At 60.0% G+C, this 56,391-nt stretch carries 53 protein-coding genes, 4 pseudogenes and 2 riboswitches (2 of these 59 cut by a window edge); of the genes and pseudogenes, 34 read left to right on the forward strand and 23 right to left on the reverse strand.

Annotation, left to right across the window (positions count from 1 at the left end):
• Window positions 1-60, reverse strand: partial view of a hypothetical protein gene (locus ACPPVP_RS03925; RefSeq protein WP_426531490.1) — the start only. Its footprint begins 258 nt before the window's first position; 60 of the gene's 318 nt are visible here — the first part of the coding sequence; its start codon is at window positions 58-60; the stop codon falls past the left edge of the window.
• 848 nt (window positions 61-908) lie between these two features.
• On the opposite strand from ACPPVP_RS03925, the gene ACPPVP_RS03930 reads away from it, so the two are divergent.
• The 4 genes from ACPPVP_RS03930 (at window position 909) to ACPPVP_RS03945 (ending at window position 5,308) form a co-directional block, all read left to right on the forward strand.
• Window positions 909-2,153, forward strand: coding sequence for a site-specific integrase (locus ACPPVP_RS03930; protein ID WP_426531492.1), 1,245 nt, complete (start codon window positions 909-911; stop codon window positions 2,151-2,153).
• A gap of 76 nt (window positions 2,154-2,229) precedes the next feature.
• Window positions 2,230-2,802 carry a hypothetical protein gene (locus ACPPVP_RS03935; protein ID WP_426531494.1) on the forward strand — a complete coding sequence of 191 codons (573 nt, stop codon included), beginning with the start codon at window positions 2,230-2,232 and terminating at the stop codon, window positions 2,800-2,802.
• Between the two features lie 91 nt (window positions 2,803-2,893).
• Window positions 2,894-3,127: a hypothetical protein gene (locus ACPPVP_RS03940; RefSeq protein ID WP_426531496.1), complete on the forward strand. Its 234-nt coding sequence runs from the start codon at window positions 2,894-2,896 to the stop codon at window positions 3,125-3,127.
• Between the two features lie 69 nt (window positions 3,128-3,196).
• Complete coding sequence (locus ACPPVP_RS03945; RefSeq protein ID WP_426531498.1) at window positions 3,197-5,308, forward strand: AAA family ATPase; 2,112 nt, start codon at window positions 3,197-3,199, stop codon at window positions 5,306-5,308.
• A gap of 614 nt (window positions 5,309-5,922) precedes the next feature.
• On the opposite strand, the gene ACPPVP_RS03950 is transcribed toward ACPPVP_RS03945, so the two are convergent.
• From ACPPVP_RS03950 to ACPPVP_RS03960, 3 genes are all read right to left on the reverse strand, one after another.
• Window positions 5,923-6,681, reverse strand: coding sequence for a recombinase family protein (locus ACPPVP_RS03950; protein ID WP_426531500.1), 759 nt, complete (start codon window positions 6,679-6,681; stop codon window positions 5,923-5,925).
• Between the two features lie 241 nt (window positions 6,682-6,922).
• The gene (locus tag ACPPVP_RS03955) at window positions 6,923-7,153 is read right to left on the reverse strand and encodes a hypothetical protein (RefSeq protein WP_426531502.1); all 231 of its coding nucleotides are present in this window, start codon (window positions 7,151-7,153) and stop codon (window positions 6,923-6,925) included.
• Between the two features lie 41 nt (window positions 7,154-7,194).
• Window positions 7,195-7,662 (reverse strand): glutaminase, encoded by a 468-nt coding sequence (locus ACPPVP_RS03960; RefSeq protein ID WP_426531504.1) that lies wholly within the window; start codon window positions 7,660-7,662, stop codon window positions 7,195-7,197.
• 413 nt (window positions 7,663-8,075) lie between these two features.
• Here ACPPVP_RS03960 and ACPPVP_RS03965 point away from each other — a divergent pair, with 413 nt between their 5' ends.
• From ACPPVP_RS03965 to ACPPVP_RS03985, 5 genes are all read left to right on the forward strand, one after another.
• Entirely contained in the window at window positions 8,076-9,263 is a 1,188-nt protein-coding gene (locus ACPPVP_RS03965; RefSeq protein ID WP_426531505.1) for a zinc-binding metallopeptidase family protein, read from the forward strand.
• Between the two features lie 115 nt (window positions 9,264-9,378).
• Window positions 9,379-12,030, forward strand: coding sequence for an aminopeptidase N (pepN, locus tag ACPPVP_RS03970; RefSeq protein ID WP_426531506.1), 2,652 nt, complete (start codon window positions 9,379-9,381; stop codon window positions 12,028-12,030).
• An 808-nt stretch (window positions 12,031-12,838) separates the two neighbouring features.
• Window positions 12,839-13,516, forward strand: coding sequence for a hypothetical protein (locus tag ACPPVP_RS03975; RefSeq protein ID WP_426531508.1), 678 nt, complete (start codon window positions 12,839-12,841; stop codon window positions 13,514-13,516).
• Between the two features lie 157 nt (window positions 13,517-13,673).
• Window positions 13,674-14,945 (forward strand): DUF2254 domain-containing protein, encoded by a 1,272-nt coding sequence (locus tag ACPPVP_RS03980; RefSeq protein ID WP_426531510.1) that lies wholly within the window; start codon window positions 13,674-13,676, stop codon window positions 14,943-14,945.
• A gap of 218 nt (window positions 14,946-15,163) precedes the next feature.
• Window positions 15,164-15,263: riboswitch (SAM-I-IV-variant riboswitch) on the forward strand.
• Window positions 15,264-15,716: 453 nt separating this feature from the next.
• Entirely contained in the window at window positions 15,717-16,100 is a 384-nt protein-coding gene (locus ACPPVP_RS03985) for a hypothetical protein (protein ID WP_426531512.1), read from the forward strand.
• A gap of 101 nt (window positions 16,101-16,201) precedes the next feature.
• Here ACPPVP_RS03985 and ACPPVP_RS03990 read toward each other — a convergent pair.
• The 4 genes and pseudogenes from ACPPVP_RS03990 to ACPPVP_RS04005 all read right to left on the reverse strand — a co-directional run bounded on the left by ACPPVP_RS03990 (window position 16,202) and on the right by ACPPVP_RS04005 (window position 19,341).
• Window positions 16,202-16,863 (reverse strand): annotated as a pseudogene (locus tag ACPPVP_RS03990) (SOS response-associated peptidase).
• A gap of 36 nt (window positions 16,864-16,899) precedes the next feature.
• Window positions 16,900-17,538 (reverse strand): HNH endonuclease, encoded by a 639-nt coding sequence (locus ACPPVP_RS03995; RefSeq protein WP_426531514.1) that lies wholly within the window; start codon window positions 17,536-17,538, stop codon window positions 16,900-16,902.
• Window positions 17,539-17,547: 9 nt separating this feature from the next.
• Window positions 17,548-17,963, reverse strand: a pseudogene (locus ACPPVP_RS04000) (hypothetical protein).
• A 1,168-nt stretch (window positions 17,964-19,131) separates the two neighbouring features.
• On the reverse strand, window positions 19,132-19,341 hold the full coding sequence (locus ACPPVP_RS04005; RefSeq protein ID WP_426531516.1) for a hypothetical protein: 210 nt from the start codon (window positions 19,339-19,341) through the stop codon (window positions 19,132-19,134).
• Window positions 19,342-19,871: 530 nt separating this feature from the next.
• Between ACPPVP_RS04005 and ACPPVP_RS04010 the strand changes: the two genes are divergently transcribed.
• The gene (locus tag ACPPVP_RS04010; protein ID WP_426531517.1) at window positions 19,872-20,393 is read left to right on the forward strand and encodes a DUF5681 domain-containing protein; all 522 of its coding nucleotides are present in this window, start codon (window positions 19,872-19,874) and stop codon (window positions 20,391-20,393) included.
• A gap of 93 nt (window positions 20,394-20,486) precedes the next feature.
• Window positions 20,487-21,179 (forward strand): recombinase family protein, encoded by a 693-nt coding sequence (locus ACPPVP_RS04015; RefSeq protein WP_426531519.1) that lies wholly within the window; start codon window positions 20,487-20,489, stop codon window positions 21,177-21,179.
• 297 nt (window positions 21,180-21,476) lie between these two features.
• On the opposite strand, the gene ACPPVP_RS04020 is transcribed toward ACPPVP_RS04015, so the two are convergent.
• From ACPPVP_RS04020 to ACPPVP_RS04030, 3 genes are all read right to left on the reverse strand, one after another.
• On the reverse strand, window positions 21,477-22,823 hold the full coding sequence (locus ACPPVP_RS04020; protein WP_426527868.1) for an IS5 family transposase: 1,347 nt from the start codon (window positions 22,821-22,823) through the stop codon (window positions 21,477-21,479).
• A gap of 136 nt (window positions 22,824-22,959) precedes the next feature.
• Window positions 22,960-23,094 (reverse strand): hypothetical protein, encoded by a 135-nt coding sequence (locus tag ACPPVP_RS04025; RefSeq protein ID WP_426531521.1) that lies wholly within the window; start codon window positions 23,092-23,094, stop codon window positions 22,960-22,962.
• Window positions 23,095-25,014: 1,920 nt separating this feature from the next.
• Window positions 25,015-25,872 carry an SDR family oxidoreductase gene (locus tag ACPPVP_RS04030; protein WP_426531523.1) on the reverse strand — a complete coding sequence of 286 codons (858 nt, stop codon included), beginning with the start codon at window positions 25,870-25,872 and terminating at the stop codon, window positions 25,015-25,017.
• A 3-nt stretch (window positions 25,873-25,875) separates the two neighbouring features.
• On the opposite strand from ACPPVP_RS04030, the gene ACPPVP_RS04035 reads away from it, so the two are divergent.
• Window positions 25,876-26,454: a tyrosine-type recombinase/integrase gene (locus ACPPVP_RS04035; protein ID WP_426531525.1), complete on the forward strand. Its 579-nt coding sequence runs from the start codon at window positions 25,876-25,878 to the stop codon at window positions 26,452-26,454.
• A gap of 414 nt (window positions 26,455-26,868) precedes the next feature.
• Here the strand turns inward: ACPPVP_RS04035 and ACPPVP_RS04040 are convergent, their stop codons facing one another.
• The gene (locus tag ACPPVP_RS04040; protein WP_426531527.1) at window positions 26,869-27,084 is read right to left on the reverse strand and encodes a hypothetical protein; all 216 of its coding nucleotides are present in this window, start codon (window positions 27,082-27,084) and stop codon (window positions 26,869-26,871) included.
• A gap of 69 nt (window positions 27,085-27,153) precedes the next feature.
• Entirely contained in the window at window positions 27,154-27,684 is a 531-nt protein-coding gene (locus tag ACPPVP_RS04045; protein WP_426531529.1) for a hypothetical protein, read from the reverse strand.
• A 482-nt stretch (window positions 27,685-28,166) separates the two neighbouring features.
• On the opposite strand from ACPPVP_RS04045, the gene ACPPVP_RS04050 reads away from it, so the two are divergent.
• Window positions 28,167-28,502, forward strand: a complete 336-nt coding sequence (locus ACPPVP_RS04050) for a hypothetical protein (RefSeq protein WP_426531531.1) — start codon at window positions 28,167-28,169, stop codon at window positions 28,500-28,502.
• Between the two features lie 520 nt (window positions 28,503-29,022).
• On the opposite strand, the pseudogene ACPPVP_RS04055 reads toward ACPPVP_RS04050, so the two are convergent.
• A pseudogene (locus tag ACPPVP_RS04055) lies at window positions 29,023-29,145 on the reverse strand (F0F1 ATP synthase subunit A); the annotation flags it as partial.
• 1,545 nt (window positions 29,146-30,690) lie between these two features.
• On the opposite strand from ACPPVP_RS04055, the gene ACPPVP_RS04060 reads away from it, so the two are divergent.
• The 6 genes from ACPPVP_RS04060 to ACPPVP_RS04085 all read left to right on the forward strand — a co-directional run bounded on the left by ACPPVP_RS04060 (window position 30,691) and on the right by ACPPVP_RS04085 (window position 36,372).
• Window positions 30,691-31,293 carry an NYN domain-containing protein gene (locus ACPPVP_RS04060; RefSeq protein ID WP_426531533.1) on the forward strand — a complete coding sequence of 201 codons (603 nt, stop codon included), beginning with the start codon at window positions 30,691-30,693 and terminating at the stop codon, window positions 31,291-31,293.
• 323 nt (window positions 31,294-31,616) lie between these two features.
• Entirely contained in the window at window positions 31,617-31,844 is a 228-nt protein-coding gene (locus tag ACPPVP_RS04065) for a DUF6894 family protein (RefSeq protein WP_426531535.1), read from the forward strand.
• Between the two features lie 336 nt (window positions 31,845-32,180).
• A complete protein-coding gene (locus tag ACPPVP_RS04070) occupies window positions 32,181-32,366 on the forward strand; it encodes a hypothetical protein (RefSeq protein WP_426531537.1) in 186 nt (61 codons plus the stop codon).
• A 44-nt stretch (window positions 32,367-32,410) separates the two neighbouring features.
• Window positions 32,411-33,193, forward strand: a complete 783-nt coding sequence (locus tag ACPPVP_RS04075; RefSeq protein ID WP_426531539.1) for a hypothetical protein — start codon at window positions 32,411-32,413, stop codon at window positions 33,191-33,193.
• Window positions 33,194-34,516: 1,323 nt separating this feature from the next.
• Complete coding sequence (locus tag ACPPVP_RS04080) at window positions 34,517-34,771, forward strand: hypothetical protein (protein ID WP_426531541.1); 255 nt, start codon at window positions 34,517-34,519, stop codon at window positions 34,769-34,771.
• Window positions 34,772-35,205: 434 nt separating this feature from the next.
• Entirely contained in the window at window positions 35,206-36,372 is a 1,167-nt protein-coding gene (locus ACPPVP_RS04085) for a sensor histidine kinase (RefSeq protein WP_426531543.1), read from the forward strand.
• Between the two features lie 222 nt (window positions 36,373-36,594).
• Here the strand turns inward: ACPPVP_RS04085 and ACPPVP_RS04090 are convergent, their stop codons facing one another.
• Entirely contained in the window at window positions 36,595-36,894 is a 300-nt protein-coding gene (locus ACPPVP_RS04090; protein WP_426531545.1) for a hypothetical protein, read from the reverse strand.
• A gap of 85 nt (window positions 36,895-36,979) precedes the next feature.
• Window positions 36,980-37,219 (reverse strand): hypothetical protein, encoded by a 240-nt coding sequence (locus tag ACPPVP_RS04095; RefSeq protein WP_426531547.1) that lies wholly within the window; start codon window positions 37,217-37,219, stop codon window positions 36,980-36,982.
• Between the two features lie 209 nt (window positions 37,220-37,428).
• Here ACPPVP_RS04095 and ACPPVP_RS04100 point away from each other — a divergent pair, with 209 nt between their 5' ends.
• The 4 genes and pseudogenes from ACPPVP_RS04100 (at window position 37,429) to ACPPVP_RS04115 (ending at window position 39,578) form a co-directional block, all read left to right on the forward strand.
• Window positions 37,429-37,854: a hypothetical protein gene (locus ACPPVP_RS04100; protein ID WP_426537654.1), complete on the forward strand. Its 426-nt coding sequence runs from the start codon at window positions 37,429-37,431 to the stop codon at window positions 37,852-37,854.
• A 127-nt stretch (window positions 37,855-37,981) separates the two neighbouring features.
• Complete coding sequence (locus ACPPVP_RS04105) at window positions 37,982-38,956, forward strand: MASE4 domain-containing protein (protein WP_426531549.1); 975 nt, start codon at window positions 37,982-37,984, stop codon at window positions 38,954-38,956.
• A 344-nt stretch (window positions 38,957-39,300) separates the two neighbouring features.
• Window positions 39,301-39,384 (forward strand): annotated as a pseudogene (locus tag ACPPVP_RS04110) (hypothetical protein); the annotation flags it as partial.
• 74 nt (window positions 39,385-39,458) lie between these two features.
• Window positions 39,459-39,578: a hypothetical protein gene (locus tag ACPPVP_RS04115; RefSeq protein WP_426531551.1), complete on the forward strand. Its 120-nt coding sequence runs from the start codon at window positions 39,459-39,461 to the stop codon at window positions 39,576-39,578.
• Window positions 39,579-39,964: 386 nt separating this feature from the next.
• Here the strand turns inward: ACPPVP_RS04115 and ACPPVP_RS04120 are convergent, their stop codons facing one another.
• Window positions 39,965-40,222, reverse strand: coding sequence for a hypothetical protein (locus ACPPVP_RS04120; protein ID WP_426531553.1), 258 nt, complete (start codon window positions 40,220-40,222; stop codon window positions 39,965-39,967).
• Between the two features lie 203 nt (window positions 40,223-40,425).
• On the opposite strand from ACPPVP_RS04120, the gene ACPPVP_RS04125 reads away from it, so the two are divergent.
• Window positions 40,426-40,587, forward strand: a complete 162-nt coding sequence (locus ACPPVP_RS04125; RefSeq protein WP_426531555.1) for a hypothetical protein — start codon at window positions 40,426-40,428, stop codon at window positions 40,585-40,587.
• Window positions 40,588-40,768: 181 nt separating this feature from the next.
• Here the strand turns inward: ACPPVP_RS04125 and cax are convergent, their stop codons facing one another.
• Window positions 40,769-41,869, reverse strand: a complete 1,101-nt coding sequence (gene cax / locus ACPPVP_RS04130; RefSeq protein WP_426531557.1) for a calcium/proton exchanger — start codon at window positions 41,867-41,869, stop codon at window positions 40,769-40,771.
• 185 nt (window positions 41,870-42,054) lie between these two features.
• Window positions 42,055-42,576: a carbonic anhydrase family protein gene (locus ACPPVP_RS04135; RefSeq protein ID WP_426537656.1), complete on the reverse strand. Its 522-nt coding sequence runs from the start codon at window positions 42,574-42,576 to the stop codon at window positions 42,055-42,057.
• Between ACPPVP_RS04135 and ACPPVP_RS04140 the strand changes: the two genes are divergently transcribed.
• Entirely contained in the window at window positions 42,466-42,867 is a 402-nt protein-coding gene (locus ACPPVP_RS04140) for a carbonic anhydrase family protein (RefSeq protein WP_426537658.1), read from the forward strand. The two genes, ACPPVP_RS04135 and ACPPVP_RS04140, sit on opposite strands and share 111 nt — an antisense overlap.
• Before the next feature lie 210 nt (window positions 42,868-43,077).
• Entirely contained in the window at window positions 43,078-43,272 is a 195-nt protein-coding gene (locus tag ACPPVP_RS04145) for a hypothetical protein (RefSeq protein WP_426531559.1), read from the forward strand.
• Between the two features lie 423 nt (window positions 43,273-43,695).
• Here ACPPVP_RS04145 and ACPPVP_RS04150 read toward each other — a convergent pair whose 3' ends face one another.
• The 3 genes from ACPPVP_RS04150 to apaG all read right to left on the reverse strand — a co-directional run bounded on the left by ACPPVP_RS04150 (window position 43,696) and on the right by apaG (window position 45,197).
• Window positions 43,696-44,124 (reverse strand): hypothetical protein, encoded by a 429-nt coding sequence (locus tag ACPPVP_RS04150; RefSeq protein WP_426531561.1) that lies wholly within the window; start codon window positions 44,122-44,124, stop codon window positions 43,696-43,698.
• Entirely contained in the window at window positions 44,121-44,357 is a 237-nt protein-coding gene (locus ACPPVP_RS04155) for a hypothetical protein (RefSeq protein ID WP_426531563.1), read from the reverse strand. The genes ACPPVP_RS04150 and ACPPVP_RS04155 overlap by 4 nt, the downstream gene beginning before the upstream one ends.
• Window positions 44,358-44,804: 447 nt before the next feature.
• Entirely contained in the window at window positions 44,805-45,197 is a 393-nt protein-coding gene (gene apaG / locus ACPPVP_RS04160; RefSeq protein ID WP_426531565.1) for a Co2+/Mg2+ efflux protein ApaG, read from the reverse strand.
• A gap of 233 nt (window positions 45,198-45,430) precedes the next feature.
• On the opposite strand from apaG, the gene ACPPVP_RS04165 reads away from it, so the two are divergent.
• The 3 genes from ACPPVP_RS04165 to ACPPVP_RS04175 are packed head-to-tail and all read left to right on the forward strand — an operon-like array spanning window position 45,431 to window position 48,499.
• A complete protein-coding gene (locus ACPPVP_RS04165) occupies window positions 45,431-46,672 on the forward strand; it encodes an OpgC domain-containing protein (protein ID WP_426531567.1) in 1,242 nt (413 codons plus the stop codon).
• On the forward strand, window positions 46,669-47,463 hold the full coding sequence (locus ACPPVP_RS04170; RefSeq protein WP_426531569.1) for an SGNH/GDSL hydrolase family protein: 795 nt from the start codon (window positions 46,669-46,671) through the stop codon (window positions 47,461-47,463). The genes ACPPVP_RS04165 and ACPPVP_RS04170 overlap by 4 nt, the downstream gene beginning before the upstream one ends.
• A gap of 13 nt (window positions 47,464-47,476) precedes the next feature.
• Entirely contained in the window at window positions 47,477-48,499 is a 1,023-nt protein-coding gene (locus tag ACPPVP_RS04175) for an SGNH/GDSL hydrolase family protein (protein WP_426531571.1), read from the forward strand.
• Window positions 48,500-48,758: 259 nt separating this feature from the next.
• Here ACPPVP_RS04175 and ACPPVP_RS04180 read toward each other — a convergent pair whose 3' ends face one another.
• The gene (locus ACPPVP_RS04180) at window positions 48,759-49,952 is read right to left on the reverse strand and encodes an O-succinylhomoserine sulfhydrylase (RefSeq protein WP_426531573.1); all 1,194 of its coding nucleotides are present in this window, start codon (window positions 49,950-49,952) and stop codon (window positions 48,759-48,761) included.
• Window positions 49,953-50,024: 72 nt separating this feature from the next.
• Window positions 50,025-50,104, reverse strand: a riboswitch (SAM riboswitch).
• Window positions 50,105-50,213: 109 nt separating this feature from the next.
• Here ACPPVP_RS04180 and ACPPVP_RS04185 point away from each other — a divergent pair.
• The 5 genes from ACPPVP_RS04185 to ACPPVP_RS04205 form a co-directional block, all read left to right on the forward strand.
• Window positions 50,214-51,320, forward strand: a complete 1,107-nt coding sequence (locus tag ACPPVP_RS04185) for a 2'-deoxycytidine 5'-triphosphate deaminase (RefSeq protein ID WP_426531575.1) — start codon at window positions 50,214-50,216, stop codon at window positions 51,318-51,320.
• A gap of 120 nt (window positions 51,321-51,440) precedes the next feature.
• Window positions 51,441-52,931 carry an AfsR/SARP family transcriptional regulator gene (locus ACPPVP_RS04190; protein ID WP_426531577.1) on the forward strand — a complete coding sequence of 497 codons (1,491 nt, stop codon included), beginning with the start codon at window positions 51,441-51,443 and terminating at the stop codon, window positions 52,929-52,931.
• Between the two features lie 119 nt (window positions 52,932-53,050).
• On the forward strand, window positions 53,051-54,313 hold the full coding sequence (locus ACPPVP_RS04195) for a cytochrome P450 (protein ID WP_426531579.1): 1,263 nt from the start codon (window positions 53,051-53,053) through the stop codon (window positions 54,311-54,313).
• A 39-nt stretch (window positions 54,314-54,352) separates the two neighbouring features.
• The gene (locus ACPPVP_RS04200) at window positions 54,353-55,432 is read left to right on the forward strand and encodes a PEP/pyruvate-binding domain-containing protein (protein ID WP_426531581.1); all 1,080 of its coding nucleotides are present in this window, start codon (window positions 54,353-54,355) and stop codon (window positions 55,430-55,432) included.
• 49 nt (window positions 55,433-55,481) lie between these two features.
• Window positions 55,482-56,391, forward strand: partial view of a PEP-utilizing enzyme gene (locus ACPPVP_RS04205; RefSeq protein WP_426531583.1) — the 5' portion only. It continues 899 nt past the right edge of the window; only the first 910 of its 1,809 coding nucleotides appear in the window; the start codon lies at window positions 55,482-55,484; the stop codon falls past the right edge of the window.

A 56,391-nucleotide genomic window follows, 5' to 3' on the forward strand; every position in this document is an offset into this window, starting at 1 on the left:
AGCGGCCGTCACCAGAAGGGCACTTGCGCCTGCTGCCAGATAGATCGCGAGATTTTTCATGATGTCTCTTTTCAAAGGAGTTGTGTCAGGAAGCCAATAGGCTCGCAGCGCGATGGTTCCGCAGCCGGCCACTTAATTGTTGCCGATCGTACCGGACGAGATCTCGCCGATGCTGAAAGCCTTGCGCTGGAAGGCCGTGCCGAGATGGTTAATGGTGAAAAGTGCTGTGACCTGCGCGTTCTGCGAGTTCACCCCGCACGAAGTGGGCGTCGTTTCGTAGGGTGGGCAAAGCGAAGCGTGCCCACCATTCAAGACAAGCTCGACGATAGATGGTGGGCACGCTGCGCTTTGCCCACCCTACGCGCCGCGAACTGATTTGCTTTGCGCGCAACCGCAATCGCGATGCGCAACCGCGGCAAATCAACACGATGGCAAATCACTTCTGATTTTCCGAAATCGTGTCAAGCCCAGGAATCAAAAATATTCCGCTTAACTTGCAGACCAAATCATTTGCATAACTCCGCTTGTCTCACGGCGGATGAGGGGCGTTGGCCATCGTCACGAACGCGCGGTGAGATGCGGTGGACGCTGAGGGTGCGATAGACGTACGCGCCGGAAGCGTACGGCGAAGTCGTGTGGTTCGGGCGCCGCGGTGCTGGCGCTAAGTCCGGGAGAGGCAAAACTTCTCTCGCGACGACGGAGGCAAAAGAGCCGTTCTCCGGGGAGAGCACGAAGTAAGCCGTAAAGCCATTGCGCAGGGAAAATAAATACCCGGGTGGGCTTGTAGAGAACCGTGTGGAATCTCCAACCCATTGATCATCCAACGATTCCCCTCATATGCTGCCATACGGTTCTATCAGGGACCACGGACACCATCGCGACACTTCGCGAGACACGGAGACTCCGTCATGGCACGCAAGGTTAGTTTCAGCGCACTTGAAAGCCGGAGCGCGAGGCTGCGATTGAAGGTGCGTCGGCGTCCCTACAGTGGTCCGTCACTGGCCCGTGGTGTCGCCCTGCTGTACCGCCGCAACAAAACCAACGGGACATGGGTGCTCAAGGCCAGCGACGGTCATGGCGCATACTGGACCAAGGCTATCGCGCTAGCAGACGATTTTGATGACGACGATGGAAAGGCTGTGCTGACGTTCTATCAGGCTCAGGACGCCGCCAAGCGGCTCGCACGCGGCGATGACGACGGCAGCGGCAGCCCTGCGCCGATCACCGTGGACCGCGCGCTGAATGACTACAAGACCGATCTGACGGCGCGAAGTGCTAATCCCTACAATGCCGAATGGCCGCGCGTGCACCTCACCAGCGTGCTGCTGTCGAAGCCAGTGGCGATGCTCGCGGCCAGCGAGCTGAAGAAATGGCGCGACGGTCTGCTCAATACGATGGCCCCGTCCACCATCAACCGGCTCTGCGGTTGCATTTGCGCGGCGCTAGAGCAGGCGGCGCAGCACGACAAGCGTATTCAGAACCGGAACGCTTGGGAAATCGGACTTGCCGGTCTACCGAATGCGCAGCAAGCTCGCAACGTTATTTTGAGCGACGACACAGTGCGTGCATTCGTCGGCAGCGCCTACGGGCTTGATCATCAGTTCGGGCTCCTGACCGATACACTGGCGGTGACCGGCGCGCGTCCGAGCCAAGCTGCGCGGCTGCGCGTCGAGGATTTGCGCGACCATCCGGTACGGCCAAAGCTAATGATGCCGAAGTCGGCCAAGGGTGGCGACAGAAACCGCGCCGAGAAAAAGCTGGAACGCTATTCGGTGCCGATCACCATGCAACTGGCGACCAAGCTGAGAGTGGCGGCTCGTGGGCGGGCCGATCGCGCGCCACTGCTGCTGCAAGCCAACGGCAGCCCGTGGGGCGACAATCCCGGTGCAGGCTATCATCGCGATGTCCACAAGATCGTGACCGCGATCGGCGCGGATCCCGACGCGACAATGTACGCGCTCCGGCATTCCAGCATCGCGCGCATGCTGCTGCTAAACGTGCCGATCAGGCTGGTGGCCTCGCTGCACAACACCAGCGTCGCGATGATTGAGCGGACATACTCGAAGTACATTACCGAGCATGGCGACGGCGTCTCGCGTAACGCATTATTGCAACTGCCGGTCGGCGACACCGTCGCGGCACTCGCGTCATAGGCAAGCCTGCGGAAATCGTTTCACTGGCCGATTGGCCTCACGTCAAAGGGTTAGAACGCCGGTGCGGAGCCCCAAGGTGAGCTTCCATTTTACGGATAAGCAATGGAAGGCTATTCGCTCCGTGCGCAAGAGCTGGCCCGACGACATTGACTGGGTACTAGCTCGCGGCACGGTGGAGCAATTGGGGCGGACCTCGATCATGATGCGAGCTTCAAGGTCACACCTGGGCCCCCCCGTGGATATTAGGAACAGCTTGAGAACGGCCCTGCGATTAAACCGGAAACTCCAAGCTGCAATGAATGCGCTGCCAGCCCCTCTTCGCGGAAGTAGCCCGGATCCTAACCTTGAAGAGCAGGATCGGCGGTTACAAAGCTTGCTTGTTCACTATGAGTATCTCGCCGGACCGCAGTTTCGTGGCCAGAAAGACCCTCATCGCCATTATCTTGAGATTGGTCTTCTTACGCTCTGGGTCGATCTGTTTGACGGAGATACTTCGTTCGCCCGGAAGCTCGACGGACCTCCCTATGGCCCGTTGGTTGAGTTCCTCACGTTGACGCTGGGCGCCATCACTGGCGTGGCCCCCGGGCCCGCCGGCATTGCCAAAATCATTGAACAATACAGAAAACAATTTCCGTCATTCCCGTATTGAACCTCGGCGGCCGTTTGATTTTCGAACTGCCGCGCGTCGCCCCCGTCCTCCAGAGTGTTCCAGATAGCCACATGGAACTGGAGGACAAAACATGGCGCGCACCAAAGTTATCGGTCGCAAGCCGATCCATGCCAACGCAGCCGATCACGCCGACGCCTATAGCGTTGACGAGTTTTGTGCGCGTCATCGCATCAGCCCGCAGCTTTTTTACAAATTGAAGCCGCAGGGCCTGATGCCCGCGACATTCAATGTCGGCACTCGCGTGTTGATCTCCCGTGAGGCTGCTGATGCGTGGCGTCGGGCGCGCGAAAATGCCGCGCGCTAGTCAAGCCGCGGCCCTGAACGTTCTGCTGGTCGCTGCGGTCGTCGATGCGCTTATCGTTCGAGGTGCAGCATGACGCGCGCCGTCCCTGACCGCCCGGTCCCGTTCCAAGGCGATCTCCGCAATCTTCCCGCTGCGCTCACGCCGCTGAAGGAGTTGCCGAACTGGGTGTGCTGGAGTTTCGAATGGCGGGGCGACAAGAAAGGCGGCGGAAAGTGGACCAAGCCGCCGCGCCAGCCGCGCAATCCACAGCAGTACGCGAAGAACAATGACCCGAAGACGTGGGGCACCTATGAAGAGGTGCTGGCCGCGTTCGACGCCGGCCAGTGCGACGGCATTGGGTTCAACCTGCTCGGCACCGACCTCGGCGTCTTCGACCTCGACAAGTGCCGCGATCCAGTGACCAGGAGCATCGCGCCTGAAGCCATGTCGATCGTATACCGCTCGGTGTCCTACACGGAAATTACCCCGTCGGGCACGGGCCTTCGCGTCATCGGCCGCGGCATCGGCGCCAAGGTGCACCGGAAGCAGAAAATCCGCGGCTGCGCTGTGGAGGTTGAGAGCTATCGCGGCGCTGAGCGCTACATCACCATCACATGCAACCCGCTGCCGCAGCGCGGGCAGATGTTCAGGTGCATTGACGATATCATCGACGCCGTCGTGGCGGAACTGGACGGCGTCCAAGCAAACGGTTCAGGCGGTACCAAACCAGACCACCCGCCAGACTCGCGCTTCGACCTCAAAAAATGGATCGAAGCCAACGGCGACAGGTACGCGAGCCCCGACGACTACAAGCCGGATGACCGGTACCTGCCGACCAAGCTGAAAGCGATCATCGCTAACACCCCGCCAGCCGAAGACCTGAGCAAAGCGTTCCATCACGCCGTCTGCTCGCTGCATGAGCTAAAATGGTCGGTAACAAAAATCGAGTGCTACATCGACGGCAGGCCGGTTGTCCCCGTACGCTACAGAGGGCGGCTGGAGAAGGAAATCTACCGCTGCCTGTGCAACGCGGAGAAAGACAAGGCGAACAGGGTGAAGGTGAACACGGAGAAAGAGGCACCACAGGGGGGCGGGATCCCGCTGGAGTTCTACGAGGATTTCGACAAGACCGTTGCCAAGAAGGCGATCATCAAGGGCGTGCTCAACAGGGGTGAAAGGTCGAGTTGGGTGGGGCCGCCCGGCTCCGGTAAGTCGGCGCTGATGGCCGACCTCGCCATCCATGCGGCTGAGGGGGCTGACTGGCGCGGCCATCGCTCCAAGGACAAGGTCGCCGTCGTCTACTTCGCGCTGGAACGCAAGGAACTAGTGAAGCGGCGGATGCGGGCGCATGCAATGCCGCAGACCCTACCCCCGTTCGAACTGAAGGAAGGGAAGCTCGCAGCACGCGCGTCGCAGGAGACGCGGACGAACTTGCCGATCGCGGTAGCGGGTAAGGCTATTGATCTCGTGAACCCGGCCAGCGTCGATATCATCGTCGAGACCATTCGCGCGGCGGAGGCGCATTACGGTCGCCCGGTCGGGCTGATCGTGATCGACACCTTCAACAAGGGTATCGCGATGGGCGGCGGCGATGAGAATGCGGCTAAAGATCAGAACCTAGCGGCTGCGAACCTGCAACAGATCCAGGACGAACTGACCGATATCCACGTCGCGCTGATCGGCCACACCGGCAAGGATGAGAGCCGGGGCGCGCGCGGGTCGAACGCGCATCTCGGAGACGTCGACATGATGGTGCAGATCTCGGTCGCCGAGGGTGTGCGGACCGCCGCCGTCACCAAGATCAATGACGGGGTAGAAAGCGTGCTGACGCGGTTCCAAATGAGGGAGGTCACGCTCGGGCACGACGAGGATGGCGACGCCATCACCACAGCCATCTTGTCCGACGAGGTGCCCGTGGGCCGGGCCGGGCCGAAGCTGAACAAGACGCAGCAGCGGGCGATGGCGCTGCTGGAGGTTGCCCTCGCCGAGGGGGGCGAGCCTGCGCCGACAACGGCCAAGTATCCGAAAGGCGTCAGGGTGGTTTCGATGGAGCGGTGGCGGGACCACTGTTCCAAGGGCGGGTTGTCCCCGGCCGGAACGAAGGACAGCGCCAAGCGGGCGTTCAAACGCGCCGTGGATGATTTGATCGACCTGCACCGGATCGGCGTATGGGACGAGCGGGTCTGGATCGTCCCTCAGTGACAAGGCTGCAAAGCAACTTTCGGCTGTTACAGCCCGGACAATCGCGTTTGTCCCGGGCACCCCCAATTTTTCCTGTCCGGTTCAGGGGACGGACAAACCGGACAAAATCAGCGGACAAAAAAAACTCAACGATTTCAGCAGTGAAACGCTGGTGGACAATCCGGACAAATTTGAATTTGTCCAACAGTCCACAACCCGGACAATCCCCACCACCCTATAGGGTGGGGGATTTGTCCGGGCAGACCGGGACAGGGAACGTTCAATCCCCTTCCCCTGTGGGGTGTGGTGCAATGGGCCCCGCGCGGCATCAAGAAGATCAGGGCTCCATCGTGATCAATACGGCACGGTTGTTCTGGCACTGGTCAGCGTAGCTGGACGGCTGCGCGATCGGCTGCTCAACGGGGCCCACCGATGGAGGCTGAATTCGTGTTTGGCTGCATGCCTTGAGACATTTCAGCCGTGCCGCTTTGGCCGTGCTGGCTGTTCGTCCGCACGCGGCACAAGGCATTCGCCGCTCAGACGAACTCCGTTATGCTGGTTCACTCCCAATGAACCGGGCCGAAGTCATTGACCCAGAAATCAAAAGCCGAGGTGCTACCCCACGAAATGAGGCGCTAGACACGCTTGCCGGCGCGCAGAGTAGTCGCGAGCTTCGCCCCATTGTTGGTATGTGACGTGTTGTTCAGACGATTGAGCAGTCGGGTAACTGCGGTCAGATGCCACGTGCTACCCCTGGGAGCGCGAATGCCCCGGGACTGCAACTCGTTTGAAATGCCCCGCACCGTTGTGATCCCTGAGCGCTTAATGTCGTCCACAATGCCCCGCAGGTCGGCGGCGCGTTGGGCAGACTTGGCTTTGACGGACGCAATGGCCTCAGCGTTGCCAACCTGTTTGTCCCGGAGCGCTCGGGCTCCGTTTGGATTACCCAGCTTGACGCCGCGGGCCTTAGCAACAGCTAACGCGCTCTTGGTACGCTCGCCTATCAACCCAGCCTCTAATTCCGCCACAGCGGCCATCTGGGTGAGCAGGAAGCGCCCCATGGGGCCTGGCGGGACGTGGGGTAGGTCGCAGAACACTGAGTCCACTTCGCTCGCCACGAGAGCTCTCAGGAGGTCCACGTTGCGCGTCAGCCGGTCCAGCTTGGCGAACACGATCTTGGCCTTGATAGCCTTGGCGTGGGCGAGCGCTGCCGTCAGCTTGGGGCGGTCAGAGCGCTTCCCGGTCTCGGTCTCCACGTATTCAGCAGCTAGTGTCCACCGGCCGCCGTTTAGATAGCGTTCCACCGCATGACGTTGCGCCTCTATTCCTAAGCCGCTGCGCCCCTGTTTGTCTGTCGAAACACGTAGGTAAGAAACGAACTTACCCTCAGCCATGACTATTATCCTAGAAACACATTCTGATGTAACGGACGTTAGAACGGATTGTGATGTGCACGTATGAGTCAAATTGACTCACTCGGGTGGTGGCGCGGGGTGCCGGCCACGCCACGAAGCACGGAAGGACGTCCTCGTCGTCCACCATCGCATCGGTACTGGTGGGTTTACTCGATGACCTACGGAGAACCTATTTGCCCTGTTAGCGGCTCGACGAACGTGTCTCCATCGGCGTCAATCATTATCGCCGCTCTTCAGTGATGCTCCTGATTGTTACGTGGATATCCCCGTCGTCCTCGCCCGTGTGCGGCTGCGGGGCCTTGCCCCATCCTCTGTCGAGCAACGCCTGAGCGGCGGACACACGGGCCGCCGCTGGTGCGGCCTTGGAGCCGCAGACCCCTGTCAGCGTGCGGATGGCCAGCGCGGTCTGTGCCCGCGCCAAAGATCGAATATCTGCTGTCGCCTTGGTCATTTAGGTAGTTTTGCCTCCATCTGCTTGTCGCTTATTCGCGCCTAGTTTAGCGAGGTCCCAGCGCATGGGCTAGAGCCGCCTGATGCCCCACTCCACCGGTCGCTTAGGACGCCCATGGAGCGCGGGAACAAGCGCCCTTGGAGCGCAGCCGCATCCACGCTGCCCTGCGCCTGATCTTCCGCGTCCTCTGACATGAAAAAGCCCCTGCAGAGGGGACTCTTGCAGGGGCTCGTGGTGGGAAGATATTGCGCCCCGTTCGACACGCTCTGGATCGAGAACGGTAGAGCAGCGTCGCCGATCACGAAGGCGTCGCCGCGGGTGTCGGCGACGCAGATGCCGAAGGCGGACGGATCGGCCTCGGCCAGGGCCGGGATGTAGTCGGCCAGCTGGCCGTCCGCTTCCTCGCGGAAGTGCACATAGGCCGCTTCGACCAGCGAGCGGATCTCGTCCCGCCCGGGCAGAGTGCCAGTGGAGACGAAGCGTGCCGTAGGGGTGGGCGACGGTTTCATGCTCACATTCCTCTGGCCGGCTCAGGCCAGCCGGCGGAGCCGACGACCAATCGGGTTCTTTGTTGAGCGGACCCCATTCTCGTTCCAGGTCGAAATCGATGTTCGCCTTCTGTGCTTCCTTGAAATCCTTGACGTCGCTCACCGCCATGATGGGCCAGTGAACCAACCGCGCACCGGCCAGCGGCCGACGACGTTGGTGCGCGTTTTGCGTGATCCAAAATCGAGTTGGACTGCAGTCCGACGTCACAAAGCGAAGCCGGTTGGATGCCTTGATACTCATAGATACACACGCAGAGCTGAACTCATCCGGGTTGATTTAGATCAAAGCATGTCTCCTTGCGGTGTCGTTTCATACTTCAAACTGTATCCACGCCTTGGCCGTTTTTGGCTGTCATCCGCATAAGGGGGGCGTCTTGGAGTCTTTCGTTGAAAGCATCTTGAGGCGACTGTCGGTTTCGTCGTCGTCGCGCGATCGTCAGCACAATGGTCGCTCGTATATCAGTGGACACTCGTATAAATGCCAGTGCGGTCGGTCGGTCTTCTTTCGCGACAGCACCTGTCGCGCCTGCGGCGCCCCGCTCGGTTATGACCCGCTGCTCGGAGAAATTCGCGCGCTGGCGGCCGGACCGAGCGAGGGCACATGGCGACTGTCAAACACGGAGGCTTCCTCGCATGCCTATCGGCGCTGCGGTAACTTCGATTCCCCGGCCAGATGCAACTGGCTGCTGCCTGCGGAGGACCTGTCGCCGCATTGTATTTCTTGCCGGTTGAACCGCACGATCCCGGACCTGAGCGACGCGGACAACCGACGATACTGGGCCGCCATCGAGGACGCGAAGCGCCGCTTGGTCTCGCAGTTGCTGGTGCTAGGCGTGCCCGTCAAATCGAAGGTCAGCGAGGACCCGGAGCGTGGCGTGGCCTTTGATCTGCTGCGCTCGCCACCGGACGGGCCGCGGGTGATGACCAGCCATGGGAGTGGTCTGATCACACTGAACGTCGAGGAGGCCGACGACGCTCAGCGTGAGAAGATCCGGCACGAGTTGCACGAGCCGTATCGCACGCTGGTCGGGCACTTCCGCCACGAGGTCGGCCACTATTATTGGGATCGTCTCATCGCAGGAACGGTGTGGCACGAGCCGTGCCGGGCGCTGTTCGGGGACGAGCGAGCCGACTACGCGGCCGCGCTCAAGAAAAACTACGAGAAGGGGCCGCCTCCCGACTGGGCTACTCGGTACATCAGCTCTTATGCATCGACGCATCCTTGGGAGGACTGGGCGGAGAGCTGGGCACACTACTTGCACCTGCTTGACAGCCTCGACACGGCGCTCAGCTTCGGCTTTGCCGCCGAAAATGTCAGGGCCGAGGTCGAGGTCGAACAGTTCACGGTCGCCGACCTCTACGCGCCCGACCACCCGGACGCCGAGCACACCGTTGCCCTCGTGAATTCCTGGGTATTGCTCACCACGGTGCTGAACGAGCTTGCCCACAGCATGGGGCAGCCCGACTTCTATCCGTTCGTGATGTCGCGCGAGGTGCTGCGCAAGGTGACCTTCATCAAACTGGTCGTCACAGACGACAAGGCTTACGCGGTCGCGAAGTAGCACGCGGCGCGCGACCGCTGTTATTGGATTGCTCAGTCAGACGGCAGCAACGGCCTAGTCGGCACGGATGCTGTCAGCCCAATTGTTTCCGTTCCAATCCCCGGAGCATCTTGTCATGACGGCGTCATCGGCTCCCACCACGGTTTACCTGAAGGACTATAAAGTCCCGCCGTTTCTCATCTCTGAAATTGTGTTGGATATCGATCTTGTATCGGAAGAGAGCGCCCGGATTCGATCCACCCTGACCGTCGAACGGAACGCCCAATTCCCGATAGCGACTGAACCCTTGCAACTGGATGTAGATGAGCTGGCCGTTGAATCGGTTGCGATCGATACGGTGCCCCTGGCATCGGACCAATACAGGCTGGACGACCGCGGTCTGGAGATCTCGACCGTACCGGATGCATTCCGGCTGGAAACGGTCTCGCAGATCAATCCCAAGCAAAATACGAAACTGATGGGACTTTACACCTCCAGCACCGGCTTCTTCACCCTTTGCGAAGCCGAGGGATTTCGCCGTATCACTCCTTTCCTGGACCGGCCCGATGTGATGGCTCGCTACACGGTTACCCTGCACGCCGATCGGGAACGCTATCCAATCTTGCTGGCCAACGGAAATCTACTCGCCGAAGGCGAGGACAAGGGCGGTCGCCACTGGGCCACCTGGGAAGACCCTTTCCCGAAACCCTCGTACCTGTTTGCAATCGTTGCCGCCAAACTTGACAAATTCGCTGATGCGTTCGTGACCCGATCCGGCCGCAAGGTGTTGCTGCAATTCTTTGCCGAACCCGGCAAGCTGGATCAGGGCACTTTTGCCATTGAGTCGCTCAAGCACGCGATGAAATGGGACGAAGACATCTATGGCCTGGAGGTGGATCTGGACCAATACAACGTGGTGGCGGTCGGCGACTTCAATGCCGGAGCGATGGAGAACAAGGGGCTGAACGTTTTCAACACCAAGCTGGTGCTGGCCCGCTCCGACATCTCAACAGACTTTGACTTCAAGTTCATCGATCGCACTGTGGCCCACGAGTATTTCCACAACTGGACGGGCAATCGGGTCACCTGCAGGGATTGGTTTCAGCTCTCTCTTAAGGAAGGGCTGACCGTATTTCGGGAGCAGCAATACGCTGGTGATCGCTACTCGCCGGGGGTGGAGCGAATTCAGACGGTTCGCAATCTGCGATCCCAGCAGTTTCTGGAAGATGCTGGCCCCATGGCCCATCCGGTACGTCCGCAGTCCTATCAGCAGATCAGCAACTTCTACACCCCAACGGTCTACAGCAAGGGTGCCGAGGTGGTCCGCATGATTCACACCCTGCTCGGTCCGGCGACCTTTCGAAAGGGCGTCGACCTGTATTTCGAACGGCACGACGGGCATGCAGTCACAACCGACGAACTGGTTCAGGCGATGCAGGATGCCAGTTGCATCGATCTGACTCAGTTCAAACGGTGGTACGAACAGTCCGGGACGCCCCGTCTTGAGGTGCGGGACAACTACGACCCGGCATCCCGAGTCTACGAATTGAGGGTCACCCAGACTTGCCCACCGACTCCCGGTCAGCCGGAAAAGCTCTCCTTTCACCTGCCATTCGCTGTGGGCCTGCTGAATGCGCAGGGGCAAGAGATCCCGCTGCAACTGGATGAAGAATCGGCGCCTGAAGGCACCAGCCGGATACTATCCCTGCGCCGTGAGACCGAGGTATTCCGCTTCGTGCAGATATCCGAGCCACCCGTACCCTCCCTAGGTCGGAATTTCTCGGCGCCGGTGATCATCAACTATGACTACACCGACGATCAGCTGGTCCGGCTGCAGAGCTTTGACAGCGATGCCTTCAACCGCTGGGAGGCAGGCCAACGCCTGGCCATGAAGCTCCTACTGCAGGGTATTGCTGATCATCAGAGTGGCCGACCCATTCAGTTCCCTGATGCCTTCGCAAGGGCATTCGGGCGGATACTGGCTGATAGTGCCAAGGGTGACGCGGCCTTTGCCGCCGAGGCGTTAGCCTTGCCAGCGGAGAACTATATTGGCGAGCAGATAGAGGTCGTGGACCCGGACGCCATTCACCGGGTGCGACAGGCGCTGCGGCGGCATCTGGCGGATGTCCTGCGCAAAGCTCTGCGCACCACCTATGATGCTTGCACAGTGACTGGCTCTTACCGCCCGGATGCGGAATCAGCGGGTCGACGATCGCTGCGGAATCTGTGTCTAGCCTATTTGATGGAAAGGGATGATCCAGATGCGCGTCGACTCTGTGACGAACAACTGAATCGAGCCGACAACATGACCGATGCCCTGTCGGCATTGACCTCCCTCGCCAATTGCGATTGTCAGGAACGCGTACCGGCATTGGCCCGGTTCTATGAAAAGTGGCAGGACGAACCACTGGCGGTGGACAAATGGCTGGGGGTGCAGGCGGCTTCACGCTTGCCCGGAACCACGGATGCCGTTCGGCAATTGACCACCCATCCCGCCTTTGACCTGAAAAACCCGAACAAGGTGTATGCCCTGATCGGTACGTTTGCCGGCAATCAAGTCAATTTCCATGCAGCGGATGGGACCGGCTACGCCTTCATGGCCGAACAGATCGTTGCTTTGGATTCGATCAATCCCCAGGTGGCAGCACGGATGACACGTAATTTCGAGCGCTGGAAACGGTTCGACCCGAATCGCCAAGAGTTGATGAAGGCCGTCCTGGAGCGCCTCGCCAAATTATCCAGTCTGTCGAAGGAGACAGCAGAGGTTGTAACCAAAGCGCTCTTTTGAATTCCAAAGTGCGTGGTGGATGTTGACCTTGTTGCTCGAACACTTCGCGTTGGAAGTTGGGATGGAGAGGACACCATCGCTGGAATCTACATTGTCGGTTTGGCTAACTTCGGAGTTTCGGTAGGCGCACTCACCCGCGTGATTTGGCAGACCAAATGGCTGACACACTGACTTTCAAATTACCTCTCGACGCGGCGCGCCGCAAAGCACGCGAAATTATTGACCAGCCTCCTCAGAACGGCTTCACGTCAGTTATTGAGAACTGGCGACAACTTCCCGACGGCCAAATCGAATTTTCGATCCGGCATTTGCGCATTTGCCGGCGGCCGGCCGCGATCAGAACCATCGAAGGGAGAGAATACTCGCCGCGATTGGCGCTGCGAATAGGGCTATTATGCTCTTCCCGCCGATCTCCCAATCCAACTGCCCACGAAGTTTCAGTTGGTCGTCAACCTTCGGACGGCCAAGGCACTTGGCCTAGCCGTATCGCCGACCCTATTCGCGCGCGCCGATGAGGTGATCGAAATAATGCGCCGAAGGTCCGAGTTTGGGCCCGGGGCTTCTGCCAATCGGACTCATTGAGTTGGGCGGCTTTTAACGCCTGTGTTGCATCGGCCGGTTGAGCCGGCAACCAACGGGTCATCACTATGGTTTCCTTGACCTATCGCAAACTATCCGCGCGCCGTCCCGATTGTCATCGGGGAATGTACTTGGGGGACTTTGGCGACAGCCTGCCCGGCATCCAAGCCGGGCTGGTCGATCTCACGCTCATTCATACCAGCGCCCCCTCCTGCGCGGGAGTTTCGCGATGACTTCAAGCGAACCGAGTTTGACGGGCACCTATCTGAGAACACCAAGGGCCGCAGCCTTTGCGGGTATCATATTTTCGGTGCTGTTGTTCGCCGTGTTCGGCCTCATGCGACTATCGGTCCCCGCTGATCCCCTCGAGCGGGGCGCTTGGCTTGCAGGGGACACGACGTATGTCACGATTGCCATGAACCTTGTGCCGTTCACCGGTGTTGCCTTCCTTTGGTTCGTGGGAGCGCTTCGCGACCGGCTTGGGGCACGGGAGGACCGATTTTTTGCGACTGTGTTCCTGGGAAGCGCTTTCCTGCTGCTGGCCATGCTCTTCGCTGCCTTCGCGGTCGTTGGTGCGCTCATTATGGCCTTCCATGCAGCACCCGAAGCGCTCATCCAGTCCGGCACCTTTCATTTCGGGCGCAGCTTGGCCTATGGCATGGTCAACATTTACCTGGCGAAGACGGCGGCCGTCTTCATGATCACGACATCGACGATCGCCGTCTATACCCGTCTGACGCCCCGCTGGCTTGCAATCGGGGGATACTTCATCGCGGCCGCTATTATGTTTGGCAGCGGCTACTTCGATGGGAGCTTGCTCGTGTTTCCATTTTGGGTCTTGGCCGTCAGCGCCGCTATCCTACGGGACAAGCAGGCCGTGCCGAGTTCGGCGGGTCTATCGCAGTGAGCATAGGCATAAGAAACGGAAGGCCCGAAGCGGATTCGTGGCGACGGCGGCGGCAATTGCCCCGGCTTCGCGCTCAGCGCGGGCGGTCGAGCTTGCATGTTGTCGCGACGGTCACAGACGCCCATCATTTTAGACAACAGCCAACCTGAGGATACCAATGCGCGTCTGGGTTATTCCTATGGTTTATGTGTTCGCTGCCTTCATATTTGGCCAAGTAGTGCCGCGCCTCGAGCTTTTCTACTTGGCCCAACCCGTCGGCATATCGGTTTCCTCGGCTCAGGCCTGCTTGTCCGCAGCGGCTTCGGGGATGATGGCGCTGACCGGCGTAGTTTTTGCGGTTGCCTTTATCATGGTGCAATTCAGCGCGGTCGCATATTCACCCCGTTTGGTGCACTGGTTTGTTCGCAATTCCGCCTTCTATCATTCGATTGGGCTCTATTCTTTTACATTTATTTTTGCGTTCTTCACCCTTGCGTGGATCGATCGAAATGGATCTGGCAAAGTTCCTGGATATTCCACGCTGGCAGTTGGAGTATTGCTTATGGTCAGCATGTTCCTCTTCGTCAGGTTGGTCCAGCGCTTGGTCGATTTGCAGATTACGAGCGTACTCAACACCATCGGAAGTAGGGGCCGCGAGGTAATTTCCGCTAGTTTTCGACCTCTCGATTTGAAGCAAAGTGACGAAACCAAGTTGGGACATGTCGAAGCACTTCAGTTGGGGCCAGTCTCAAAAACCGTAACCTATTCTGGACCACCGCGCGCAATCACTTGGCTCGATATTGACGCGCTGGTTCGCGAAGCGCGACTGAGTGGTGGCATCATTGCGATGGCCTGCGGTATCGGAGATACGCTGATTGACGGCAGTATCGTTTTGCGCGTTCACGGCTGTACAAGCAGCTTTTCAGAAACGAACGCACTACAGGCAATTCACCGCGACTTCGAACGCACCTTTGAACAGGATCCCATGTATCCCATCCGGATACTGGTGGACATTGCCATTAAGGCGCTCTCGCCCGCCGTAAACGATCCAACAACGGCCGTCCAGGCAATTGATCAAATCGAGGATTTGCTGCGTCGGCTCATCCGGAAAGAGTTGGATGCATCCCATCTAAGAGATTTAGACGACGCTTTGCGCGTCATCATCAAGTTGCCGTCGTGGGAAGACTACATGGCGCTCGCCTTCGACGAAATCCGCCAATTCGGAGCCACTTCTATTCAGGTTTTGCGCCGCTTGCGGGCGGCGCTCGCAGGACTGGCTGACGAGTCCCCCATCTTGACACGCGCTGAAGCAGCGCGGCGCTACCTCAAACAACTCGATCTGAGCGTCGATCGGTCACAGTTTGATGCTGAAGACAAGTACAAGGCGATGCAAGAGGACCGGCAGGGGCTCGGGTCGTCACGGGCGCACGATGTTGGCGGCGCTCGTTGATTGCGGACGCAAAAGACCTAGCTGAGCACCAGTTTTTAACCCCAACTGAGCCTTCGTACTCTCAGCGACGAAGAACTGAATTGACGACGAGTAATATGCGCTTTGGATCTAGAACCCCGAAAACCAGAATTGGACGATCCGCATAGGCCCTCCGTTAGACCGGACGAGCGCTTCTGATGCAAGTTGACAGAGATCGCCGATCCGATCCGATATCAATCCATGTGCATCCTGAGAGGACCTGACGGTCCCGCCAACCAGCCTTAGACCGGCAACGGTGGCACGACGATGTGGCCCGCATGGGCAACAGTAGGTCGCCAATCCTCCAGATGCGCGTGCAATCTTGGAGGGATTTTTTATGTTGCAGTCACGCCGTGGATTTTGTGATCGGAGCCGGAAGTCTGCTGACGGCGACGTTCATCAGCGATGCGCGCTCCTTCATCCGCAGAACAAGCCGATCGCTGCTGGCATTGCCCTCGCAGGTCGGGCAGACCCTGCACTGATACGACAACGCGAGGGCGCGGATGAACGACTCGCGCGCGCCTACCAACAGATCAAGCATGCGGATGAAGGGCTCGCGCGTGTAAGTGAACAGGTTGCGAAAATGGAGCGCGATGACGCACGCCCACCTCCAGCCGAACCTAGTCCGCAATCGCCGCCTAGAAAGCCGGCATTCCGGCCCCTTATCGGCTTGCTGCTGGCGGCGTGCATCGTTGTCGCTACCCTGGTTTTGCAGTCGTCCTATGGAGCCGGCGCCAAGCTGGTTGTCGCCCGTTGGGCACCGCAACTAAGGTAGTTCCCTACAATTTTATAGAGTCAACCGCGCTGACTTTTCAAATTCGTGCGACGGTCTATTCTGCGCCAATCGCTGCCTTCGATGATTTCGGATTTTGTTTTGGGGGACGCCCGATGTCTGAACGTCGAGTCCTAAAACGCGTTGCGATCAACCAGTTGGCGCTGCTTTATGTAGACGGTGTTCGTGGCTGTCATCCCTGTCTGGTGAAGAATTTCCACAGTGACGGGGCCACCGTTCATTCATCGACGCATCACACCGCCGCCTTCAAGTTTGATCTGTCGTTGGATGGATTCAAGACGACAGAGCATTGCGTTGTGGTGTGGCGGAACGGAAATACGTGCGGCGTCAAATTCGTTGATTGACGGGTCGCGAACTGCGCACCATCAACAACTGCTATCATCGCCCATGCCGAAGAGCTTGCGAAGCTGCGCGCGGCAGTCATCGCGGAAAAGGCCGCTTCGGATCACGCCGCAGCCTTGTCTTCCTTGTCGGCTCCCCGCATCACGATCTTCAACGCGTCATCCGGTAATGGCCGTTGCAGCGCCTTGGCCTCGTCCCACGGAGCGCGCATCCAGACATCACGATCCTCATCGGTGGTCAGGATCACCGGCATGGCCTTGGGATGGATCGGCTCCACAATCGCGTTCGGTGCCGTCGTCAAGAAGCCGTAGACATCGTGGGGACCCGGTATCGGCTTCGACTTGGTGCCGCGATCGCCCTTGTAGGTCGTCCAAATGCCGGCGAAGGCGAATAGCGGCCGGTCATCGTTGAGTGCGAACCAGACCACGTCTTTTTTCTTCGTATCGGGGTTCGGCTCCGGCGCGACTCGGCGAAGCTGTTGGCAGGGACCAGGCAGCGGTTCTCCGGCTTTAGCCAGCCGCGCCAGTGCGGCGATGACGTGTTGCGGATGTTCGTCACCGGCGGGCCGCCAGTGCGCGGCGGTGGCGGCATGCCCCAGCGCATCAGCGTCATTTCTGTACCGGGGTCGGTGTTGCGGATCACTGGCGCGGGGTAGTCCGGAAAAACGCCCGGCAACGGAGCGAGATTGCCGACGTATCGGTTGACGACGCGGAACAGCGCGGCGATGGCGGCTTGGTTCGTCGTGATGGAGTAAAGGTTGCACATGGTGGCCTGCCGCCTTCCAGCGACGAAATCACATGATCAGGTTTCGTCGAGTTTCGACAGCGGTTCATGCACCTGCAACCCCAGTTTGGCGAGACGAAGGGTGATGGAGCTTTTCGTTCGCCCAAACTCAAGGGCAAGCTCTTCGGAGGACGCACCTGCCTCCCATCTCGATTTCAGTTGTTGATCGAGTTCTGAGGTCCATCCAGTTCCGTAATTGCGCGGCAATACAGGCCGCAGCCTCGCCTCCACGCGCTTTTCATCGGCCGGCTCATGGCAAGTCGAACACAGCAGCTGGACGTCTTCCGGCTGTTCATTGCCCATCGACTTATAGTGCAGATGGTGGAGCACCAAAGAGCCACCTTCGTGCCCGCATAGTTCACAGCGATTACCACGCTGCTCGATGATTTCGCGTCTTAGGCTCTTCCATTCTGTGCTGGAAATGCGCTGGGCATAGCGATCAGGAAAATCACTCCGGCTGAAGAAGTGATAAGCGGCGGCTCCTTCCGCAACAGGCTCGGCGCACTCCTTGCAGTATCGAAGATGGCTCTGCGCGGGCTGGTTAAGCGCCCTGTCGAGGTACTGTTCGCCGGACGCGATTACTTTGGCACAGCCATTACCTTGGCATTGGTACTGCTTCCGTGCCGTGCGCCACTTTGGCGTTGGTTCGCTCCACATGATCCCGCCCTAATCTCGCTCGCCCGGCCACCACGTTGACGGCAGATTGCTCGCCGAAATCTTCGTCTGTCGCAGCGCGACCAGCGCGCTCCTCTTGTACGGATAGCCGCGCACCTGCGAGCACTCCTTGCAGCGCATGTACCGCTCAAGCTCGTGGATCGGCGTTGACTTCGGTCGCCGCACGATATCGAGGGCAACGGTCTGGTGGGTGTTGCAGCCAAGGCATTTCACTTCGAGGTATCGATATCCGGCGTTGATCGCATCCCCCGCGACGGCGATGGCTGCGCCGGACCCTGAAAGCCGAGCATGCGCGCGTTCCACGCCGCGACGGCGAGCCGGTCAGCATCCTTGGGCGCTTCCGTCGCCCGCTCTGCCGCCGCCCGGATCGATCCGCCGTAAATGGTCTCGCGTGATTTGGTGCCCATGCGAGTGAGGATGCGCCGGGCCGTGCGGGACAGGCAAGCCGCTACAGATTGAGGTCGATGACGCGACGGGCACAACGGAGGCGACGCAACGAGGACGAAGCCTACCGGCTGTGTGCGACCAAGCCGCGCGGCAATGTACTGATCTGGGGCGTGTACTCATCTATGTGCCGATCTCGTTCATGAAGATGAACGGGTAGTCGATGAGATGTTTCGCACTTATCGCACAAGTAACCCTTGCGCGCCGGTTTCGCCGAGCGCACGCTGCCGAGCGTTTTCACAAGAACTTACGGAGGATGCCATGCCACGGGTCAAGCAGGCTTCGAAGCAGAAACGCACAACCAAAGCCGCCGCCGTGACGGTGCTGGGTGCCACCGGACTGGGTTTTTCGCTGCTGGGTAGCGCATCAGCATCAACGATGCCCGCTGCTGATATCGCGCAATCTGACAATATCCCGGCCAATCAGCGCTTCGTTCTTAGCGAAGAGGAAATGGCCGATGTCAGTCTCGCCACGTTCCATCTCTTCGATAAGGAAAACTTTGGCAGCGGCGTGCAGCTAGCCCGTGGATGCGGTGGTTGCCGTGGCGGCGGAGGTTGCCGTGGCGGAGCGGGCCGTGGTTGCCGTGGCGGCGTGGGCGCTGGCTGCCGTGGCTGCGCGGGCCGTGGATGCGCGGGCCGTGGTTGCGGGGTCCGTGGCTGCGCGGTCGGTGGCTGCGGGGTCGGCTGCGCGGGCGGCAGTTGTTGCGCATCTTGGGGATATTGCCGCGTATGCTAAGTCCCACGACCTTAACAGCGGGCCTCACCAAGGACTCGTGGCGGCCCCGTCAACCGAGCCGGTCGCCGCTGAGTTTAGATTTTCAGTCTGATTAGCGCGCGTTCTTTTGGAGCAGCCATAGGCCAGAGGCACGCGCGCTTCAATGCCGCTTTGGGCCAAAATCCGAAGAACTCGCATTGAGCACAATTGGTCCGCTACGCTCCCTGAGGCAGACTTCACATCCGGTTTCGTGGCAGGGGCCGCATAGGCCGGTGAGTTCTCCCGATCTGTCATGTCGCCGCCTCGTGTACTTGCTCCACACACCCGCGTCGCTTCCGGTCAACGATCACGCCAGCAGCGCGACCGCGATGGCGACCGCCGCGATGTACCCGAACAACGATACGCTCGGCGAGCGGCTCAGGCTGTATGTCGAAGAGAACTTCCATGCTGCGGACTTCCATGATGCTTGAAGAAGAGATCAAGCTTCACGGGTTCGCCGGTATCTCGCCAAAAAAGTCTCTTACCGAGGCTAGCCGCCAGCGAGAGGCGATGGTGGCCGCCGATTAGGGTATGGTCATCCGTTGCTTTGGCGATGATTTCGCCGGCTTCGTCGACGATGACTTTCATGCGCCGCCTCCAATGCAACGCCCCCGTCAGCGCAGCTGTAATGCTGCGCAAACTATCTAACCTCGCGCAGGCTCCGGCGTTCCAACCCATCGACATGCGCCCCATCGCGCGGCCCTTTGCGTACCAACCGGCAAAAAAATTAGCCGAGATTTTTGGCTCCCGGCGGCGCTCTCAAAGGACCCTGAGCCTGCCTTAGCGCTACGGCCTTGCAAGGGTTCCTTCACCTTGATCTAGGGAACACCCGAATTGGCAATAGCCGGGGCTCACTTCGCGTTGAAAAATCAAAATCACCGGTCGCATTCTACGAAAACTGGTCAGAGACGGTGTGCTGATCGTCGTTGGCGGTAGGGGTGTTCGCGGCGATCCGTTTCTTTATTCTAAGAATCCGGCATTTGTGGACGAGTACAACTCGGCGTCACCGATTGCCCCCTATCGGATACACTGAGCAAGTGCATAGCGTCGTTACGATCGGGAACCTAACGCTCTTATGACTTCTCTGATACATTGGGGCACAGTGTTTTGGGTGTGCCATGTCTCCAGAAAAAACAGTCGAAAAACAAGGCAGCCGCTTCCAAAAAGGTAAGTCGGGCAACCCGAGCGGCCGCCCCAAGGGATCGAGGAACGTAGCGACGCTCGCGTGCGAAGCCCTACTTGAGGGACAAGCGCAAGAGCTGACGACGAAGTGTATCCAAATGGCATTGGGCGGCGACACGGTGGCGATGCGGCTCTGCCTTGAGAGACTGTGCCCGCCCCGCCGGGATCGACCGGTGAGTTTCTCGTTGCCGGCGATCGACAGCCCACGGGACGCTGCCGATATCAGCGCTGCGGTCGCTGCTGCGGTCTCAAATGGTGACCTCACCCCCGGTGAGGCCGTCGAGATTGGAAAGGTGGTCGATAACTACATCAAGGCCTATCAAACCGCCGAACTGGACGAGCGGGTGGCGCGCGTGGAGCAACTGAGCGATTCGGAATTGATGCGCATCGCCTGTGGTGAGCAGCGAGCGCCTCTGCTGCTGCTCAAGCGCAGTAAGGCGTCGCCTGCGCTTCGATAAGACGGTTCGGCTTGGGTTGATAGGAATCCTTGACAGCCGCTTCCGTTACGGATCAAACAACGGACGTTGTTGGATACGTTACAGGAGCGGCAGGTGGCATCTTTCGGCAAGTTCGTCGCTTATTACCGGGTTTCAACTCAAAAGCAGGGCAGGTCAGGCTTGGGTCTGGAGGCGCAACAGGCCGCTGTCGCCCAGTATCTCAACGGTGGCGATTGGCAAATCGTTGGCGAGTTTGTCGAGATCGAGAGCGGCAAGCGATCAGACCGCCCCGAACTGGATCAGGCGCTGGCCGCAGCGCGCCTGCACCGTTGCTGTTTGGTCGTTTCCAAGGTTGATCGGTTGACGCGCTCTGTCGCTTTCCTCTCGAAGTTGCTCGAAGCTGGCATTGATGTTCGGTTCGCGGATCTACCGCAGATCGAGGGCGCAACGGGCCGCTTCCTGTTGCAGCAGATGGTTGCGGTCGCCGAACTCGAGGCCGGCATGATTTCAAAGCGCACCAAGGACGCGCTGGCTGCGGCGAAGCGAAGAAAGGTGAAACTCGGAGGCTGGCGCGGCACCATCCCGACGGCGAGGACGCGCGCCAAGGCTGTCGCAGCCATCGAGGCGCGCGCTGCGGCGAGGGCTACTGACCTGGCACCAACCATCGCCAGCATCCAAGCGGCCGGCGCAACGAGCCTGAGGGCCATCGCAGCAGCGCTGAACGAGCAAGGTATACCGACAGCCCGGGACGCTGGTGTCTGGAGCGCGACGCAGGTCGCGCGGGTGCTGGAGCGTTTGCCCCAGTAATCATATGGTGATCGTGGCCGCCCACGAACTCGGGACCGCCCACCGAGGGGAGGGAAAAATTCGTCTCGGCAAAGCTCTCAGCCCGCCTCCCGATTTGCGGTCCATCCCGCGCCATCGAAGGGGGAAGCGGGAGGATTGGTTCTGATTGCGAGCGTCAAGCATGCGTCAAGCATGAGCTTCACACATCCTCCCTATATAGGTCGGATGTGGGATGCATGACGGTGCAACCCTAGCGTCGCTCTGCCTGCGTCTTTGGCTTGCGCTGCAAGCGGTACTTGCGCTTTCCGTAGTCGTCCGTTAAGAAGCTGATTTAAGCGCGGGCTGGAGGCTGACGACCGCGATTAGGGCTGTGAAGATGAGGCACCAAAGGGTCTTCAGCCAGGCGAGGATACGTCGGAAATTGTGGCCCACGGCTGAGAGGATGACGTTTGCGGCATCGCCGGCGCGGCCTTTGAGGTAGCAGCGGCCGAGGTGACCTTCGGCCTTCAGGTGTCCGATGATGGGCTCGATGGCGGAGCGGCGGCGCAACTCGCGCTTGATGACACCAAAGACGCCGCGCTTCTGGCCGGAGATGAAGACGCGACGGGGATTTTGCGCGTTGTGGCCGCGGTATCCCTTGTCAACATAGGCGCGCTCGATCGGACAGCCGGTGAGTGTTTCGGTGCGATCAATGATGTCCCGCAAGGTGTGACCGTCGTAGGGGTTATCGGGCAGTGCCCTGGCGTGCAGCACGAACAGGCCACCGGGAGCCCGGCGGTTGTTGGTGACGATGGAGGCCTTCACTCCGAACTCGTAAGGCGCCGCGGCCTTGCCTTTGCCGATGCACTCCACCTCAGGGGCATGGAAGGAATAAAGCTTCCAGCCGCGCTGGCGCTGCTGCTGCGAGCGGATCTGCGTGGCCCGGCCAAGCGGGAGGGCGAACGTCTCCTCCAGTGCTGGCTGGCCCTCGATCTTGCGGCGGATGTCGCGGATGATCCGGCCCAGCCTGGAGCGCAGGATACGCAACTGCCGCTGATGCCGCCTGAACTGTTTGGCATGGGCGTAGCGGCCCGCCATCATCGCTGCGGCCTTGGCGACGCGACAATAGGTTTGCCGCAGCCGCACCCCGTGCCTGGTCGCGAGGCGGTTGAGCCCCTTGATGGCCGCATGCAGCAGCTTGGCATCGGTCGGAAAGGTGATGGCCTTCGGCTGCACCGTGGTATCGACCGTGACCCGCTTGAGGTCTTTGCCGCGTAACGCGCCGGTCTCGTGCGCCACCCGAAGGCTCTCGGCCAACAACAGCTCCAGTCTGTCGCCAAGCCGCTTGCGCCAATGGCTCAGGTCCGAGCGCTCGTGCGGGAATGCGTGCTGGAAGAACTCTTCGCCGGTGAAGAACTGGAAATACGGGTCGTGGACCCAGCGCTCACACACCCCCTCATCGGACAGCCCGTAGATGTGCTTGAGCAACAACAGCCCGATCATGAAGCGGGTCTCAATCCCCGGCCGGCCGTTCTCGCTGTAGAGCGGCGCGATCTCGCCGTCGATCCAGTCCCAATCGATGTTGCCGGCAAGCAGAACCAGCTCGTGCTTCAGATTAATGATCTGGTCCAACCGCGCCCGGAACAGATCGTTGGATCCCGTCGACTTGTGCTTCTTCGGCCGCATCGGTCCCTCCGATACGACAGGGAATCATGCTTCGCTCTTCGAGGGAATCCAAAATCGAATTTGCAAGGTTCCGGTGCCCAAAGCACCAAAACCTTGCAATCTCAAATCAACCTTCAAACCAGATCATGATTCCAGATCAGCCGCTTAGCCGTTGTTCACGGACGACTCCGTAATTTTCGACGCCAAGGCCGTACTTGGCGATGCGGTCTCCAATTGAAAGCACGGGCTTCGTACGCGACCGCATCTGGCGAAGCAGTTCAAAAACGGGCATGAGATTCTCCTTTGAAAATTGGTGATCCATGCCTTGCCCTGAGGCGTGCATTGTAGCCACCTGCCTCTCGCATGCAACACCGCACTTGGCCTAAAGCGCGTGTTCCAAGGGCCAGCAAGTGAGAACTGTTGCAAGAAATCACGCGGGCTATTCAGAAGCGAAAAAGGAAGCAGCAAAAGATCGAAGCCGCGTTGCTCTTTGCGGAGGATCTGATTGCGGCGTGCTGTGCCTCCAGGCCGAGACCGCTGCGGCCTTGCTTGGGTTTTGAAACACGGATGTAAGCAATAGCAGAGCGCGTAGGATTGTTGTCCAAACCAGATTTGCAAGTGATCGAGCGTTCATCTGCAAACAGCTTCGATTAGGGACTGAAATGTCCCGGCGCAAAACTGACGATTATCTTTTGTAGGGGCTTAGAATTCACACACGCGCATCTTTTTCGCATGCGGCGGCGTCTACATAAACCGGGGCCGCGCGACGATTGGGCTCGCACCCCCGGGGGAAGGAAAATCTCTCCAAAAGCATGCTTAGTTTTGCGATCGCCCATCATGGAAGTCCCGAAATGCCGAAACTGCGGCGAGCAACACTGGAGCCGCTTCTGCCCTGTTACGGGGACCTCAACTGTTACGCCAACCATAACCGGAGTTACGAAGCGCGTAACCATAGCTTCCACCGACCTGTCCACAATGCGCGCTCTACGAGGCCGAGATCAAGCGCCTGAAGCTTGCGCTGGCGACCAAGCAAATCAAATGGGCGAGGTTGGTGCCTGCGGCTGAACGGATGAGCCAGATGCGGGCTCGTCGGAACGCACGACCCCGCCGCGTCAGCAGACGGTCTACATCATCGCCTTCGTGCCCATCATGGCCTGCACGATCGCGTTCCTAATCCTTTACTCCTCATCATAATCGTAAGGCTTTGGACCGTAGTAAGGCCTCGGACCGTAGTCCCTGTCGGAGGGCCTTGGCCCATAATCTCGATCGTAACGCCGGGGCCCGTAATCTCGATCTCGCCTTTCGTACTCCCGATACTCACCACGCGGAGGTGCTGTGTCGCCCTGCGCAAAGACCGCGCGGCACCGATCGCTGAGTTGCGGAGTATTTGCCCGTAAGCAAGCCACGATCTTGTTCACATCGGGGATTTGCCCACCGCATAGCCTCCAGACGTCGGGCGTGCAGGCCTGCTGTTGTTGCCAGGTTCCGCGATACTCTTGCGAAATCGCGGCACTCGGCTGGGTGATGCCGCAACCAATCGCTATTGCCAGGCTCAGGAACATTCGATGCGCTCGCATGGCTACCTTTCTGTGAATTAAAACGTGCGTAGTATCCGCACCGCGTGCTTCGCCCCATTGTTGCAATAGATGTCATCAGGGAAGGTTCGCATCGGACAACGACTTGTGAACCGGGCTGGTCTATCTTGATCCAGTCACGCCGACTGTGGGGGCGTGCGGCCGACGGTCGGCGCTGGTCACGAACATACCGGTCGCGCCGACGAGCAGCAGCAGAGCTAAGGCGATGATGGTGAGGTAGATGCGATCCATTGAATTCAATGTGGATCGCTTGCCATCGTTCCTCACCGGTAACCATTTTAGACTGGGCTCCCCGGCCAGCTGTGACGATGACTGGGGCCCGCTCCGCGCCGCGTGTGTTGGCCCGCCCGCGACGCCGTGGTCAATCCCGATGCGCCGGTAGCGAGCGCTTCGCGCTGATCTAAGAACAATCCGCGCCGGCCACTGACCTTGGAGGCTGACGGTGGCCGGTCGCGGAAGGGCGTCCCCGAGGAGACCGCTCCGGGTTGCCGTCCCCATTCTACATCTCGGCGCGGCAAACGTAGAACACGAGCTCAATACCATCGCGGTTCGGAAAGGCGTCAACACAAAGGCATCGACCGCCGCCTGACCCGCCGCCAAATAGAGCCGGCGACGCTCTACAGGAAGGGCTTGCCACCGGTAACGGCGATTGTTGCGCCGGATACGTAGCTCGAAAGCGGGTCTGCCAGCATGACGTAGGCCGTAGCCAATTCGACGGGCTGACCGGGGCGCTTCATGGGGACTTGCTTGCCGAAATTCATCACGGAGTCTTCGGGCAAGGTCGACGGAATGAGTGGCGTCCAGATCGGTCCTGGGGCGACCGCATTGGCGCGAATGCCCTTTTCGGCCAGCATCTGCGCTAGTCCCGCCGTGAAATTGTGGATCGCACCCTTGGTCGTTGCATAGGCCAGCAACGTCGGGTTGGGTACATCCGAATTGATCGAGGCCGTGTTGATGATGCAGCTACCCGGCTTCATGTGGCTTACGGCTGCCTTGGTGAGATAGAACATCGCGTGGATGTTCACCTTGAACGTCAGCTCCCATTCCTCGTCGCTGATGTCGTCGATTGATTTGAAGCTGGCCTGATGCGCCGCGTTGTTGACGAGGATATCTATACCGCCCAGCTCCGACACGGCCTTCGCGATGACGGCGCGGCATTGACCTGGATCCTGTATGTCGCCGGGAAGCAGGACAGCCTTTTTGCCGGCCTCTTTCACCAACCGCTCGGTCTCCCGGGCGTCGTCGTGTTCGTCGAGATAGGAGATCAAAACGTCAGCTCCCTCTCTGGCGTAGGCGATGGCAACCGCGCGGCCGATCCCGCTGTCGCCACCGGTGATGACGGCCTTCTTGCCGTTGAGCCGACCGCTGCCCTTGTATGACGTCTCACCATGATCGGGCACCGGCTTCATCGCGGCGGTCTTGCCTGGAATCGGCTGGTGTTGGTTCGGAAACGGGGGGCGGGGAAAATCCAGCATGGCTTGACCTGCCTTCTCTCTAATCGCACTAGCGGTTCCAACCTCCGTTCTGCAGGTTGGTTCCTGCGCCGAAGCAGGCACAAGGGCGCGTGGATTGGATCCGAGGAACGAGGCGGGCCATCGTCCTTCAATAAGCTATACATCGCCTTCCGCCACGGTCTGCGGTCGTCCGAGCTTGTCGACCTGCGTTGGGATAAGATCGATTTCACCCAAGCCGTCCTGCATATCCGCAGGGCCAAGAGGGGCACGCCTGCCACCCACCCCGTTGTCGGCGATGAAATGCGGGCCCTGCGCAAGTTGCAGCGGGACCAGGATCCCAAGTCGCCGTTCGTGTTCACCAGCGAGCGGGGGTCGCCATTCACGACGGCTGGCTTTGCGCGCATGGTGGAACGCGTTGGTGTCGAGGCCAGGCTGGGCTTTCCGGCCCATCCTCACATGCTGCGCCACGCCTGTGGCTTCGCGCTGGCCAACAAGGGCCACGATACCCGGGCGTTGCAGGCTTACCTCGGCCACCGCAACATCCAGCACACGGTGCGATACCCCGAGTTGTCGCCGGGCAGGTTCAAGGACTTCTGGCGCTGACGGACATGGCCGGGCCCGATACTGCACCGCTGCCGCCGCATGTCAGCTTTCTTTCCCGTTAGGTACGCCAACGCCATTGAATGGCGGATACCGGCGTCAATCCCTCTCGCCTCTCTTCGAACAATGTTCCTGATTGTTGCTTGGATTGTCCTGTCGTCCTCGCCGGTGTGCTCGGTCGCTTCAGCATCTGCCGCTGGCCATATCGCACCAAGCCGGCCGAGTTTATCTAATACCATGTAGATGCTTTGATCGCCGCTTTCCGGCACGATCGAAAGCGTCCAATTCCTACGTATAATAACTCCACGCCACGCAATCCGGACTCAGGCTGAGACGGTCTAATTCGTTCCTGCCATACGAGTGACCTTGGGACGATCAGAAAGTGAAAGACCGCCCGAAGCGGCCTCTCTCCTGAAACTAAGCCGGAGTCTTTGATTTAGCCGCTGATTTATGCGCTGCGGCCTCTCGTGCCAGCCGCTCTGCCCTGAGACGCTCTCGGTTGGCGTGAAGTGCCTTCTGCGCGGTCTCATATTCACTCAATGGTTTTTCTGCTTCTTGCGACCTGAACACCTTGCGGGCTTCGCGCTCCGCCTGCGTTAGTCTCTTGGGCTCAGCTTGTTTGATATTAGTCATAAGGGACAATCCGTAAGCGATAAATGACTCCCTGCATTGGCCGCCCTATTTTGGCGGAGACTCAGACTTTTAGCGGCGGCTGAGGTGAGCTCCATGCATCCTTCCGCCGTATCCTGCCCGAACAACACCGCCGCGATATCCGCCATATCCGACTCGAGATATCCCGTAGCCGCCGCCATATCCTGCCCGATAACCATACGAGCGGTAACCCACGTGCCGCCTGTAAATTCTGGAGGGCGCGTAGCCATAGCCGTAGGAAACCGGCGCATAGCCGTAGCTGTAAGCTGGGGCGTAAGCATAACCGTAGTCGTCATCATAGCCGTAGCCACCGCCATAGCCGTATGGGTAGCCGTCGCCATATCCGTACCCACCTCCGTAGTACGGGGCGGCAAGTGCAGCCCCAACCAGGGCACCGGCTGCGAGACCGAACCCGACACCGCCCCAACCGCCACCGCGGTGGCCCCATCCACCGTGTCCCCAGCCACCGTGGCCCAAGCCGCCATGGAAGCCAAAAGGCCTCGCCTGAGCAGTGGTTGAAAGGCTTGGAATGCTTGCAGCGAGCAGAGCGGCTGCCAGGGTCGCAATACGCAACTTGTTCATGACACTTCTCCGTTGGGAGGCAGCGAGCATAACTCGCGGGATGCCTGCGATTTCAACACTTGTTCTGTTGAAGCGTTCCAATGGCCTCTCCGGTGTGAGTGCCATGTTTTCCCGATCTAGCGTCGATGATTGCCCAGAGTGCAGGATCACTCGTGGGCTGAAAAAGTAGGGCGGGACCGGCGCTAAGGCGGCCACTCCTGCAGGGAGCCTTCCGAATTGTCCCGATTTGATTTTCGGGGCTAAAGAGGAGGGGCGAGATGAGGCGCCCAGCCAATGTGCGGCATCGCGGCAGATAACGACTTGTGGCGTCGGCTCGATTAAGTGCCTGTGGGGAGCGGGCGTTCACGTAGATGAACGCGGGTTTCGTTGATCCAGGTCAAGGGAGCGAAGCTGCCGCGCGCGAGGCTTTGGAGAGACCCGCGGTTCGGCGCGATGCGCAGGTGTCTGCGGCGTCATCTCTCTCTCGAAGAAGGAGTACGCTAATGTTGCGTCGAATTCTCATCGCTTCGGCAGCTGCGGCCATGCTGCTAGTCACCTTCACGCCCGACGACGCCAATGCTCGCGGTCGCGGAGGTGGCGGCTATCGGGCCGGTGGCTACCGCGGCGGCGCTGTAGCAGTTCGAGGGGCTCGGGGAGGCGCTGTCGCAGTGCGCGGCGGGCGCTACGGCTATCGTGGTGGGGCCTATCGCGGCTACGGGGTCGGTGCGGCAGCAGTGGGCGCCGCCGCGGTCGGAGCAGCCGCGGCCGGGGCCTACCGCGGCAACTGCTACGACGCCTACGGCAACTACGTTTGCGGCGGCGGGTACCGTCCGTACTGAGCGGCGCCCCGTTAGCCAATGGGAGCGAAGCCGTTGAAGGGGCCGAGCGCAAGAGTTTCTCGTCGCTCGGCCGGCTTTGATTGACGTAGCTCAACTGCCGAAATCCAGCGAGCAATAGCGCGCGCATTATTCTGTGACACTGGGAGAGAAAGAAATGATCAGACCAACCGTCGTCGCACTGGCGCTCTGCGTCGTCTCCTCAGCACAGGGTATGCCTTACGTCCCGCTTCAGCAGCCGAACGATTCGGTTATTCCAATTCGCCAAGGATGTGGTCTGGGACGTCAACTGATCGAGGGAATTTGCGTATCCAACACCAAGGTGCGTGCCGCGGTCCGCAAGTGCAACGCTCGAAAAATGCGCATGGTGAACGGCCGCTGTGAACCACGAACGCGACCTGCTGCCGCCCCTGCTGCGGCGCCTACTACGACCCAGCAGCCTGCGGCGACTCCCGCCACGCCGCGTTGACGGTGGCGTGAAAACGTTAACGAGCGGACCGTGTAATGTGGGGCCCATAGCAGGTAGACGCCGGTTGTAGAAGCCGTAGATCAGCACCCTGAAGAACACGAGCAGTGCGAACGCGGCCGTAACGACGATATGGCTCATTACCGGGAAGGTGTAGGGAATGATGCTGATCAGGTTCGCGCGGTCGGGTCAACGGCGACGATCTGGTGCGGATGTCCAGCGAACTGCGTCGCGTGCTGTCCGATCAGGCGCAAGGCGCAGGACAAGGCACCGACTGCACCGCTGTCGTTCGTGGAACATCTCGCCAGTCGGGACAACGCGGACGCTGGCACCGACAATGACGAGGGGAGCGACGCATGACGCGCAACCCTTCAACCGAAGTCGGTCCCGAATTGACTCCTCATCCGGTGGCTGGCAGGGGGCGGCGGCGGGACATGGCCATTTGCAGCGGTGCTTTCGGCCATCCCTGCCGCCGCGTTCGCATGGAGGACGATCTGACCTAGATGCCGCGCGCCGCCACCCGACCGCGAAGCAGCGTTAGCCGACCCGCAGTCCCTCCCAACCGCCCCCGCGCGACCTCGGTCAAGGCCCCAGCCCAATATCATCACTGCGGTCCGTCGTTTGCGGGACCGTCGTGGACCCCTTAGAAGACGGTGCTGAAGGCGGGCGAAGGCGTGGCACTGACGGCGGCGGAAACAGAGTTCTTCAAATCGGTGAGTGGCAACCGCGAGCCGCCGACCGCATCGATGCGCGAGCAGTGGTGGATTTGCGGAAGACGCGCGGGCAAGGACAGCGTTGCGTCCCTCGTGGCCGCCTATTCAAGGCCTTGTGGAGGGCCCCTGCCCAGACTGCTAGGTTTTGCTTGGCTCGTGATCACCGCCTCCGGTTTCACGGCCGGCGATTACTAGTTCCCAATTGCCCCCGTTGGAGTGCCCTCCAGCGGGGCTTCTCTGTGCTGGCAGATGCAGCGTGGAAGACGGACCGCTTTTGACTTTGAGAACGCCCCATCCGGGCGTATCGTCCCTGCGCGTGGGATAGGTAGTAGGTCCCCAAAGTCCGACTCCTTCCCGCGACGAGCCCCTGCAGGGTCCCTCTGCGGGGGTTTGTCATGCGCGGCAGACGGCGCGGACGATCAGGCGCAGGGCACCGTGGATGCGCCTGTTTGCGAAGAAGCATGGCAAGCAGGCCTGCAGAGGCGGGGCCCATCCACGGGCTTTCTAAGCGACCGAAAGCGCGTTCCCATTGTGAGCGAAGGTAGCGCTGCTCAGCCCTTCAATGCTCCAGTGCGTTGCCGCGGCTGGCTGAATACAGCGAGATCGCAACATCCTACTGAGCAAGGCGCCTCCCCCGCGGGATCGCTCAAGGGAGGTCGTGGCCCGTGTGCCACGCAATTTACGCTGTTGCAAAGGGTTGATCGGCAAGTGGCTGGCTCCGGCGCATGCTCAAACATCTGCTGTGCCGACGAGTCGTTCGGAGCAGGGGCAGCTCACATCGTTCTCGCCGAGGAGATCAAGCAATAGTTGCTTGCCCTCGATTTGCGGCAGCGTTCGAGCAACAACGGGCGCCCGGCTTCAGCATTTATGGCCAACAAAGCCTAATCATTGGCCTAAAATCACAAGAATTGATCTCGATATTTCCTTATACAGCCCGTCGCTCGCACCGATGAACCAGAGATTATTGCGTGCTGCCCCTGTCGCTTTACCAATTTTATCATAGGTCTTTGACATGTCCTCTGACGGCAAGATCGCATTATTTATCGACGGCGCGAATCTGTACGCTACGGCGAAGGCGCTCGGCTTCGATATCGACTACAGCCGCCTGCTCAAGCAATTCCAAAGCCGCGGCGTATTGCTGCGCGCCTATTACTACACCGCAGTCATCGGAGATCAGGAGTACACGTCCATCCGCCCGTTGCTGGACTGGCTCGATTACAACGGCTACACCGTCGTCACCAAGGAGACCAAGGAATTCGTCGACGCCAGTGGCCGCCGTAAGCTGAAAGGGGATATGGATATCGAGCTTGCCGTCGATGCCATGGAGCTTTCTGAGAACATCGATCAGATGGTTCTGTTCTCCGGTGACGGCGATTTCCGCTCGCTGGTCGAGGCGGTGCAGCGCCGGGGGGTCCATGTGACGGTCATTTCGACCATTTCAACCCAGCCAGGGATGATCGCCGACGAGTTGCGGCGGCAAGCCGACGTCTTTACCGATCTAATCGAGCTACCACCGCTTGTTACGCGCGAATTACCAATTAGAAGCGCCGATCTATCGTCCCCCAAAGTTTCACTCCATCGTGGCGCTCAAACCAAGCTAATTGGTTCGCCATAACAAGACTTGGACAGGCAGCACTCCGGCGGATGTCTGTGGCCGCCGAGCACTGGGCGACTGAGCTAATAGGGTGGCGGTACATGACCAGGGGCGCGATTGTTTCTGCGGATTGTGAGTTGCTTGGGGTATGCGATCAAGTCCGGCCTGGTCAGGTTTGTGCACGGCGCTGATCTGGTTACCGACATCAACTTGCTGGGCACTTCCTTATAGTAGATTTCTGCTTGTGGCCCCACGCGCGCGGCTGTCAGCTTTGTCGGCGGCTCTGATCTCTAGGAACGGTTTTGCGCTTTCCGCATTTCCGGTTTTAGGAGCAGTTAGCGCGAATGCCTCGTTACTACTTTGATCTTTGCGACGACAGCGGTCTCTATCCTGACGACGAGGGGCTGGAACTCCCGAGCATCGATGCCGCCCGCCAGGAAGCTGCGCATTCGCTGGCCGACATGTTGCGGGACGCCGTGCGTGATGGCACCGGAAGGGCTGTCCGCCAAATGTCAGTAGCGGTCCGGAACGATGTCGGGCCCGTTATTCGTGTGAAATTCGGACTGGTCTAAGCGGGCTCAATTGAGCTGTTGTAGCCAGCTTGAGCCTTTCCAACGCCTTCCCCGCAGCGCAAAAACGAAAGTAGTTGAACAGTTCGTTGGCGGGAACTAAATTTGGACATCCCGAGCGGACGGGGGTGGCCCAAATGTCAGAACGACGCCGAATAATTCACACCGATACTCTCGAACAACGATTGGCCGCCGAGGCAAAGCGCCTGCGAGAAGAGGCCAAGAAGCTCAAGCCTGGCGCCGAGAAAGAGGCGCTTCTGCGCCTGGCACGACAGGCAGAGACAGGCTCGCGTATGAGCCAGTGGCTGAGTTCCCCCGGCCTCCAGCCCCCACGCTAAAATGCCCGGGTATTACATTTACACGCTTGATAACGACGGACACGTCCAGGGCCGCGTCAATGCAATCTGCGAAGATGATGAGCAGGCGAAGCGCTACGCCGAGCAACTCGTCGATGGGCATGTTCTTGAGCTGTGGCAGGAAGCCCGCAAAATCGCGGAGTTCAAGCCACACAAACTAAGCCAATAAAAAGGCGGCCCTGCCGGAGGGCCGCTAGTTTTTGGAGTCAAGCCTTGAGTGTGCCGTTCGGCACAGCGGCGCAACACCGCTGGACTGAATTCGTTCCTGACAAATCATTTCCTCGGCTGGTGTTTGGTCGACGCCCCGAAACCAACGAGGAAACCCCTCAAAATCATTCCGACTGTCGGCCGCATTGTCTATTTCACGCTCGCCCCTGGCAGGCTGAACAGATCAACAAGCGCCGCACCGACGCCGCGCGCTGCATCAATAAGCACGCCTGGGAAGCGGACGGCTCGCAAGTCCATGTTGGCAACCAGGTAGCGGCCGAACAGATCGTCCCGGCGATGGTTGTTGCGGTCTGGGGCAGCACTCCTGAAAGCGCGGTCAATCTGAAAGTGATGCTCGACGGCAGCGATGATTATTGGGTCACGTCAACGAGCGTCGAAGATGAGCGCACCGGCCATGACGGCGCGCGGTCCACACGCCCGGCCGCTATCACTGGATGCCCTACCAGGTGGGGCAGGCGGCGAAGGCCGCAACGGCAAGCACTGCCTGAGCGCGCCGCTTCAATGTTTCGTGGTGGGTTTCTTGAATTCTGCCACTATGCACACAGCGGAGGCGCGACGGATCATCGAGGAATAACTGAGAGCGCTCACGCCCGGCGGCAATCAGTGGCCGCGTTCCCGTTATTCCCGCCCCTTTTTGTTCACATGCACTTTGTGCCAGACATCGCGAACAAACCGATACCCGTTCGTGGTCGTGCGCGGACGCGCCTCCATAGATCGCGCGCAAAGCCCGACGTCCTCGAGAAGACGCCGGGCGAGGGGCAAATATAGAATGGTTTTAGAATAGATCCATCAAACCGGGAAAAAGTGGCAATGTCTGCCTGATAATCTACTTAGGCGCCGTTTTATTTCGATCCAAATAAACGGCCTAACCCAAATAAACGGCCCTGGCAGCGGGGGACTAAACTCGCGCCAGAGCCGCCAGCGATCCCGGGTTGTATTGGAGCCGACGCCCGAGACCGTTTGGGTTCGGGAGGGTGTCCCGCTCTCCTGAGGACTCCCTCGCATAATCAGCGTGCCGGGTCATCGTTCCTGTCGCCCGGCGAAAAACGGCCCTGGCGTGCGCTGTGACTTTAACGCCAGAGCCGCCGGCAATCCCGGAGGGCTGCCCCCGAGATCGTTTCAACAATTGGTATGCGGTTTGATCGTTCCGATTGGGGTTGCGCCGGAAAACCGGGTTGGGCAGGCGGCCAAGGCAGCGGTGAGCGCCTAGAAAGGAACCTTTCCTGACGATCACGGTTTAGGAAAAATTTATAGGGAGCTTCGCATATGCCCGGTATCAGACGAGCGTGGAGTGAAGAAGACATTGCCAAACTCAAGAGCATGGCTGGGAAGAGGCCAGCTAAGGAGATCGCCGCAGAGCTACAGCGAAGCCCTGGTGCTGTTTGCGTTGAGGCTTCAAAGTTGCGGATTCCGCTTAGAACGCGCTCCCGGATATTGCGACGTGCCATGCCATCCAGCCCGGCAGAACGCAGTGCGACCTAGCGAAGTGGCGCGAGCACAGCGCCGTCTAAGTCCCTGCTCCTGGATGGCCTACCAGGTCTCGGGCAGGGTGGCGAAGGCTGCGCATATCCCGGTCGGAAACTAGAACGGCTTCTAATTCTCACGGATGCGCGCCGGTGGCGACGGCCAGTGGGGGCGAGCCATGCCGGTCGTTCCGGGCGGCGCCTGGATATCGGCGCTGCGAGTGTCAACGCCGTTTGATGCCGTTAAGAACGCTGCGATGACTGCAATAACGAAAATTGTAGCAAAGATTTCTAACACCATCCGGCGGCTCATCTTTGTCCTTCCAGTGATGATGTGCCGAGAACCAATCAGCACGAATCCCAACACAAGACTAAATCGGATGGTTCCAAAAAAGAGCGACCCTGACCGAACGGGACGCGCCAGGGCCGCACCCGCGGCCTTGGGGGCGGAGTGAGGATTAGGCCGACAGGCGTGGATTCTATCCCGGTCAACGCGAAACGTTCCAACGCTCACGGCACGCCACCGTCCTCGTAATGTGTTCAAAAGTGTACCGAAAAGGAAGTCCTGGAAAAATCATTTCCGAAGCGCTGCTAGGACCAATGCCTTGTTCAACAGGGATCTGTCTGAATGCTTAACGACGCGGACAGCTATCAGGGCGGCAGCGGCGATGCCGGCGAAAAGGTCAAGGACGCGGACGCGCTCTTTATCAAGCTGAAACGGTTCGTCAAAACGGATCGCAACAGCAAAGGCCAAGTCGCCTGGCGCAAAGAGGCGCGCGAAGATTACGACTTTGACTCCGGCGAACAGCTTAACGACGAAGATAAGGCGATCCTGCAGGACGCAAAGCGCCCGATCGTCACGCGTCGGAACGACCGTCCATAGCGTGCATCAACTGTGCCGCTCAATATCGTGCGCCGACCAAAGGCCACTCCGGGCCATGAACTAGAGCGGTGCAAGGATTGCTCCCGGCTTCAAGGGATGGCTGGCGAAACTACTTCGCCGCGGACGCGTGCTGCGGCCTAGGCATTTCACTTCGAGATAAAGGTAGAGCCGCAGTACTATGCCGATATCGAGTACCGCGACATCACGTCGGAAGGCTTGTTGCGGGCCAGTTCATTTAAGGGATTGGCTCGAAAAATAGAAACCGGTTGGATGATGCGTGAGCGTCGGTCCGGCGCGACGATCGTCTTCCGATGTCCGCTGTTGGGTGTTGAACAGACCTAAATCAACTGCGCCCGAAGGTCGCCTTTTGACCCGAAGCGGCCGCCCCTCGCTTAGTTCGAGTGCGTTTGGAACACCTCACGGGGCGCGGGGTTATGGCCATTAGCAGAGTTCAGGACGATAAAGTGCCCGGAACTTCGAACGAGGCTGATAAGCTGCGGAAGCAAGTCTCCGCATTAGCCGAATTCGGCAAAGCAGTTTTGCGAGTCGATGACATTGGAGCGCTTCTGCAGGAGGCGACGCGGCTCGTGTCCGATGCGATAGAAGTCGACCTTGTGAAGGTGCTTGAACTTCTCCCCGACGGCAAGACCATGCTCGTACGTGCCGGCGTCAACTGGGCACCCGGGGTTGTGGGGCACGCCACCATCCTCGCCAACGAGGGTTCCGCAGCCGGATATGCGTTACAGACCGGCAAGCCGGTTATTACCGAGAATGTTGCGACAGAAACCCGATTCGAAATTCCGTTGTTGCTGAAGGAGCACGGGGTCCAGAGCACGGTCAACGTGATCGTTCGCGGTGAGGACGAGCCTTTCGGCGTATTGGAAGTCGACTCGCGGCAACTTCGTAGTTTTGGGCAGGACGATATCGATTTTATCCAGAACTACGCCAATCTGTTGTCATCGGCCATCAAGCGTGTGAACGACCAGGCCAAACTGGCGCAACATGAGAGGGTGCTCAGACACGAGCTCCAGCATCGCATCAACAACATGTTGATGACCATTCGCGCTGTTGCGCAAAGGACGCGCGCGCGGAGCCAAAACCTCGACGACTTCTCAAAGTCGTTCGACGACAGACTCGCCGCGATTGCGCGCACCCACGCTCTGTTGAGCGAGAGCGAGACGAGCGCGATCGGCCTGCGCGAGCTGCTGGCGCAAGAGCTATCGGCACATGGAGCCGTGGACGGCGAAAACCTGACTCGGCGCGGCCCCGAACTCCTTATTTCTGCGAAGCAGGCGCAAGCCCTCACCATGGCGTTCCACGAGCTTGCGACCAATGCGGCCAAACACGGCGCGCTTTCAGTGGATGACGGTCACATCGACGTCACCTGGAAGACCGATGTTCCGGGGCGCGAAAAGCAGCTTCGCATCCGCTGGCGCGAAACCGGCGTGGCAATCGAACGCGAACCCGCCCGCCGAGGCTTCGGCTCCGACATCCTCGAAAGGTACATACCACATGAGTTACACGGGAGTTTCGAGCGAACGCTCCATAACGATGGCATCGAATGCGTAATCGTATTGCCGTTAGAGCCGGGGCCGCAGTGATAAGCTACCAAACCACAGCTGAGTTTGGCGAGCCTCCATCTGTCAGCGCGCAGCAAACGCGACTTCGGCTGTTGGCACTTTTCCGACCTGACAGGCGGGAGTGACGAAGTCTGTCAGTGGGAGCTGCAGACCTCGCGGATGCGCGCGTTTGACTTCAGATAATGACCAAGAGCGCAAGTCCCGAGGTCAAAAGCGAGGCGACCTAAAAGTTCTGCGGCGAACCTAGTGCTGCTCCTTTGGAGGAGTTTCAGTATCAGGCAACGGGTTCGGCGCTTGATCGTCCGGCGTGGTCTTTCTCAGTTCAGGTGCAGCCATGCAGTCACCTGCCCAGAGCTTTATGCCCTTAACCGTTCCGACTAGCTTGCAGCCAATTGGCGCAGTCGGCTTAACTTGAACGATCCGCTTACCGCCAATAGTCGGCCACTTTGGCGGATTGCGGCTTTGAGCGAGCGCGACATTTGACGATAGGATCAGCGCAAGCCCCAATGCGACGGTTTCGCCAATAGCTCTATGGATGATCATTTTCTCGGCCCTTCGAGAAGCTGCCGTTGCGTATCGGTTCATCACACGGAACAGCGGTGGGATGGCTTCTTGGTTAGTCGCGATGCTACAGAATTTCACGTTTGTAGGAATCGCCGCAACGGTTGTTTCGTCGTGAGCGTTGTTGCAACTCTCTCAGCTTACGCATGTAGTAGCCGTTCGTCTGAATCGCGGACCTAATCTCCTCGCTGACATTGACAACCCGCTTCTTCCTCTTGCGCCAGCTTCCCGGCACCGCAAGGGAAGGGATCGGACATCCCTTTTTCACAACGAGCAGATCGCGTCTGGTGTTCAAATACACATCCATATGCCCGCCTCCCTAAAAAACGGCCGACCTTATCGCTTAGTGAGCAGAGCAAGGGTTACCTAAAGGCAACACCGAGCCGTTGTTGTGTGCCCTCCTAATTTACCGTTCGCAGGGAGCGAAACGCTTGACCAAGCCAAAGCGATACAGGCCGAATGAGCAGCTATGTGTCGTGGATTGCGCAAGGGCATTGCTGCCGCTGTAATGCCAGTATGAGCACCAAGACACGCGAGGTCATCTGGGGTGGCCAGATCATGGGCGCGAAGCTCCGCGCCGAGACGGCTCGCCAAAAGGCTAGGAAAGCCGCTCGCGCCGCTGATCGAGCGGAGGTCGAAGCATGGTCTATCCGCATGGAAGGCTATGGCGGGCCAGCGCAGCCGAGCCCAACCATCGGCCAGTGCCTGAACGGTGGTTACGGTTGGTTGGAGATCGAATGCTGCCGGTGCAAGACACGGGCAAGCATGCCGCTGGATGCCATCCGCAGGGCGCGTGACACGCCGATCTGGAAGCTGGAGCCGTCCTTCCGATGCCGGTCCTGCGGCACACGCCGTTACAAGCCGCCCGCCCGCATAATCAAGTTGACGGAGCAGCGGGAGATTACGCCGTACAATTGGGTACATCCTGATGAAGAGCGGTGAGGTCTGCGCGGTACCGACAAGCAGCGTTCGGCATCGGCGAACTGTTGTATACAAATGACCCCGGTGCATACCTTTGGGCCAATGATGAAGCACGATATGCTCCTAACATTTCTGCAGATGGAACCAAATGCTTAACCATGATACTCGCCAGTTTACGCTCGCTGCAGATCACGATCCTCCGACGGTGGTCGCCTTGATGCCTTACACCCCGCGACATCGAGCGATGGCTCTTGGCATCGTCGCCGGTATGCTGGCCGTCTGGGCGCCTCTCCTTCCTTTTGTGAACCTGCAAATTGGCAGAGTGGATAGCTTTCTTCCTGTTGTTCAGACGATCATGAGTGCGGCTGATCTGTTAACAGCAACCCTCCTATTCGCTCAATATACCGTACAGCCGCACCGGGCCTTGCTAGTCGTAGCCACCGGTTACATCTTCGCTGGCGCGTTTGCGCTTCTGCAGACTTTGACCTTTCCGGGCAGCTATGCACCCAACGGGCTCATAGGTGACGTTTACAACACACCAGCTTGGTTTTTTGTACTGTGGTACACGACATTTCCCCTGAGCATACTTGGTTACGCGCTGCTCAAGGATACGGGAAAAATATCGTCACGGTCGATCAGGACAAGCATTGCAATCACGTTGATATGTGTGTCGGGAGCCATAACTCTTTTGTCATGGCTTGCGATAAGCCAAACCGAGCACCTGCCGAAGTTCTTTACGACCGGTCTCATGCGACAGACGCCGCTTAGCAATCAATTCAACGTCGGTCTCACGATATTGGGCTGCCTCGTTCTTCTCGTGCTCTTTGTCCGCAGACGCACGGTCCTCGATCTTTGGCTTATGGTCACGTTGTTTGCGGCGATCCCCAACTTCCTAGTGGCGGCATACGCGGGCGCAGATCGATTTTCAGCTGGTTGGTACACGGCTCGCGGGTTCGCCCTTATCGCTAGCTGTATTCTGTTATCTGTATTGGTCATAGAAATGACCGTGCTCTATTCACGACTTGCAAACGCCTTGATGATGCAGCGGCGGGAACACGCCAACCGCTTTGTGAGCATTGATGCTGCTACTGCGGCGATTGCGCATGAATCAACTCCCCGTTAGGGGCGATCACGTTAAATGCAGAAACTGCTCAACAGGAGCTTCTTGCGCGACCTCTACGGCTTGAAGTGTTAGGTGACATTCTCAAGGAGATTGGAGAAGCCAGCCTTAGGGTGAAAGAGACAATCGTAAGTGTCCGCAGCCTGTTCAAGGATGCGAAAGATCAACCTGCGATGATCAGCCTCGAGGATGTGGCGCGGCAGGTATTACGGCTGCTGCAGCACGAACTGCAGCAAAATGAAATCCTTGTCAGCACCGATTTTTCGGTCGCAGCGCCTTTCGTACATGCTGATCCGGCACAGATGCAGCAAGTTATTCTTAACCTGCTCAAGAATGCAATCGAAGCGATGGCTTCGACGCCTCGCAGCGACCGCCGATTGAATGTTGGCACGCGGATCGGACATGATCGGCTCGTTGTGCTGTACATACAGGATACCGGCCCCGGAGTGCCCGATCAGGACGGGGCGCGCATATTTGAGCCGTTCTTTACGACCAGCGGGCGGGCATGGGGTTGGGATTGGCGATCTGCCTCACGATTATCGAGAGGTATCAAGGCCGTTTGGTCCTTAGTAAAACGGGGCCGCAGGGATCGACATTCGAAATCATACTGCCGCTTGTAAGGTAGGCACTGCACTGTGCAGATAAACGATGCCTCTGGGATTTCGAACCTCCGATCAGTGACATTTGCGATCGTGCATAGAAGCCCTTGCGCACGACCACCTCTCTGATCTGTTCACTAACGTGCCGCACCGCTCGCTTTTTCTTCCAGCCACTTGCCAAGTCGGCGGGTATCGGCGATCCGCGTCGTACTAGTAATTGCTCTTTCCTTTAACGTAGACGTCGAACATGCCGATCACCTCCGGCTCGGTTATAGGCGCAGCGCGGGTGAGATGAGGTGGTAGCAGCGGAACAGATCGGCGCAACGCTCCGACTAGGAATACCGCTAGACACACTGAAAACGCCCGGCGCTTTAGTGCAGCATCGCGAACGCAGGAAGCCTAAGGGGCAGCTTCACTTTCGTTTGCGTCGTGTTCGGTTCCGGCTGAGACGTTTGGCGTTTGCCGCCACCTTTCTCCGATACTGCTCAACGATCTTGTCTCCGGGTGCGCCAGCCATCAGGCTTGTACCGGCCTTCGCCGCCGCAAGCACTTTTTCACTCACCATGCGCCGGGCTTCACGTTGGGCTGCTTTGCCGCCGCGCATCAACTTGGCTATGCGCAGTCGGATCACGCGATTGCTTTCTAGCCCCAGCATCATCCAGTTCCACATGCTTTGATATTCCTAGCAAGGCGACCAGTTCTCGGATCGCATCAACGACCACGCTAAGAGCGGTGTCCAATCAAAGCCGCGTGGCTTGCGCGACTAAAGGGTTCCTTCACCTTGATCTAGGGAACAGCCGGCTTGGTCATAATCGGGGCTCGCTTCGCGCTCAAAGGCGGCGGCTGCTGCTGGGGGCCAAACGGAGATGTCCGATGGGTGTGGCAGGCTTGCGCTTCGCGAATGCGAAAAGAATTCTCCGGGTCCGAGCGGCCATTGTTGGCTTGCTGGAAGAGCTGCCGTTTATCTGCCCGGTGGTGGTTGCAGTTGGCTCGACGGTCATGATCGTGATCAAGCTCTGCAAGGATTTGCCGTAGTGAGGCGGCCCAACCGCTAAGGCGCGCGCGCATGGCGCGCGCCTTAGCGTACCGAGCGTCACAAAATTTAATCGAGATTGCAAAATTGCAAATATCCTCGCTCCGGGCCGTCGCGCGGTCCCCCGCGTACGGTCACCAGCCCAAAGGACCCTGACGACCGATTGCGGAGGGACTTCCGAGACTATCCCGGTCCTTGCGTCCCCGGTGGCACGACGTAGAGCGTCAGCGCGAAGACGGCGTAGATAAAGATCAGCAGGGCGCCGATGAACCACGCCGAGCGCCCGCTGCTGGTGATGAAGCTCGCCGTCACGGTCGCTATCATCACCATGGTTACCGCGCCCGGCCAGAATTGCAGGCTCATGGGCGACGGCCCCACGACGTAGCTGAGCAGCACCAACGCGGGCGCCACGAACAGCGCGATTTGGGAGGCGCTGCCGAGCGCGATGCTGACGCTCATGTCGAGGCGGTCTTTTCGCGCCGCAGAGAAGGCGACCGCAAACTCAGCGGCGGCGCCGACCAGCGAGACGATGATGAAGCCGACAAAGGCCGGGCTCATCCCGAAAGTCTCCGCCGCCTTCTGCACGGACTCGACAAAGATCTCGCTCACCAGCGCCACGAGTACCGTCACGGCGAGCAGCGTGCCAGCGGCAACGCCAATCGGCCAGTGTTCCTCGCCTTCGCCATGCTCCGCGCTTGCGAACAGTTCCTTGTGAGTTCCGAGCGAGAACAACAGACCGAGCGCATAGGCGATGATAAGCAGGACGGCGAGGCCGACGCTCAGCTTCTGCATGATCGCCTCGCCCTGGGCGAGGTCGAGATCGGCGACCGCCGACGGGGCGAGCAGGGCGACCGTCGCCATCAGCAACAGCCCGGAATAGAGCCGCCCGCCAGCCCGGTTGAACTCCTGCACGTGGTAGCGCAGCCCGCCGAGCAGGAGGCAGGCACCGAGCATGAACAGGGCGTTGGTGACAATTGCGCCCGCGATTGACGCCTTCACCAGCATGTACTGGCCCGCATGCAGCGCGGTCACGGCGATGATTAGCTCGGTGAGGTTGCCGAGCGTCGCGTTCAGTAGGCCGCCAACTGCATCGCCGGTCTTGGCGGCGACGGCCTCGGTCGCGTGGCTGAGAAGTGCTGCCAGAGGCACGATGGCAAGGACCGCGAGCACAAACAGAAGTGTATGCGCCTCCGGCGCGGCCTTTTCGGTCACCAATACAAGGGGAACGAAAACAAGCATCCACAGCAGCGGGCTGTGCCGGATTTCTTTGAGCAGAGATTGCACGGTGCCTGTCCCCCGTCGGATGCGATGGCGCGAAGATCGAGGCTGGGGCGGGCCGAGTGTTGATCTGGCTCAATGGGGCGGGCCCGGCGGTCAAGGGGCTTGGAACGGCAATCCGGCAGGACCCATAAACCCGTCAAGGGCCAAACCGTCTCGGGCCTTTGATCAAGATCAAGGTCGCCTGCCGTTCACCGACGTTTGTTCCTCCTTTGACAGACACAGCTTGCAGGGAGGCGATCATGCGTCGTCGTCAAGTATTGAAGATGTTCGCGGGCATTGCGCTGTGTCCGCTGTGTGCATCGATTGGCGTTGCTGAGGAAGGCCATCATTGGAGTTACGAGGGGACGACCGGCCCCGAAAAGTGGGGCGACCTCGATGCAGCGAACGCGACGTGCTCGATTGGCAGCCAGCAGTCTCCCATCGACATTACCGGTGCTGTCACCGCACGTCAGCCCTCGCTCAAGATCAACTGGAGCAAGCGCCCGGAGACCATCGTCAACAACGGCCACACGATCCGCAAGCCCGCCCGCTGCCGCTGCGTGGACGAAGTGCGCTTCCATCCCGAAGCGTTTGCCATCGACGAGGTGTTCGCTGGGATGATGGAAGTGAAACTGTGTCAGCTCAAAGCTGCGATCCCTCAGTCGGAGGTTATCCCCCTTAGGGGCGTTGAGTTGGTCGTCGGCGTGTTCATTGTCCCGGGCAAGAAAAATGAGGTGTTCAGTAAGATTGTTTCGACGATGCCACCGGAAGCCGGAGCGCCTGTTTCCGCCGATCCCGGCATTGACCCAATCCGCTTGCTACCGGTTGAGCGCGGCTACTATCACTACGAGGGCTCTCTCACCACGCCGCCGTGCAGCCAGTCGGTCGATTGGATCGTGCTCGCTCACCACGTCGAGGTGGCAGAGGCCGACATTGCCCGCTTCGCAAAGCTCTACCCAATGAATGCCCGCCCGGTACAAAAAATCGACCGGCGGTTCATTCTCAGGTCGGGAGCCGCGTAACCTTCAGACCACGCCAGCGGATACTGTGAAATTAGGGCCTGAGAGGGCCCGGCGTTGTCGGGCACGAGGCAGGCCGCACAGCGCGCCGGATCAACAGACACAGGGCGGCATGGGCTGGATCGCCAAGCTGTCGGATAAGTCGTAGCGTATTGCTCAAAACAGCCGAGTTAATCGGGACCTACTAGAGGCCTGACCTCACGGAAATCGACGATGGCATCGCGTCTTGGGCACCTGTTGTATTGGGTAGCGTCATGGATCGCAGTGATCATGATCGCTGGTGGGATGGTCGTCTGGCTCTATTTTTCTCGGCCGAACTACGATCCCTTGGGATTGCTGATCGTCGGCTTTGGCATCATTGTTTGGCTTGCGGGCCGTGCGATCCGGCATCGGCTAGCTGGTCGATAAGCGTGTCGGAAAGCCGGATATCGTCTGGCCCAGCCGTCCGCGTAGGTCTCGACGTGATGGCTGCAGCGATGATCGCGGCAATAGATCAGCACGTCGCGGACGCCGGACGCGCGCATATCGCCGAGGGTGATTTTCTGCTCGTAGGGTCGTCATCTAATGACCATGACGCTTCATCAATTCAATCGTCCGCTGAAACTCGCTTGTCTCCTCAAAAAGGGTGAAGGTTCCCCACACCCTACCGCTTGATAAACTAAACGGCCGCAAATCCGCTGGCAGCGGGCGTCTATCGACCTTCGTTCGGATTCGAAAGCCACCTACCGACCGCCCATCTTGAAACGCGGCGTCGGATAAAAGTACATACCAACAGGATCAGCGGGGCCTCGCACTGTGTACCGCTGAAGCAGGATTTCTGCTTCCGGCAACTCATCGATGGACCGCGTTGAATATATCACATCGCGAAACGTTTTTTTCGTAAGGCCCAAGGTTCACATGCTCTACCGATGGCCTCTGACTGATTGACGCGCGCCATAAGACCGAAAGCACAACCTTGCAGAACAATTCTCGGTCAGCTTGCGGCAGTTCAAAGGCCTCAGGGTGCAGGTTAGTGTGTGCCCGTTCGAATTTTTGGCAAAGCTCCAAAGCGTAGTCGTCAAACCGCCCAAGGCGACCATCGCAATCCGCGCATAAGATGCCGGAATCAAACTCTCCGAGTTGTTGTTTGGCGGTGCCGATATTCTCTGGTGCAATTCTGATATTTGGCCCGCTGCCACGGATCAGCCTGCCAAAGCCTTTTGCGATAATATGGGCGTTGACCAGTTTTGTACTGGCGCAATTTCGGCCATGGCAGATCACTGTCGCCGACCTATGACGCGCCCGCCTGGATCGTAGACCGTCGTGGCGTTGCCGCTGGTGGACTCGCGGCTGATGACGTTGCCTCTGGAAGCGTAATTCGTTGTCGTGCCTTGGCTGTCGGTCGCAGATCGGCCGACGACCTTGCCGCGCATGTCGTAATAGGTGCGCTGTTGCGCCGAGGCTGCGCCGGCCAACGTCGCGAGCGTCAGCAGTGTCAGCAGGGTCTTGGTCATGGCTGATCAGCCGGTGAATCACACAATTTTGCACAGCAAATCATGAATCCGCGAATCGCGACACAAATGACGATACGTCAGCTTTACCGTATTGATTTATTGAGACTTTTTGCACCCGACTACTCCCTTGCGCAGGGAAGGCCGGAATGCTCCAGCTGCCCTGTATGCTCGTGTGCCGTTTTGTTTGCGCAAATCGCACGCGGGACCGCGGGTGCAGCAAGCACCCGGTCTTCCCTGCGCCCTCTGATTGGAGGGCGGGAAGTTCTCAATACACCTCGGGCGCAATGCGCAGCGAGATTGCGAACCTGTATCCACCCGTCATTGCGAGCGCAGCGAAGCAATCCACCTCCCGGCTTGCTGCGCTATGGATTGCTTCGCTGCGCTCGCAATGACGGGGAGAGAACGGTGGCCTGGAAAATCCGTAGCCCGGAGGAGCGCGCGTTGCCCCTAATTCAACACCCGCTTGTTAGTGGGGCTGTCCAGCGAGAACGTCGGCACGTCGATCTCGAACCGCTCGCCGCTGGCGCTGACCATCTGGTAGCGCCCGGCCATGAAGCCCGACGCGGTCGGCAGCGGTACGCCCGAGGTGTATTCGAAGCGCTCGCCCGGCGCGAGCACGGGCTGCTCGCCGACCACGCCCTCGCCACGGACTTCCTGCTTGTGGCCGGTGGCGTCGGTGATGATCCAGTGCCGGGTGCGGAGCTGCACGGTCTCGGTGCCGGTATTGGTGATGACGATGGTGTAGGACCAGAAATATTGTCCCTTATCGACCGACGAGCGCTCGGGCAGGAAGTTTGGCTCGACGGTAACTTCGATCTGGCGGGTGATGGCGCGGTACATGCGGCAAGCTTTCGGAAATCCTGTGCCGTATCATAGCCAAGAATGCTGGGGGAACAATCGCCGGTCCGCCGGGTTTGCCGGTGGTTTGATCGCGGTTTCAACATAGTTCCCCTCTAGAGCGCACCCGCGCGCGGTCCGGCCTCGTATCTGTTTGCGTATCTTGTGTGCAAGTTGCGGGCCGATATTATCTTTTCCGGACAGTGCACGCCTGAAAGCTAAACTAACGGTGCCCGATGTCGTCCATTGCCGATCCAGTTGCCGCAACGCCCCTTAGCGATAGCAAGGCCGCAGCGCCTGCCGCGCCGGCGATTGCGTTGCCGGTGGCCGGCGAGCGCGAATTGCGGCTCGATTTGTTTCGCGGCATGGCGCTGTGGCTGATCTTCGTCGATCATCTGCCGACCAACATCCTGACCTGGTTCACCATCCGCAATTACGGATTTTCTGACGCCACCGAAATCTTCATCTTCATCTCCGGCTACACCGCCGCCTTCGTCTACGGCCGCGCGATGCTGCAGGCCGGCTTCGTGGTGGCGACCGCGCGGATCCTGCGCCGGGTCTGGCAGATTTACGTCGCCCACGTGTTCCTGTTCACGATCTTCCTCGCCGAAATTTCCTATGTCGCCACCCGTTTCGAAAACCCGCTCTACAGCGAAGAAATGGGCATCATGGATTTTCTCAAGCAGCCCGACGTCACCATCGTCCAGGCGTTGCTGTTGCGCTTCCGTCCCGTCAACATGGACGTGCTGCCGCTCTACATCGTGCTGATGCTGTTTCTGCCAGCTATCCTGTGGCTGATGAAGTGGCGGCCTGACGTGACGCTCGGGCTATCGGTGCTGCTGTACGCGCTGACCTGGCAATTCGACTGGTACCTGACGGCCTATCCCGGCGGCTTCTGGATCTTCAACCCGTTCGCCTGGCAGTTGCTGTTCGTGTTCGGCGCCTGGTGCGCGCTGGGTGGCGCGGTGCGGATGTCCCGCATCCTGTCGTCGCCGGTGACGCTGTGGATTTGCGTTGCCTATCTGCTGTTTTCATTCTTCGTCACGTTGACCTGGCACATCCCGCAGCTCAGCTTTCTGATGCCGAAGCGGCTCGAACAGTGGATGTACCCGATCACCAAGACCGATCTGGACGTGCTGCGGTTTGCCCATTTCCTGGCGTTGGCGGCGCTCACCGTGCGCTTCCTGCCCAGGGATTGGCCGGGCCTTAAATCGCCCTGGCTGCGACCATTGATCCTGTGTGGCCAGCACTCACTTGAGATATTCTGTCTCGGCATCTTCCTGGCCTTCGCAGGGCATTTCGTACTGGCCGAGGTTGCCGGCGGTGCCTTCATGCACGCCTTGGTTAGCCTTTTCGGAATCCTCATCATGTGGGGCGTGGCGTGGGTGATTTCGTGGTACAAGCATTCGGCCGACAAGGATGCGTCCAAGAACAAGCGCACGGGCGGCAACGCCGATATGGCTGGAGGCAGCGTATGAGGCCCGGTTCTGGAGCCGTACTAGCCTTGTCCCTGCTCGCCGGGCTTGGAGCTACCGGCTGGGCGCGCGCTGAGGATGCTCCCCCAGCGTCTCCCCAAGCCTCTCCCCAGAGCTTACCCCAGGCCTGCGAAGTGCCGGCCTATCTCCTGGGCACCGATGGCGTGCTGCCGAAGGTCACCGACGCCGTCAAGAACGGCCGGCCGCTGAACATCCTCGTGGTGGGCAGCCGTTCCTCGACCATCGCCGCTTCGGCCGACAGCGCCTATCCGGCCAAGTTGCAAGCCGCCCTGAAGGAGAAACTGCCCTCGATCCAGATCAATCTATCCGTAGAACTACAGCCCGGGAAAACCGCGGAGGAAACCGACACCACGCTCGTTAAGCTGGTGGAAGCAAAAAGGCCTACTTTGGTCATCTGGCAGACCGGAACCGTCGATGCTATGCGATCCGTCGATCCCGACGATTTTCGCAGTGCCGTTGGCGACGGGATTGCTGCGCTGCAAAACGCGGGGGCCGATGTGGTTCTGGTTAATCTGCAATACAGCCCGCGCACGGAGACGATGATTTCTGCGCCGCCATACCTAGATAATATGCGCGTGGTCGCGCAGCAGCATAATGTTCCGCTGTTCGACCGGTTCGCCATTATGCGTCACTGGAACGACGCCGGAGATTTCGACCTGTTCAGTACCGTTCATGGTCCCGATATGGCCAAACGGGTTCATGCCTGCCTCGGCCGCGCGCTGTCGAAATTTGTGCTCGACGCGGCCCGCCTCGATCAGGCGCAGCAGAATTAGGGAACTAGCCTTAATGAGCCGTCACTACCCTTTTTGCTTGTCGACATTGCCGACCGTCTTTTTTGCCGCCAGCCTGGCGCTGTTGATGCCTGCCTCGGTATCGCCATCGCTTGCCCAGACGGCCTCGCAGCAGGCGGCGCTGTCCGACCACGCCAAAACTGAAAGCAGGACTGAAAAGACGCTCTCGGCTGAAAGCGTCCAGCCGCAGGCCGCTCAGACGGCTGTCGCCAATCCGGCTGCGCAGAAGGGCATCACCGGCAGGGCAATCGACAAGGTAAAGGAAGTCGCGAAATCGGCCGGCGACATCTTCAGCCGTGTGCCGTGCCAGCCTCCGAAGGGCGGCAACAAGTCGGTGGGATCGCTGCCGCACGTCGCGAGCCGGTTGGTCGCGGGCGAGCCGGTGGTGATCGTGGCGTTCGGATCGTCGTCGACGCAAGGCTATGGCACCACCTCGCCGGAGTTCACCTATCCCAATCGTCTCGCCGCGCAATTGCGCCGGAAGTATCCGACCGCCGACATTACCGTGATCAATGCCGGCAAGGGCGGTGAGGACGCGCCCGAAATGATGAAGCGGCTGAAGATCGCCGTTATCGATCTGCGACCGGATCTGGTGATCTGGCAGGTTGGTACCAATGCCGTGTTGCGCAACCTCGATCCGGAGGAGACGGCGAAGCTCGTCGAAGAAGGCGTCGGGCGCATCCAGGCAGCGGGCGCCGACATCGTGCTGATCGATCCGCAATATTCGCCGCGGGTCAACGAGCACGCCGAGAGCGCCGGCAAGATGACGAAGCTGCTCGGCAGGGTCGCCGAACTACGCAAGGTCGGAATTTTTCCACGCTTCGCGGTGATGAAGGACTGGCACGAGGGACAGTCGATCCCGATCGATAATTTCGTGATTTCCGACGGCTTGCACATGAACGACTGGGGCTATGCCTGCTTCGCCCAACTGCTCGGCGACGACATCATCAAGTCGGTCGGCCAGATCAAGCTCGGCGTCCATGTGCCCTCGGACGTGCGGACGTATCGGCCGATGTAGCCGAGCTACAACTACGCTGTCGTCCCTGCGGACGCAGGGACCCATAACCACAGGGCGTAGTGAGTTAAGCAGGGCGTCAACTACAGCCTCTTATCAGCAGGGCCGCGACGTATGGGTCCCTGCGTTCGCAGGGACGACACCTGTTGCGTAATGAGTAGGGTGGGCAAAGGCGCGCTAGCGCCGTGCCCACCATTCTATCCGAATACGCGCTGAGAGAGGGTGGGCACGCTGCGCTTTGCCCACCCTACACATTCGCCCCTCACGCCTTCTCCAGCGCCGCCGCAAAATCCTCGATCAGATCGTCGGCATGTTCGAGCCCGGCCGAGAAGCGAATAAAGCCTTCGCTGATGCCGAGTTCGGCGCGCGCCTCCGGCGTCAACCTTTGATGCGTCGTGGTCGCGGGATGGGTGACGAGGCTCTTAGCGTCGCCGAGATTATTCGAGATGCGCGCGATCTGCAGCGCGTTGAGGCAGCGGAACGCAGCCTGCTTGCCGCCCTTGACCTCGAAGCCGACCAGCGTCGAGCCAGCGCGCATCTGCTTCTTCACCAGCGCCGCCTGCGGATGATCCGATCGCCCGGGATAGATCAGCCGCGAAATCTTCGGGTGCGAGGCGAGCATGTCGGCGATCTTGGCGGCCGTCTCGGTCTGCGCGCGCACGCGCACGCCAAGCGTCTCCAGGCCCTTGAGCAAGGCCCAGGCGTTGAACGGCGAGAGCGACGGCCCGGTCTGGCGCATGAAGTTGTGGATGTGCTCGGCGATGAAAGCTTCCGACGACAGGATGACGCCGCCGAGGCAGCGGCCCTGGCCGTCGATATGCTTGGTCGCGGAGTAGACCACGACGTCGGCGCCAAGCGAAAGCGGGCTCTGCCAGATCGGCGTGGCGAACACGTTATCGACGATCAGCCGTGCGCCGCCACTATGCGCGATCTCGGCAATCGCCGGGATGTCGAGCACGTCGAGCGTCGGATTGGTCGGGCTCTCCAAGAAGAAGGACTTGGTGTTCGGCCGCAACGCGCGCTGCCACTGGTCGAGATCAAAACCGTCGACCAGCGTCGTCTCGATGCCGTAGCGCGGCAACAGATCCTGCACCACGTAAAGGCACGAGCCGAACAGGGCTTTCGAAGCGACGACGTGGTCGCCGGCCCGGAGCGGTGCGAGGATCGCGGTCGTCACCGCGGCCATGCCGGTCGCGGTCGAGCGCGCGGCTTCCGCGCCCTCGAGTTGGATCATGCGGCGCTCGAACATCTCAATCGTCGGATTGGAATAGCGCGAATAGATGAAGCCGGGATCCTGGCCCTTGAACCGGGCCTCGCACTGCTCCGCGGTGTCGTAGACGTAGCCTTGGGTGAGGAACAGCGCCTCCGACGTCTCGCCGAATTGCGAGCGCAGCGTGCCGCCATGGACAAGGCGGGTTTCGGGACGATAGCGCTTGGTAGAAGCAGTCTCAGACATGTGACCTCCGTCGTGACCACTATCGAAAATGGTCACAAAAAACCGGCCTGGAAAAATTTCCACAGGCCGGGATCACACGTGTCCCCGGCCTGTTTAGCTACTTATTTAACGTGGCTGCAAGCCGGCCGGCTCAAATCACCACGGGATAAGTCATGCTGATATTACCTCCTGCCCTTCCCGTCAAGGCGGCCATCGGATAACCCCTAAAAGCCCATATTTAAGAGGTTTGGATGAGTTTTGGGCCGTATTGAGGATCGCGCCGTGCCGTTCACGCTTCCGCCCGACGCCAACGGGATTCTGCCCGACCGCATGATCGCGGCGATGGCGGATGCGGGCCTGATCCTGCCGGAATATCCCTTTGTCGAAAGCCAGATCCAGCCGGCGAGCCTCGATCTGCGGCTGGGCAACATCGCCTACCGCGTGCGTGCCAGTTTCCTGCCCGGCCCCGGCTCAACCGTCGCCGAGCGGATCGACGAGCTGAAGCTGCACGAAATAGATCTCTCTGACGGTGCGGTATTGGAGACGAATTGCGTCTACATCGTCCCGTTGCTGGAAAGCCTTGCGCTGCCGCCGTCGATCGTGGCGGCCGCCAATCCGAAGAGCTCCACCGGGCGGCTCGACGTGTTCACCCGCGTGATCGCCGACGGCACCCGCCGCTTCGACATGATCGGCGCCGGCTATCACGGCCCGCTCTATGCCGAGATCAGTCCGAAGACGTTTCCAGTGCTGCTGCGCGAGGGCTCCAGGCTCAGCCAGGTGCGCTTCCGCACCGGTGACGCCATCCTCAATGCCGACGAACTCGACGCGCTGCATGATGCCGAGCGGCTGGTCGATATTGTCGATGCGGACTTGGCCAATGGCGTCGCGCTGTCTGTCGATCTGTCCGGCGAAAACACCTCGGGCTTCGTCGGCTACCGCGCCAAGCGCCACACCGGCGTGGTCGATATCGACCGCCGTGGCGGCTATGCCGTCAACGAATTCTGGGAGCCGATCCCGGCACGTCCCGACGGCAGCCTCATCCTTGATCCCGGCGAGTTCTACATCCTGGCCTCGAAGGAAGCCGTGCAGGTGCCGCCGGATTACGCCGCCGAAATGGTGCCGTTCGATCCCTTGGTCGGCGAATTCCGCGTGCACTATGCGGGATTCTTCGATCCCGGCTTCGGCTATGCCGGCGCTGGCGGCAAGGGCGCGCGCGCCGTGCTCGAAGTGCGCTCGCGCGAGGTGCCGTTCATCCTCGAGCACGGCCAGATCGTCGGCCGGCTGGTCTACGAGAAAATGCTGTCGCGGCCCCACGCCTTGTACGGCCAGCGCATCGGCTCGAACTACCAGGCGCAGGGGTTGAAGCTCTCCAAGCATTTCCGGGTGTAGCCCCGCTACCGGGCAGCCGGGCCGATCATATTGCGGCGCACGAGCGCTGCCTCTCCTGACAATCGCGGTTCACTTTCCTCGCCACAGCGATCATGCTGCGCCCGCTACGGGAGCGATGGCATGGACTCCGGCGACAGCCCGCCTGTTACGAATCTCGCGTTCTTCGCGAAGCGTCAGCGGACGCTGCTGGCCGAATTCATCGATGCCGCGATCGATCATCTTTCTCCTGCGCGTATCCTGGTCGTTACCGCTGCCGGCAAGCTGCCGCCCAGCGGCGTCAATGTGACAACGCTGTGCCGAGCCTATTCGGATCTGGCGTTCCTCGATGTGCCGATTTCATTCGCTCAGGTCGAACGTCAGATCGAGCGCTGGCTCGAACGTGAAGGGGCGGTGCCGGAAACCATCCTGGCGATCGACATGGGATGGGGCCTGGAAACGAACTCGGCGGCGGCGAATTTCGAACATTGGACGCAGGTGGCGCACCGGCTGTCGTCGAGGCCCGGCATTCGCGTGGTGTCGCTCTACAATCGAGGTCTGCTGATCGATGAACAGTTGCTCGCCGCGTTGCGCGGGCATCCGGCGATCCTGACCGCCAAGGGGGTAGCCGCCAATCCACACTGGCTACCGGCCGATCTTCTCACCCAGGGCACGCTGCGTCAGCAGATCGACCACTGGCTCGGCGAAATCATATCGGATCCCTCCGATCTGCCGGCCGCCGCGATCCATGCAGCCGAGGGCGCCGACCCCATGTGGTTGTTGCGACGTTCGGCCGAGGAGCCGGTCGAGGCCTATTTCGACAGAAGCGACCGCTGGAAGATCCGCTGCTTCGGCCGCTTGCGGATCTATCGGACCGACGGCAGCCAGGTGAGTTGGGAGATTTCCGGCGGCGCCACCCGCAAGACCAAGACGCTGTTTGCCTATCTGCTGCAGAAAGGCGGGCAGGGCGGCACCACGGACGAATTGTGCGATCTGTTGTGGCCGGAGGCGGACAAGGCCGAGACCGCGCGCAACCGGCTTTATCACACCGTCAAATGCCTGCGCGAGGCGTTGCAGGGCAAGCCCGGACGCGGCGCCGGCATGCGCGAACATCTGCTGCGCGACGGATCGCGTTACATTCTCGTGCCGCCGGAAAGGAGCTGGCTCGACATCTCGACGTTCGAGCAGCTCTGCCGGCAGTCGCACAGCCACATCAAATCAGGCGCCAGCGATGAAGCGCTGATCTGCCTGCAGGCCGCCGACCGGCTCTACACCGGCGACCTGTTCGAGGACATTCCCGCCGACTACGCCGATAACACCGAGCACGACTGGTGCTGGTCGAAACGCTATTGGCTGCGCGACATGTTCTTCAAGGTGCAGCGCGACGCCGCGCGCATTCACCGCGAACGGCAGGATTTCTCGACCGCGCTGGCGCATTGCCAGAAGGCGCTCGCCATCGATCCCCTGTGCGAGATTGCCCATGAAGAGACGATGCGCGTGTTTCGCGCGCAAGGACGCCGCGAAGCCATCGATCGGCAGTACAAGCTCTATCGGGACGCGCTGCGGCATTTCGACGACCGGCCACAAAGCGGCTGGCTGCGTCAGGTCTATCGGGAGCTGGCGGACCGAAGTTAGTTCTCGGTGTCCATTAATCTCCTGATATCTAGGAGCTTTCCGGCTAAAGAAAAACCAAAGATCGAGATGTATCCTCTCAAGAAAAAGCACCCCCAACAGGGCTCAGGGAGGAGGAGACGATGGCGACGGTGACGGCCGCAAAGGGCTGCCCATTTTCAAACGCATCGATTGATTTCGATCCGTTTGACATCACCGATCCGTTCGCCTTCTACGAATGGGCGCGCGCCGAAGCGCCGGTCTTCTTCTCCGAAGAACTCCAATACTATGTCGTCGCCGGACACGCCGACATCAAAGCGGTGTTCGAGGACTGGCGGACTTTCTCCTCGGAGAATGCGCAGGCGCCGCTGCGTCCGATGTGCGCGGAGGGCAAGCGGATCATGCAGGAGGGCGGCTTCACCGCCTATTCCGGTCTGTCCGCCCGCGTGCCGCCCGATCACACCCGCATCCGCAAACTGGTTCAGGGCTGCTTCGGCCCGCGCCGCTTCAAGGCGATCGAGCCGCAGATCAGGCAGATCGTGACGCACGCGCTCGATGCCATCATCGGCAACGGCAAGGCCGAGTTCGTCCGCGAGTTCGCCTACGATGTTCCGGCTTTCGTGCTGTTTAGGCTGGTCGGCGTGCCGGACGCTGATGTGGCGCAGGTCAAGGCCTGGGCGGTCAGTCGCGCGCTTCTGACCTGGGGCAATTTGTCGGACGCAGAGCAATTGCCGCACGCCCGCAACATGGTCGAATACTGGAACTATTGCCGCGCCCTTGTCGCGCAGAGCCATGCGAGCCCGTCTGACGATCTGCCGGGCGATCTCATTCGTCTGCAGAAGGAGGGCGCCGGGATCAGCGACGACGAAATCGCCGGCGTGCTCTACAGCGTTCTGTTCGCGGGCCATGAGACCACGACGACCTTGATTGCGAACGGCCTGCGCGAATTGCTGCTTCATCGCCATAACTGGGAAGCGCTGCTGGCAAATCCGGCGCTGATTTCCGGCGCCGTGGACGAAATCCTTCGCTTCAGCCCTTCGATCGTGGCGTGGCGGCGGCGCGCGCTGAAAGACGCGGAGATCGGTGGCGTCGCTATCCCGAGAGGCGCGGACATATTGCTGATGCTCGGCTCTGCCAATCGCGACGAGGCGGCGTTCTCGGAGCCATCGCGCTTCGACATCACGCGCACGGATGCGCGCGGCCATCTTGCCTTCGGCTATGGAATCCATTTCTGCGTCGGCCAGCAACTCGCCAAGATCGAGCTTGCCATTGCGCTGGAAGAGCTGACGCGGCGCATGCCGGACGTGAGGCTGAAGGCGAAACAGACCTTTGGCTTCGTGCCCAACACGTCCTTCCGTACGCCCACCGAACTTCACATTGAATGGGATGCGTCTCGCCATTCGTGAACAACATTTGCTGCCGCTGTCGTCTTGAGGAGACTGAAGATGCTAAGGGTTCCAGACGCCAGGTTCATTGTCGCTTTCGACAGGGCGTCCGAGGCCGACAGTGTTCGCATGGGCGGCAAGTGCGCGAGCCTTGCCCGCATGATCGCGGCCGGGGTCAATGTGCCCGATGGTTTTGCGATTACGACCGATGCCTATGCCGAACATCTCGAATCCGGTCGCCTGCGCGGCAGGATTGAAACCCTCATGCGGTCGATCGACATCGGCAATGTCGATGACGAGGAAGACAAATCATCCGAGATCCGCCGGCTGATCATGTCCGCCGCGATGCCCGCCGGCGTCGAGGCCGAGATCCGCAGGGCCTATCGCGCCATGGCTGAGGACGACGATCTGCCGGTTGCGGTACGCTCTTCGGCGACGGCGGAGGATATGCCGGACGCGAGTTTCGCCGGTCAGCAGGATACGTATCTCTGGATCGTCGGCGAGGATAACGTCGTCGAACGGGTCAAGGCCTGTTGGGCCAGCCTGTTCAACGCCCGCGCGATCTCCTATCGCGCCAAGAACGGGCTTGGGTGGCTCGACGCGCAGATGGGCGTCGGCGTGCAGAAGATGATCGACGCGGCGGCGGCCGGCGTCGCCATGACACTCGATCCCATCACCGGCAATCGTACCCGGATCGTGATCGACGCCGCCTTCGGCCTTGGTGAGCCCGTCGTGTCGGGCGAAATCACGCCCGACAATTTCGTGGTCGAAAAGGTGATGCTCGAAATCCTCAAGCGCAAAATCGCCAACAAGGATCGGGAATTGGTAGCCGATCGCGCGGCACGCAGGACGGTGCACAAGGTGGTCGAAGCCTCGCGCCGCGCGCTGCCCTCGCTGAGCGATGCGCAGGTGATCGCGGTCGCCCGCGTCGCCAAGGCGCTCGAAAAGAGCATGGGCTGCCCACAGGACGTCGAGTGGGCGATCGATCGCGATCGGCCCGATGGCGAAAATGTCGTCATCCTGCAAAGCCGGCCGGAGACGGTCTGGAGCCGGAAGACGGTGGCGCGGGAAAAGACCTACGCAGTGGGAATCGAGGGCGTGCTCGGCGCGCTGCTCTCGCCGCTCAGGGTCAAGCCATGAACAGGCGCACGATCGATCAAGAACTGGCGGCCAAAGCGGGGAGAAACGAATGACGACGCATGTGAGATTTCCCAGTCCTTACGACATCAAGGCCCCGCAGGGCGCGGAAGACTGGAAGCGCCTGTATCCCTATTATCTCGTCTTCCAGGACAATCTGAAGCAAAAGGAGGAAAGCAAGTTCTGGTTCTGCGACAGCCAGCACTGGCCGACCCCGTTCAAGCCGTTCGACGCGGTGACGGTGGAATTCGCCGTCAAGTGCCTCGGCCAGTACAACACCCGCCACTATATGATTCCGCCGGCTAATGGCGTCGATTACCGGATCCACAACGGCTACTGCTACATGAGCCCGGTGGCCGTCGCGCCCGAACTCATTGCCGGCCGCGTGCCGCAGTTCATGGAACGTGCCGGCTACTACTTCCAGAACTGGAGCACGCTGCTCGCCAATTGGGACAACAAGGTCCGCGCCAACATCGCGGCGCTCGAAGCGCTGCACTTCGAAAAGCTGCCCGATGTCGTGCCACTCGACTGGGTCACCGGCGGTGTCGGTCTCGATAACACCTACGGCCTGATGGAGACTTATGACCGGTCGATCCAGCTTCTCTACAAGACCTGGCAGTATCATTTTGAATTCCTGAACCTGGGCTATGCCGCCTATCTGGATTTCTTCGGCTTCCTCAAGGGACAATTCCCCGACATTCCCGACCAGGCGATTGCCAAGATGGTGCAGGGCGTCGACGTCGATTTATTCCGGCCCGACGATGAATTGAAGAAGCTCGCCAGGCTCGCGGTGCAGCTCGACATCGCAACCGCGCTTCGGGCCGGCTCGGTTGACGCCGCGCTGGCGGCGGTCGCGCTACGGCCGAACGGCCATCAATGGCTCGCGGCATGGAAGCAGGCGCAGGATCCCTGGTTCAATTTCACGTCCGGAAACGGCTTCTATTCGACCGATAAATACTGGA

It is taken from the genome of Bradyrhizobium sp. McL0615 (assembly GCF_049993905.1).
Lineage (GTDB): Bacteria > Pseudomonadota > Alphaproteobacteria > Rhizobiales > Xanthobacteraceae > Bradyrhizobium.

Excerpts from the sequence above, each read along its gene's own strand:
- ACPPVP_RS03930 (WP_426531492.1), top strand. The coding sequence starts at position 909 with ATGGCACGCAAGGTTAGTTTCAGCGCACTTGAAAGCCGGAGCGCGAGG.
- ACPPVP_RS03940 (WP_426531496.1), top strand. The coding sequence starts at position 2,894 with ATGGCGCGCACCAAAGTTATCGGTCGCAAGCCGATCCATGCCAACGCA.
- ACPPVP_RS03945 (WP_426531498.1), top strand. The coding sequence starts at position 3,197 with ATGACGCGCGCCGTCCCTGACCGCCCGGTCCCGTTCCAAGGCGATCTC.
- ACPPVP_RS03950 (WP_426531500.1), bottom strand. The coding sequence starts at position 6,681 with ATGGCTGAGGGTAAGTTCGTTTCTTACCTACGTGTTTCGACAGACAAA.
- ACPPVP_RS03955 (WP_426531502.1), bottom strand. The coding sequence starts at position 7,153 with ATGACCAAGGCGACAGCAGATATTCGATCTTTGGCGCGGGCACAGACC.
- ACPPVP_RS03960 (WP_426531504.1), bottom strand. The coding sequence starts at position 7,662 with ATGAAACCGTCGCCCACCCCTACGGCACGCTTCGTCTCCACTGGCACT.
- pepN (WP_426531506.1), top strand. The coding sequence starts at position 9,379 with ATGACGGCGTCATCGGCTCCCACCACGGTTTACCTGAAGGACTATAAA.
- ACPPVP_RS03975 (WP_426531508.1), top strand. The coding sequence starts at position 12,839 with ATGACTTCAAGCGAACCGAGTTTGACGGGCACCTATCTGAGAACACCA.
- ACPPVP_RS03980 (WP_426531510.1), top strand. The coding sequence starts at position 13,674 with ATGCGCGTCTGGGTTATTCCTATGGTTTATGTGTTCGCTGCCTTCATA.
- ACPPVP_RS03995 (WP_426531514.1), bottom strand. The coding sequence starts at position 17,538 with ATGTGGAGCGAACCAACGCCAAAGTGGCGCACGGCACGGAAGCAGTAC.
- ACPPVP_RS04005 (WP_426531516.1), bottom strand. The coding sequence starts at position 19,341 with ATGAAAGTCATCGTCGACGAAGCCGGCGAAATCATCGCCAAAGCAACG.
- ACPPVP_RS04010 (WP_426531517.1), top strand. The coding sequence starts at position 19,872 with ATGTCTCCAGAAAAAACAGTCGAAAAACAAGGCAGCCGCTTCCAAAAA.
- ACPPVP_RS04020 (WP_426527868.1), bottom strand. The coding sequence starts at position 22,823 with ATGCGGCCGAAGAAGCACAAGTCGACGGGATCCAACGATCTGTTCCGG.
- ACPPVP_RS04025 (WP_426531521.1), bottom strand. The coding sequence starts at position 23,094 with ATGCCCGTTTTTGAACTGCTTCGCCAGATGCGGTCGCGTACGAAGCCC.
- ACPPVP_RS04030 (WP_426531523.1), bottom strand. The coding sequence starts at position 25,872 with ATGCTGGATTTTCCCCGCCCCCCGTTTCCGAACCAACACCAGCCGATT.
- ACPPVP_RS04040 (WP_426531527.1), bottom strand. The coding sequence starts at position 27,084 with ATGACTAATATCAAACAAGCTGAGCCCAAGAGACTAACGCAGGCGGAG.
- ACPPVP_RS04045 (WP_426531529.1), bottom strand. The coding sequence starts at position 27,684 with ATGAACAAGTTGCGTATTGCGACCCTGGCAGCCGCTCTGCTCGCTGCA.
- ACPPVP_RS04050 (WP_426531531.1), top strand. The coding sequence starts at position 28,167 with ATGTTGCGTCGAATTCTCATCGCTTCGGCAGCTGCGGCCATGCTGCTA.
- ACPPVP_RS04060 (WP_426531533.1), top strand. The coding sequence starts at position 30,691 with ATGTCCTCTGACGGCAAGATCGCATTATTTATCGACGGCGCGAATCTG.
- ACPPVP_RS04065 (WP_426531535.1), top strand. The coding sequence starts at position 31,617 with ATGCCTCGTTACTACTTTGATCTTTGCGACGACAGCGGTCTCTATCCT.
- ACPPVP_RS04070 (WP_426531537.1), top strand. The coding sequence starts at position 32,181 with ATGCCCGGGTATTACATTTACACGCTTGATAACGACGGACACGTCCAG.
- ACPPVP_RS04080 (WP_426531541.1), top strand. The coding sequence starts at position 34,517 with ATGCTTAACGACGCGGACAGCTATCAGGGCGGCAGCGGCGATGCCGGC.
- ACPPVP_RS04085 (WP_426531543.1), top strand. The coding sequence starts at position 35,206 with ATGGCCATTAGCAGAGTTCAGGACGATAAAGTGCCCGGAACTTCGAAC.
- ACPPVP_RS04090 (WP_426531545.1), bottom strand. The coding sequence starts at position 36,894 with ATGATCATCCATAGAGCTATTGGCGAAACCGTCGCATTGGGGCTTGCG.
- ACPPVP_RS04095 (WP_426531547.1), bottom strand. The coding sequence starts at position 37,219 with ATGGATGTGTATTTGAACACCAGACGCGATCTGCTCGTTGTGAAAAAG.
- ACPPVP_RS04100 (WP_426537654.1), top strand. The coding sequence starts at position 37,429 with ATGAGCACCAAGACACGCGAGGTCATCTGGGGTGGCCAGATCATGGGC.
- ACPPVP_RS04105 (WP_426531549.1), top strand. The coding sequence starts at position 37,982 with ATGCTTAACCATGATACTCGCCAGTTTACGCTCGCTGCAGATCACGAT.
- ACPPVP_RS04115 (WP_426531551.1), top strand. The coding sequence starts at position 39,459 with ATGGGGTTGGGATTGGCGATCTGCCTCACGATTATCGAGAGGTATCAA.
- ACPPVP_RS04120 (WP_426531553.1), bottom strand. The coding sequence starts at position 40,222 with ATGTGGAACTGGATGATGCTGGGGCTAGAAAGCAATCGCGTGATCCGA.
- ACPPVP_RS04125 (WP_426531555.1), top strand. The coding sequence starts at position 40,426 with ATGGGTGTGGCAGGCTTGCGCTTCGCGAATGCGAAAAGAATTCTCCGG.
- ACPPVP_RS04140 (WP_426537658.1), top strand. The coding sequence starts at position 42,466 with ATGGAAGTGAAACTGTGTCAGCTCAAAGCTGCGATCCCTCAGTCGGAG.
- ACPPVP_RS04145 (WP_426531559.1), top strand. The coding sequence starts at position 43,078 with ATGGCATCGCGTCTTGGGCACCTGTTGTATTGGGTAGCGTCATGGATC.
- ACPPVP_RS04155 (WP_426531563.1), bottom strand. The coding sequence starts at position 44,357 with ATGACCAAGACCCTGCTGACACTGCTGACGCTCGCGACGTTGGCCGGC.
- apaG (WP_426531565.1), bottom strand. The coding sequence starts at position 45,197 with ATGTACCGCGCCATCACCCGCCAGATCGAAGTTACCGTCGAGCCAAAC.
- ACPPVP_RS04165 (WP_426531567.1), top strand. The coding sequence starts at position 45,431 with ATGTCGTCCATTGCCGATCCAGTTGCCGCAACGCCCCTTAGCGATAGC.
- ACPPVP_RS04170 (WP_426531569.1), top strand. The coding sequence starts at position 46,669 with ATGAGGCCCGGTTCTGGAGCCGTACTAGCCTTGTCCCTGCTCGCCGGG.
- ACPPVP_RS04175 (WP_426531571.1), top strand. The coding sequence starts at position 47,477 with ATGAGCCGTCACTACCCTTTTTGCTTGTCGACATTGCCGACCGTCTTT.
- ACPPVP_RS04180 (WP_426531573.1), bottom strand. The coding sequence starts at position 49,952 with ATGTCTGAGACTGCTTCTACCAAGCGCTATCGTCCCGAAACCCGCCTT.
- ACPPVP_RS04190 (WP_426531577.1), top strand. The coding sequence starts at position 51,441 with ATGGACTCCGGCGACAGCCCGCCTGTTACGAATCTCGCGTTCTTCGCG.
- ACPPVP_RS04195 (WP_426531579.1), top strand. The coding sequence starts at position 53,051 with ATGGCGACGGTGACGGCCGCAAAGGGCTGCCCATTTTCAAACGCATCG.
- ACPPVP_RS04200 (WP_426531581.1), top strand. The coding sequence starts at position 54,353 with ATGCTAAGGGTTCCAGACGCCAGGTTCATTGTCGCTTTCGACAGGGCG.